Below are 57,671 nucleotides of genomic sequence, written 5' to 3' on the forward strand. Positions count from 1 at the left end.
CCTAACTGGATTCATCTCCAGTTACTCACACCTGAATACATAGGGTGTGCAGAGGCAGACGAGGGGAACTGAAACATCTAAGTACCCTCAGGAATAGAAAACAAGAGTGATTCCGTCAGTAGCGGCGAGCGAACGCGGAACAGCCCAAACCAATGAGCTTGCTTGTTGGGGTTGTGGGACGTCTCTTTGGAGTTACAAAGGAGTATCGTAATTGAAGAGGTCTGGAAAGGCCCGCTAAAAAAGGTGAAAGCCCTGTAGATGAAATGATGCTCTCTCCGAGACGGATCCCGAGTAGTGCGGGGCACGTGAAACCCCGTATGAATCTGCCAGGACCATCTGGTAAGGCTAAATACTCCCTAGCGACCGATAGTGAAGCAGTACCGTGAGGGAAAGGTGAAAAGGACCCCGGAAGGGGAGTGAAATAGAACCTGAAACCGTGTGCTTACAAAAAGTCAGAGCCCTATTACTGGGTGATGGCGTGCCTTTTGTAGAATGAACCGGCGAGTTACGTTCCCGTGCAAGGTTAAGGTGAAAAGCCGGAGCCGCAGCGAAAGCGAGTCTGAATAGGGCGACTAAGTACGTGGACGTAGACCCGAAACCAGGTGATCTACCCCTGTCCAGGGTGAAGGTACGGTAACACGTACTGGAGGCCCGAACCCACGCACGTTGAAAAGTGCGGGGATGAGGTGGGGGTAGCGGAGAAATTCCAATCGAACCTGGAGATAGCTGGTTCTCCCCGAAATAGCTTTAGGGCTAGCCTCGGAAGATGAGTCGTGGAGGTAGAGCACTGATTGGATGCGGGGCCCGCAAGGGTTACCAAGTTCAGTCAAACTCCGAATGCCACAGACTTTATTCCGGGAGTCAGACAGTGAGTGCTAAGATCCATTGTCGAAAGGGAAACAGCCCAGACCATCAGCTAAGGTCCCCAAGTGTGTGTTAAGTGGGAAAGGATGTGAAGTTGCACAGACAACCAGGATGTTGGCTTAGAAGCAGCCACCATTGAAAGAGTGCGTAATAGCTCACTGGTCGAGTGACTTTGCGCCGAAAATGTAACGGGGCTAAACACACCACCGAAGCTATGGCTTGATACGTTGTATCAGGGGTAGGGGAGCGTTGAATGAAGATTGAAGGTGTACCGCAAGGAGCGCTGGACCTCATTCAAGTGAGAATGCCGGTATGAGTAACGAAAAGATCAGTGAGAATCTGATCCGCCGAAAACCCAAGGATTCCTGAGGAAGGCTCGTCCTCTCAGGGTAAGTCGGGACCTAAGGCGAGGCCGAAAGGCGTAGTCGACGGACAACAGGTTGAAATTCCTGTACCACCGAAAGCCGTTATGAGCAATGGGATGACGCAGGAGGATAGTGACGCGGACTGATGGATGTCCGTTCAAGCAGTGAGGCTGGTATGTAGGCAAATCCGCATACCCCAAGGCCAGGCTGTGATGAGGAGCGAAAATTATAGTAGCGAAGGTCATGATTTCACACTGCCAAGAAAAGTCTCTAGCCAGGAAGCAGGTGCCCGTACCGTAAACCGACACAGGTGGGTGAGAAGAGAATTCTAAGGCGCGCGGAAGAACTCTCGTTAAGGAACTCGGCAAAATGACCCCGTAACTTCGGGAGAAGGGGTGCCCCGGTAGTGTGAATAGCACGAGGGGGCCGCAGTGAAAAGGCCCAAGCGACTGTTTAGCAAAAACACAGGTCTGTGCGAAGCCGCAAGGCGAAGTATACGGGCTGACGCCTGCCCGGTGCTGGAAGGTTAAGGGGAGTGGTTAGCGCAAGCGAAGCTATGAACCGAAGCCCCAGTAAACGGCGGCCGTAACTATAACGGTCCTAAGGTAGCGAAATTCCTTGTCAGGTAAATTCTGACCCGCACGAATGGCGTAACGATTTGGGCGCTGTCTCAACGAGAGATCCGGTGAAATTTTAATACCTGTGAAGATGCAGGTTACCCGCGACAAGACGGAAAGACCCCATGGAGCTTTACTGCAACTTGATATTGAACTGGGGTGCGATTTGTACAGGATAGGTGGGAGCCGTAGACATCGGAGCGCAAGCTTCGGTTGAGGCGCCGTTGGGATACCACCCTGATCGCATTTGAGTTCTAACCTCGTACCGTGATCCGGTACAGGGACCGTGTCAGGTGGGCAGTTTGACTGGGGCGGTCGCCTCCTAAAGTGTAACGGAGGCGCCCTAAGGTTCCCTCAGAATGGTTGGAAATCATTCGAAGAGTGTAAAGGCATAAGGGAGCTTGACTGCGAGACAGACACGTCGAGCAGGGACGAAAGTCGGGCTTAGTGATCCGGTGGTACCGCATGGAAGGGCCATCGCTCAACGGATAAAAGCTACCCTGGGGATAACAGGCTTATCTCCCCCAAGAGTCCACATCGACGGGGAGGTTTGGCACCTCGATGTCGGCTCATCGCATCCTGGGGCTGAAGTAGGTCCCAAGGGTTGGGCTGTTCGCCCATTAAAGCGGTACGCGAGCTGGGTTCAGAACGTCGTGAGACAGTTCGGTCCCTATCTGTCGTGGGCGTAGGAAATTTGAGAGGAGCTGTCCTTAGTACGAGAGGACCGGGATGGACGCACCGCTGGTGTACCAGTTGTTCCGCCAGGAGCATCGCTGGGTAGCTACGTGCGGAAGGGATAAGCGCTGAAAGCATCTAAGCGTGAAGCCCCCCTCAAGATGAGATTTCCCAGTATGTAAGACCCCTTGTAGACGACGAGGTCAATAGGTTGGGGGTGGAAGTGCCGCAAGGCATGGAGCTGACCAATACTAATCGGTCGAGGGCTTATCCAATAAAGCTAACACGCGATGTTTTTCGTTTTCGGATTCAGTTTTCAGGGAGCAACACACCTGCCCGTTTGGTAATGATGGCGGAGGGGTTCCACACGTACCCATCCCGAACACGACCGTTAAGCCCTCCAGCGCCGATGGTACTTGGACCGCAGGGTCCTGGGAGAGTAGGACGTTGCCAAGCGAAGCAAGACGATTGACCGTTTCGAGGAGAGATCCGGCGAAGCGGTGACTATTCCCTGATAGCTCAGTTGGTAGAGCACTCGACTGTTAATCGAGTTGTCACAGGTTCGAGTCCTGTTCGGGGAGCCATTTGCTCTCATAGCTCAGTAGGTAGAGTGCATCCATGGTAAGGATGAGGTCACCGGTTCGAATCCGGTTGAGAGCTTCGCAATCGGGCCCGTTGGTCAAGTGGTTAAGACACCTCCCTTTCACGGAGGTAACAGGGGTTCGAGTCCCCTACGGGTCATATTACTTCTTTGGAGATTTAGCTCAGCTGGGAGAGCATCTGCCTTACAAGCAGAGGGTCGGCGGTTCGATCCCGTCAATCTCCACCATTTCTTATTCAATCTTTTCTTTATTGGGGATTAGCCAAGCGGTAAGGCAACGGACTTTGACTCCGTCATGCATAGGTTCAAATCCTATATCCCCAGCCATTTATGAGTCATTAGCTCAGTCGGTAGAGCACCTGACTTTTAATCAGGGTGTCGAAGGTTCGAGCCCTTCATGACTCACCATTTTTCTTACATGCGCGTGTGGCGGAATTGGCAGACGCACTAGACTTAGGATCTAGCGTTTCACGACGTGGGGGTTCAAGTCCCTCCACGCGCATAGGTTTTGCGGACGTGGCTCAGCGGTAGAGCATCGCCTTGCCAAGGCGAGGGTCGTGGGTTCGATTCCCATCGTCCGCTCCAATCTTTTTACAGAATTATATGCGCCCTTAGCTCAGCTGGATAGAGCGTTTGACTACGAATCAAAAGGCCAGGAGTTCGAATCTCTTAGGGCGCGCCATTTTTTAACAAGTGAATAAACGCATAACGGGATGTAGCTCAGCTTGGTAGAGCACCTGGTTTGGGTCCAGGGGGTCGCATGTTCAAATCGTGTCATCCCGATCGTTTTGCGGGTGTAGTTCAATGGTAGAACTTCAGCCTTCCAAGCTGATAGCGTGGGTTCGATTCCCATCACCCGCTCCATTTTTTAATTCAAAGACCGGAAACGGTCTTTTTTTGCTATATACAGATATAAATTGCTTGTGTATAGTCTGATATCAGCTTTGTACTTTTTTACTTTGGGTTTACATTTAAAGTACTATATGGCTTGAAAGATGTGATATTACCTCTAACATTGAAAAAATGCTGTTACTGAGATAAAATTAACGAATTATTACTATGAAAATTTTGTGGGATATGGTTTATTTTCATTGTGATTGATTGGTTAAAAGTTTGCATAATCATTCATAAGTTCAAAATTAATTAAAGTAATCAGTGTAGCTTTGTTGTATGATGTTAAGAAGATGTTAACATATAGAGGAATTAACACCGGTGAAAGATAGGAGGAAGAGCATGTCTGAGTTGACAGTGAATGCTAGTAAAAATCATTCTAACAACTTGCTGCGGCGAGATGTACGTTTTTTGGGGAATATTCTAGGTGAGGTGCTTGTCCATCAAGGCGGACAGGAACTTTTGGATATTGTTGAAAAAATTCGTGAATTAAGTAAATCATTGCGTGCAGTAGCTTTACCTGAGGTTTTTGAGGAATTCAAAACACTTATCAAAAATCTGGATTCTGATAATCGACACCAAGTAGTACGTGCTTTTGCTATTTATTTTCAATTGGTGAATATTGCAGAACAGAATCACCGTATTCGTCGTAAACGCGATTATGAACGCTCTGCTGGAGAAACGATTCAACCGGGTTCTATGGAAAGCGCTGTACAAGAGTTAAAAGAAAAAAACTTTACTGCTGATGAAGTGGAAGCTATTTTAGCTGACCTTTCTTTGGAATTGGTAATGACAGCTCATCCTACAGAAGCTATGCGTCGTGCTATCTTAGATATTCATAAACGCATTTCAGAAGACGTTACTCTTTTAGACAATCCTACACTGACTTTCCGCGAGCGCGAGCAATTACGTGAAAAGTTATTGAACGAAGTAATTACATTATGGCAAACTGATGAATTGCGTGATCGTAAGCCAACTGTACTGGATGAAGTGCGTAATGGGATGTACTATTTCCATGAGACTTTATTTGATGTATTACCAGAATTGTATCAGGAGTTAGAACGCTCGTTGAGCAAGTACTATCCAGAACATGAATGGCATGTACCTAGCTTTTTACGCTTTGGTTCTTGGATTGGTGGAGACCGTGATGGTAATCCTTCTGTTACAGCAGACGTGACTTGGAAAACGTTACAAATGCAGCGCCGCCTTGCAATTCGGGAATATCAACGTATTTTGACAGACTTGATGAAATCATTAAGTTTCAGTACGACTATTATTGATGTCTCTGAAGAATTGTTATCTTCTATTCAAAAAGATCGTCTACATGTAACGATTGATAAGAAGTTCAGTTGGAATAATGAAAATGAACCTTATCGTATTAAAATTGCTTATATGTTGCGTAAATTAAATAATATATTAGATGAGTCTAAAAAAGGAACAGCCGAAAGTTATAGTCATATGGGTGAACTTTTAGAAGACTTGCGAGTGATTGATCAAAGCTTGCGTCATCATTATGCAGATTATGTGGCGAATACATATGTGAAAAAGTTGATTCGTCAGGTAGAACTGTTTGGTTTTCATACAGCAACATTAGATATCCGTCAGCATAGTCAAGAACATGAGAATGCGTTGACTGAAATCTTAGCGAGTATGAAAATTGTAGAGGATTATTCCAAACTTAGCGAAGAAGAAAAGATTGAGCTTCTTGGTAAGTTGTTAACAGATCCTCGTCCTTTGACATCAACATACCTGAATTACAGTGAAAGCACAGAAGAGTGCTTGGCTGTATACCGTACTATTTTCAAAGCACAAAAAGAATTTGGTACAAACTGTATTTCTAGTTACTTGATCAGTATGACTCAAGGGGCTAGTGATATTCTTGAAGTAATGATATTTGCCAAAGAAGTAGGTCTGTTCCGTCAAGATCCTGATGGTACGGTTCATTCTACACTGCAAGCAGTACCGTTATTTGAAACGATTGATGATCTACATGCAGCACCACAGATTATGCGCCAAGTATTGGATCTACCTGCTTACCGTCAATCAGTAGCAGCGATGAATAATTTGCAAGAAATCATGCTGGGTTACTCGGATAGTAACAAAGATGGTGGAGTGGTAACGGCTAACTGGGAATTGCGCCTCGCTTTGAACGAAATCACAGCAATGGGTGCAGAGTATGATATCAAACTTAAATTTTTCCATGGTCGTGGCGGTGCTTTGGGTCGTGGTGGTATGTCACTAAACCGTAGTATTTTGGCTCAACCTCCTCATACAGTAGGGGGCGGTATCAAAATCACTGAACAAGGTGAAGTTATTTCTTCTCGTTATTCTTTACAAGGTATTGCTTATCGTAGTCTTGAGCAAGCCACATCAGCTCTTATTACGTCTGCAATTATTGCAAAAGTAGGCGAACCTGAAGGCGAGCACAATAAGAAATGGGAACAAATCATGGAAGAAATCTCTGAGGTATCACTGAATAAGTATCAAGATCTTATTTTCCGTGATGAATCTTTTATGAGTTTCTTCAAAGGTTCTACACCACTTCCAGAAGTGGGAGAACTTAATATAGGTTCTCGTCCGTCTAAACGTAAAAATAGTGATCGATTTGAAGACTTACGTGCGATTCCATGGGTATTTGCATGGACACAAAGTCGTTATTTGTTACCTGCATGGTATGCAGCAGGAACAGGTATAGAACATTTTTATCAAAACAAAGAAGAAAATATGGCTGTTCTTCAACAAATGTATCAAGAGTTCCCGTTCTTTACTACTCTAGTAGATACGCTACAGATGGCTATTGCAAAAGCAGATTTGATTATAGCTAAAGAGTATGCAGGAATGTATAAAGATGAAGAACAACGTGAACGTATTTTTGGATTGATTCAAGAAGAGTTTAATCGTACTCGCGATCTGGTGCTACAGATTACACGTCAACAAGATATTTTGGATAATGTGCCTGTTATTCAAGAATCTGTTCGTTTGCGTAATCCGTATGTTGATCCACTCAGTTATCTTCAAGTTCAATTGTTGAACGAGCTACGCAATCTGCGTGAACAAGATGAAGATAATCCAGACTTGCTTCGTGAAGTGTTGTTAACGATCAATGGTATTGCAGCAGGGCTTCGTAATACAGGTTGATGCCTAATCAAGATGTAATCAATTTCACGTATCATTAAATGGTGACACATGAAAGAGATAAAGATGGAGAGAACTCAAGCATCATTCCTCCAGTAATGATCAACTCCAGCAATCATGGATTGGAAGTAGCCGAAATATACATTATTGCTACAAATAATGATATATTTCGGCTTTTTTTGTATAAAACGTTAAAATTCGCAGGATTACGATTGCAATTTTGGTCTGATTGAATTACGATTTGTAGTGGATTGTAAAATAAATCTATTAATACACATACATATAGGGTTCGAAGTCTGGGGGAGTGATGGTGGACAATATAGAAACGAGATTGGTGAAGCTAGCACTTAAAGGGGATCAACGTGCTTTTGCCGAAATCGTTGAATTATACAAAGATAAAATTTTTCATTTGGGCTATCGGATGCTAAGTAATCGTCATGAAGCAGAAGATGTAGTACAAGAAACCTTTTTGCGCGTATACAAAAATTTAGATCGATATGATCAAAAGCAAAAGTTTTCAACATGGATTTACCGAATAGGTACGAATCTGTGTATAGATCGGTTACGTAAGCGTAAACCTAGTTATTCATTAGATGCAGAATTGAATGACCAAGATGGTACAGATGGATATGCTCTTTTGCCTGGGGATGAACGAACGCCGGAAAGTGAATATTTGCTTTCAGAAACGCAACAATTGATTCATCAAGCGATTGATTCTTTGCCGGATAAATATAAGACTGTTATGGTATTAAGATACTTGCAAGAGTTGTCTTTACAAGAAATTAGTGAAGTTATGGATATGCCCGTTACGACGATTAAGACCCGTGTGCATCGTGGACGGGAATTTTTACGTAAAAAATTAGAACCTAAACTATAAATTAAATGATAAATTATGAAACCCATTGAAATACGATTCGTATTTAAGAAGGTAGAAGCTGTTTCAACAGCTTCCTTTTGGTTATACGTGTCGAAAAAGTATTTGAACAGAAAGGATTGGCTCATATGGATTGCAAACTGGCCGTCTCACTGATGCACGAATATTTAGACGGCGACTTACTGGATGAAGAAACAGATGAATTGAAGCAGCATCTGGCTGAGTGCGAAGAATGCCGTATAGCATTCAAACAGTTAGAACAAACAGATATGCTTCTTTTCGCCGTAAATCACCGCAAGCCGCCAGTATCTGATGAGCTCACTGCTCGAATTATGCAGTCTTTACCCAAGTCTAAACAGACACATGTTTGGTGGACTTGGCTAAAACGACATCCTGCATTAACAGCAGCGGCAGCTTTCTTTATTATTTTGCTCGGAACACTTCCATTATGGAATGAAGGCCCTGAGATGATTGTCAAAGGCACAGATTTGGATCAAGTGGTTATTGAAGGAAATTCTGTAATAGTACCGGAAGGTCGTACGATCGCTGGTAATTTAACGATAGAAAAAGGACAGGCTAAGATTTATGGAGATGTGGAGGGAAATGTCACTGTAATTGATGGTGGGATATTCCAAGCAAGTACAGCGCATATTTCGGGGCAAGTTCAAAGTATTAATCAATCGGTAGACTGGGTTTGGTACAAAATCGCAAATGTGTTTTCTGAAGTCGCCTCTCCTTGATTTGTTATTATTGCCTGAAAGGCGCCTCTTGTTAAAGAAGGCGTCTTTTTGCGTGTGTGCTTATAAAACGTGTACAATAAGAAAATAGTAGGTTGCAACGATAGAGGTATCGTTATACCCTAGATATAGTAGTATTTTGCACAACAATAGTTAGGATCGGTACAAATAATTCATAAAAATAGATTTATTGCGCATTTGGTGGCAGGTTTGGGTAATCTTTTATACAAAACCTACTTTCTGTGTATACAGTCATGAGGAAAATAATAGATGATAAGTCCACTAGATAGAACATGACGGGGGTTTCAGTATGGATTATTTTACAAGCTTAACTTGGAAAGATTCGATCAAAGATATCATTGATATTTTAATCGTAACCTATATTATTTATCAGTTGATTCTATTGGTTCGTGGTACACGAGCAGTACAATTGCTGAAAGGTATTTTGGTGCTTGTGTTTATCTGGGCAATCAGTAGTTGGTTTGATTTGTATACATTAAAATGGTTAATGAATCAGGCATTTACGTTTGGGGTATTAGCTATATTTATTATTTTCCAACCGGAACTGCGACGTGGATTGGAGCAATTAGGTCGTGGTAAGATCTTCGGTCGAACGTTAGCAGATGATGAAGAAATTACTAAAATGGTCAATGAAGTGATTAAAGCTGTTCATTATCTATCCAGACGCAAAATAGGAGCTTTGATTGTATTTGAACGTACAACAGGTCTGAACGAGTATACCGAATCAGGTATCAAAATGCAGTCGATGGTGAGTTCAGAATTACTTATTAATATTTTTATACCTAATACGCCTCTACATGATGGAGCTGTTATTATTCAAGGTCAGCAAATTTCCGCAGCAGCTTGTTATTTACCGCTGTCTGAGAATCCATTTATCAGCAAAGAACTGGGAACAAGACACCGTGCCGCGATAGGAATTAGTGAAGTGGGCGACGGAGTCTCATTAATCGTATCTGAAGAAACCGGTCAAGTGTCTCTTGCTATGAACGGACAGGTTATTCGTGATATTCATGAAGAGTCTTTGATCTCGAAATTGCATGATGCTTTGAAACCAAAAGTGGCAACAAAAGAGAAAAAAAGCCCGTTCTGGAAACGTAAAGGAGGGGAGCAGTAATGATGGACAAATGGATCAATAACAACACAGTTGCTAAAGTACTGGCTCTGGTTGTAAGTATACTACTGTGGGTTATGGTCCATCTCGATGGAGGAGCAGCTTCTATTCGCACCACCTCCGTTTCTTCAGCGATGGGAACCAATGTAATCGACAATGTGCAGGTTCAAGCGTATGGATTTGATGAAGATAAGTATGTGCTTAAATCATTAGATCCTACACGTGTGAGTATTCAGGTAAGAGGACAACAGTCTGATTTGACTTCATATTTCTCATCAGAGAGCTATAAAGTGAAGGTAGATTTAAGTCAGGTCACTCAGGCAGGAACAATGACGTTACCATTGATTCCGGAATTGCCTGCTAGTGTACAGTATGTATCGATGAGTCCAAGTACTGTTAAAGTAACCATTGAAGAGAAAACGTCTAATGCATTTGTACCGGAAATCGTAACCCAGGGCGAACCTGCAACAGGCAATCAAGCAGGAGATCCTGTTATTACCGATGGAACCGATAAAGTTAGCGTTACATTACCTCAGAGCAGACTTGAAGATGTACAGAAAGTCCAAGGTGTTGTGAATATTGAGGGTGCTACGGACACAGTCTCCAAAACGGTATCTCTGATCGTCTATGCCAAAGATGGATCAGTTATTAAAGATGCTGTTGTCTCGCCCGCTAGCGTCAAAGTAGAAGTGCCTATAGGGACGTCTGTGAAGACTTTGCCACTGAATCTTAGTTATACTGGTGAACTTCCAAATAGTCTGATATTGGCGAATACAGAAGCAAGCGTGAATGAAGTGACTGTCTATGGATCCGAGAAATCGTTAGCCGCATTAGGAGATTCGATTACAGCAACAGTCGATCTAGGATCGATTAAAGAAGCAGGAACTACGAATCTGACGGTTAAATTAGATATTCCTGAAGGTGCAGACCGAATCGCACCATCTACAGTTCAAGTGAAAATCACAGCAGAATCATTCTCACAAAAAGATGTCACTAATATTCCTGTTATTTTTAAAGGGGCAAGTGATAATTATACAAATGTGATTACTGATCCAGCGAATCAACAAGTGACTCTAAATGTAAAAGGAACGCCTGAAGCATTAGAAGCACTCAAACCAGCCGATATTGAAGTATCAGCTAATATCAGCGGTAGAAAGCCAGGCACTTATAAAATTCCTGTACAGGTTATTTTGCCAGATACGATTGCTTTGTCTGATCCAGCAAATACCCCTACAGTCACAGTAACTATCAGTGAAAAAACGGACAATACAACGCCAAAGGATCCGGCGGATACTGATAATTCAGGAACAGGCACTACCGATGGAACAGGTTCAGGTAGTGGCACTGATTCAGGTACGGGTACAGGTACAGGTGGAACAACAACACCAGATACAAGTAACCCGGGAACGACAACTCCTTCAGAAGAAACGCCTACCACTCCAGAAGGGACCACACCTGAACAGAATCCTGAAAGTAACGGGTCTGCCGGAGCAGAGAACGGTGGGACAACAACGATTCCTCCAGATAACAGTAGTAACAATACTAATAGTAATAGTACGACATCAGAAGCGGCTACAAGTACGAAAGCTGTATTTCCCAGTACGTACCGATAAGCAGTTGATAGATGAAGTATAGTATTGACATTATGTGAGGGTCAGCGTATAAAGGATAAGATTGCTGAAATAGATTGTAATTCGTTCTCATAGATGTATTTATCAACGATATAGTAAACCAATTCACTACAATCTTAGAAATGATAATTTGAACAATAATAAGGAGCACAATAAATAATGGGTAAATATTTCGGAACAGACGGTGTACGAGGCGTTGCTAACAAAGAATTAACAGCAGAGATGGCTTACCAGATCGGGCGCTGTGGAGGTTATGTACTTACTCACGGAGCAGAGAAGCCGACAGTGGTCATCGGGATGGATACTCGTATTTCCGGTCTGATGCTGGAATCTGCATTGGTTGCTGGATTGTTATCAATCGGTGCACATATCATCCGTCTAGGTGTAGTCAGTACACCAGCAGTAGCTTATATTACTCGTCTACTCAAAGCAGATGCAGGTGTTATGATTTCAGCTTCGCATAATCCAGTAGAAGACAATGGGATCAAATTTTTCGGTGGAGACGGCTTTAAGTTAACCGATGAAACTGAACTTGAAATTGAAGCATTGATGGATGCAAAAGAAGATACATTGCCACGTCCAGTCGGTGCGGAATTAGGTACGATTGTGAATGACGATACGTCCAAATTCAAATATTTAGAACATTTGAAATCAACTATCACTCATTCTTTTGCAGGAATGAAAATTGTGATGGACTGCGCAAACGGTGCAGCGTATGAATTAGCACCCACCTTTTTCAAAGAATTAGGTGCAGAAGTGATTACGATTGCAGCAGAACCAAACGGTCTGAATATCAATGATCATTGCGGTTCGACTCACCCTGAGAAGTTAAAAGAAGAAGTTCTTCGTCACGGTGCACATATCGGGCTTGCTTTTGACGGTGATGCTGATCGTCTAATTGCGATTGATGACAAAGGTGAAGAAGTTGATGGTGACTATATCCTTTGTATCTGTGGTGATGCTATGAATCGCGCAGGTAAATTGAAAGATAGTATGATTGTATCGACTGTAATGAGTAATATTGGTTTCTTCAAAGCAACTAAATCGCTTGCTCTAGAAACGAAAATTACAGCTGTAGGCGATCGTTATGTGATGGAAGAAATGAAACGTGGAGGATATACGCTAGGTGGCGAACAATCCGGTCATGTGATTTTCCTCGACTATATTACAACAGGTGATGGAATCTTAACTGCGGTGCAGTTGGTTGATACATTGGTGGGTTCTGGTAAATCATTAAGCGAATTAAAATCGATGATGGACAAATATCCGCAAGTATTGGTAAATGTACGTGTAGAAAGCAAAGCACGTTATGAAGGCAATACTGCGATTGCAGCAGCTGTCAAAGCAGTTGAAGATCAATTAGGTGACAACGGTCGTGTATTGGTTCGTCCGTCTGGAACCGAATCTTTAATCCGTGTTATGGCTGAAGGTCCAAACAAAAATGAATTAGAGCAATATGTGGATCAAATTGTAGATGTGGTAAAAAAAGAATTAGTCGTTTAAATCAGTAATATCTAAACATGAGGTTGCCAGACGACGATGTGTATTGGCAGATATACTGTCATTTACATCGAATAAGGCAGCCTCTTTTTATTGAATATCGTGCGTCAGGTCAATAAATAAGGTTAAATAGTAATAGTCTGTTAGTTAGAGAGCATATACGCATTTCGGAAATGAATAAGTGGCTTGTTTATGACAAAATAGCGGGTTAAAAGCATTGAAATTACTTTGTGAGTATTTTGTCAGATTTTTATCATTGTTTTATAAAAGATTAATAGATATAATGTACAAGTTACCAAATGTAATGAAACTGTAATGTAAATGAAATCTAACGTACTCAAATATAGAAAGTGAGGATAGAGGTTGGAATCAAGATTCACTAAGCGCCAGAGCTTGATCGCTACGGAGAAATTAGATCAAGCTGACGAGGTGGAGGTGTTCGAATGTTCGGCGGGGGCCTCCCGGTGACGCATCAAACCGTGAAGCAGAATTTAAAAGGAGAGAGTGATCTCTGCGACAAAGATTCTGTTTGGTGCATAAATTGGTACAAAAAGCTGAATAATCAGCATATTATAGCAGGATTACTTTTATCAAAACTACTAATGTGCATAGAACATGAGCAGGATTGCAGCATCACATAGAATGTACATTGAAAGCTGAATAATCGATAACTATCGATAATAGAACTCCAAACTAAATATAGTGCAGAGATGATCTACAGTGCATATCTATTCTAATGTCATGATCTGTATATCCCTGACTCCTGTTCTTATGTGCAACTAACGTCATGAGACGAACATTCGAACGGAGGAATACAACGATGTGTGGTATTGTTGGATATATTGGGAATAAAGATACGCAAGCTATTTTGGTGGATGGTCTTCGTAAGTTGGAATACCGTGGTTATGATTCAGCGGGGATTTCTGTTTTTACAAGTAAAGGATTGCAAGTGGTTAAAGCTTTGGGTCGTATGAATAACTTGGAAGCTAAGCTAGAAGAGCACCCTTTGGTGGGTAATGCAGGGATTGGACATACTCGCTGGGCAACTCATGGTAAACCATCTGATGTTAACTCTCATCCACATACAGATGCAACAAGCAAATTTTCTGTTGTGCATAATGGTATTATTGAGAACTATTTGGAGCTTAAAGATGAATTGATCGCTTCTGGTGTTGTATTTGTATCGGAAACAGATACAGAAGTTATCGCTCACTTAGTGGCTCGTGAATATAACGGTGATATCGTTAAAGCAGTACAAAAAGCAGTAACCTTTATGCGTGGTGCTTTTGCACTTGGCGTATTAACAGAGTATGAGCCTAATAAATTAGTCGCTGTACGTCAAGCAAGTCCACTTGTTATCGGCGTAGGTAAAGGCGAAAACTTTATTGGTTCTGATATTCCAGCAATCTTGAAATATACTCGTGATGTGTATATTTTGGAAGATGGCGAAATGGCTGTTTTGACTGAAGATGCAGTAGAATTAATGACGATTGAAGGCAACTTTATTTCTCGGGAAATATTCCATGTTGATTGGGATGCAGTTACCGCAGAAAAAGGCGGCTTTGATCACTTTATGTTAAAAGAAATTCATGAACAACCTAAAGCTTACCGTGATACAATGCTTGGTCGTATTAACGAAGACGGTAAAGGTGTTCATTTCACAGACTTGAACTTAACGAAAGAACAAATTAAAAATATTCGTAATATTCAGATCGTAGCATGTGGTACAGCGTATCATGCAGGTCTTGTAGGACGTAATATTATTGAAAGTCTAGCGAAAATTCCGGTAGAAACAGATGTAGCTTCCGAATATCGTTACCGTTCACCAATCATTGCAAAAGATACATTGGTTATTGTAGTGAGTCAATCCGGTGAAACAGCAGATACATTAGCAGCGCTACGTGAAGCACAAGCTAATGGCGCTCATGTTATTGCTGTAACGAATGTAGTAGGTAGCTCAATCGCTCGTGATGCTAATGATGTGATCGCTACATTAGCAGGTCCTGAGATTGCAGTAGCATCGACGAAAGCATATACGTCTCAATTGATTGCTTTCTATCTATTGGGTCTATATATGGCTGAAATTCGTGAAACCAAAACAACCGAAGAAATCGCTCATATTCTTGCAGCAATGGATTCATTGCCTGAGCAAGTAGAGCAAGTATTAACACAAGCACCGATTATCAAAGAATATGCAGAGCATATCGCTCAACATAAACATTTGTTCTTTATCGGACGTGGTGTGGATTATGCAGTTGTACAAGAAGGTTCTCTGAAATTAAAAGAGATTTCTTATATCCACTCTGAAGCTTATGCAGCAGGCGAATTGAAGCATGGGACTCTTGCTTTGATCGAAGAAGGTATTCCTGTGATCGCTCTAGCTACACAAGAAGATGTGCTTGAGAAAACATTAAGCAACATCAAAGAAGTAAAAGCTCGTGGTGCAGAAGTGATGGTTGTGAGCTATGAAGAACGTCGTGAAGAGCTAATGAAATCGGTAGATAAAGTATTATCGATTCCAAGAACATTGCCATTATTAACTCCAGCCTTGTCTGTTGTTGTATTGCAATTGCTTGCTTACTACGCTTCATTAGCACTTGAGCATGATGTAGACAAACCACGTAACCTTGCGAAAAGTGTAACGGTAGAATAGTATTTGCTACTGATCACCACTTTATGTTGTAGAGATGAATCTATAAATTGATAGATATAATCAAAAGCCGAGTCCAGTCAGGGTTATTCCTGATTGTGACTCGGCTTTTTTTACTATTGAATCTAATCATTGTGTTCTATTGAAGTATTACTTCACAGCCCCGGCTGTAATTCCACTGGCAATCTGACGCTGGAAAAAGATATACATAATTAACACCGGTACAATACTGATAAATAATCCTGCGAACAATGGTCCCCATTCGGTACGATATTGCATTTCAGCTTGCATTACGGCTATGCCGATAGGTAAGGTGTAATGATCTGGATCATTAATAAGCACCAGTCCCACAAAGTATTCGTTCCAAATATTGAGGATATTGACGATGGCTACTGTAACAAGTCCCGGTTGAGACAATGGAAGCATAACACGGAAAAACGTTCCAAAGTAAGAAGCACCATCCATCGCAGCGGCTTCTTCTAATTCTTTCGGTAATGTTTTGAAAAAGCCCACCAGTACAAAGACACCAAAAGCAATCAAAGTCGTAGCATAGACTAAGATCAAACCGATAGAAGTGTTAATCAGGTTCAGCTTATTCATTAAAAAGAACAACGGAATCAATGCCAGGCTAAAAGGAACCATCATAGAACTGATATAAAGTAGAAATAACGCATTACTGCCTTTAAACGGATATCGTGCTAGTACATAAGCAGTGGTAGCAGATAACACCAATCCTAACAATGTAGAACCCAATGTGATAATTAATGAGTTGGTAAAATATTTGCCAAAATTATAGGTTTCCCATACATAACTGAAATTGCTCCATAACAACGGAAGATCAGGCAAAGCCCATGGTGGATTAGCATAAAACTGTTTGTTGTCTTTGAGCGCATCCAGCAATGTCCACAGTAACGGATATAATACAGTAATACTCCAAACTGCTAGCACCAGATAGAAAAAGATACGAATAATAGGATTGCGAATACCCATAATATTGCCCATCGAGCTCCTCCTTGATTGACGTTCTGATGCTCCAATATGCGGAATTCAGACCGATAGGTTTATTTAATCTCTGTGTAAATAATCAATATTAATTCATTTCTACAGTTTCTTGACGCATAATACGTTGTAATGCGATCGTTGTGATTAACGACATAATCAAAATAATCACACCAATAGCGGCCCCATATCCAAAATGATATTGTTGGAAAGCCATCTGATACAGATAAGAACCCATAACCTGAGTCGAATTATCCGGCCCACCATTGGTCATAATCATTACGATGACAAATGAGCCGTTCAGTGTAGTCATCATAATATTTAATACCGAAACTTTAATCTGTTCCCAGATCAGCGGTAATGTAATATGCGTAAATTGATGCCATTGCCCTGCACCTTCTAGTGAAGAAGCTTCATAGTAGGATTCAGGAATCCCTTGAATTGCGGCAATTAGCAAAATCATATAAAATCCAATCCCTGCCCAGATTGATGGAGGGAGTAACATCCAGATCGTATGAAATGGGAAGCCTAACCATGCGGTTTTGACTTCAGTACCTGTAATCAGTGAAAGAATCGAGTTCAAAAATCCAATCTGAGGATTGTAGATAAATGCCCATAATACACCGATAACAACGACAGAAATAATATTTGGAATAAAGAAAATAGAGCGGAAAAACAAAGCAAATTTGAGCCGGAAGCGGGTTAACGATACTGCAAAAAAAGTAGCCAAAACCATAATACCAATCATTTTACCTGCTACTAGAAAATAATCATTACCTATTGCTTGCCACATAATCGGATCGTGCATTAGATCGACGAAATTTTTGAGACCGATAAAGTCTTTATTTTCAGAAGAACCTGACCAGTCAAATAAAGAATAATAAAGTGCTTGAATAATGGGATATACCATAAACAATGCGTATAGAATAAGCGTAGGTAAAATAAACGATAAAATAAATATATTCCGTTGCCAGTGCCGCGAAGTCATCAAGCCACCATCCTTTTTCAATCCCATATATTCATAATTCTGAATGTAAAACAGAAGAGAACCGGATGATAAGCATCAGGCTCTCTCCTGTGATCCATCTTTATTAATTTGCTGCTTTTTGAGCGGCAGCGGATACCCGTTCGATCCATCCATTCGGATCAATAGTACCGATAGTTAGAGCGACTGTTGCATCATTCATTGCTTTTTCTACATCTGCATTAAATGTGATTGTAGGTACAACAATAGTATCTTTAGAATTTAGATATTCAGCGGCTTGTTTAACAAAAGCAGGAGCATTGGAAGCACTGATATCTCCTTTGATATTGGAAGGAGCGCCGCTTAATTCAGCCCATTGAGAAGCTTGTTTTTTGGCGAAAATAAATTGAATAAACGCATAAGCAGCTTCTTTATTTTTGGCTTTAGATGCTACACCAACGGTAGCTGTAGAAGTAACAGCGATCGATTTACCACCTGGTTTCTGTGTGATCGATGGCATAAATCCAAAGTCGAAACCTTCAGGTACATCTTTGGACATTTCATTAGGCATCCATAATCCGTTAGCGATAAAAGCATCTTTGTGTTGCAGGAATAACATTTGCGAATCGGTATGATTAAGCTGTACAGCAGCCGGATCGATAATTCCGTCATCACGCATAGTCACAATTTGGTTTAGTGCAGTCATAACAGCCGGGCTTTTGAAAGCTTCTGGATCATTAGCGGCTATTTTCTGCAAAATGGAAAAGTCATCATTGTTAGCAGATACCATAGCTGGATACAAAATAGAGTTGTTGATGTAATACGGATAGATACCGGTATGGATAAAAGGAGTGATTCCTTTTGCTTTGATTTCTTTGCTTACAGATATGAATGAATCGAAATCTGTTGGTGCTTTCCAGTTATTATCAGCAAACAATTTTTGATCCCAGAAAATACCCCATGAACTTAAAGCAAGTGGAATATTGTATGTTTTGCCATCGTAATCTTCCGGTGCTTGAGTAAGAGATTCAGAGATTAGATCACCGTCTACTGTTTTGGCTGTTTTGTACCATTCTGTTAAGTCTTCCAATTGTCCGTCTTCAATCATTTGACGAGCATTCAGACCTGCGCCATCGATATAAACGAAATCGGGTGGATTACCACCAATCCAGCGGGGTTTCATTTGATCATTGATTTTCGGTCCTGCGCTGACTTTAATCTTCAGATCGGGGTTAGCGGTTTGGAATTCTTCTACAACTTTTTTCCACCAGGCATCGCCATAACCGCCTACAAAATATTGAACTTCAAAGTCTCCAGTAAGACCTTTACCGGATGAAGCAGTTGTTCCTGTACTTGCCGTTCCACTTGCTGAATCGTTGCTACTGCCACAACCTGATAATGTAAATACAGTCAGCAATGCCGCTGCACTTAATACAGATAATCTTTTTTTCCATGACATAAAAAATCAAACCCCCTAATTGATAATTTAAATCACGCCTTTGTGTTAGCAATACAACGATTTGGCGTCTGTGTTTATCATAAGGGATTTGATTATGCAAATATATTGAATATATTATTTTAAATCTTGAATATTTTACGAGATTTTATAGAATTTCATGAACTTTAAGTTAAATATAGTTACTTACTATGTTATATAAGTGATATATATTACGGATGAGTAGGGTTTTGATAAAGCGTTTGTTGTCGTTCCGCATATTGTTGTACTTGATCCAAAGCGGCTTGAGGGGTGATTCCATTGTATAAAATAGCATTACCCATTTTACGAGTTAATGCCATAATATCTCCCCATTCTGGTTGTTGCAACGGGTAAAAGTAAGCTGTTTGTAGTCGATTGATATCAGCTTCCATCAATGGATTTTCTAAAGATAATTTATTCGCAACAGTGGTTGTAACAGGGATCATTCCTTCCTGACGGATAATATTTTCGTAATTCTCGTCATTGTACAAATAATCCAAAAAAGTAGATAATGCTTCTTTATTCGTATGATCTGTTTTGAATGATAACATAACATCTTGAACCCCAAAGTTCATTTCAGGTTGTCCATCTTTTACAGGAATCATGCCACTACCCCACGCTGTATTTGGAAATTCACGTTCTGTAACAGCCGCAAAATAATTACCACTAATCATCATGCCTAATTGCCCATCTCCCAAAATACGCTGTTTCTCGTCTCGAATCGTAACTGTAGGTTCAGGATCAGTCAGACCTTTAGTGTATAAATGTTTGAGATACGTCAGACCAGTAACATTTTGAGGAGAATTGATATCCCATTTTCCATTTTTCATCCAACCGCCACCTGCTCCAAAAAAGAAATAAGATAGATAGGCAGGGATCTCATTATCTGTTAAATCAACACCAAAGCCATACGCACCGATTGCTTTCAACTTGGTAGCATCTTTGGTTAATTGAGACCATGTCTGTGGAGGGGATGATATGCCTGCTTGTCGAAACAGATTTTGTTCATAATATAATTTGCGAATAGTCGCTACATAAGGAATCGCATATTGTTGTCCGTCAATACGATCAAGCTTTAACAAATGAGGAGAAAGTTTATTTTTTAGATCTTCTGAAATCAGTTCATCCATATTGTTCAGCAATTGATCATGCCCGAAGCGAGCATACATATTCATATTAAGTAAGTCAGGAGGTTGTCCTTCACTAATCATCGAAGTATACACGCCATCAATAAGATCCCAATTGACCACTTGCAGCTCTACCGTAATTGAAGGATTTTCACGCATAAAATTACGAACTAATCGTTCAAGTACAGGCTTGGTGCTTGAACTGTATTCAGCGGCTACAAATTTGATCACTGCTTGTTGTTCAGTATTTCCTACGGGAACAGGTGTGACAGCAGAAGAACTACAACCACTTAATAGAAGAACCAGTATCAACAAGCTAGTGATTCGAAAATCTATCCAACGATTTGCTCGCATATCTACCTATCCTTCTGTTTTATTTTTCATAAAAGGGAAACAATAACTTTTGATTTTCAGGAGTATACATAGTTGTTGGTGTAATAACGGTAGAAGGAATCATCGTCACCGAGTGTTGACTATCCAGCACACTTGGATCAGTAAGAGCTTTTTGTACAGCCAAATAACCCATATTAAAAGGCTTTTGTACAATCAAAGCATCTAGCGTTTTTTCTTCCAACAATTCGATCTCGTAAAAAGAACTATCAAAAGCGATAAACATTATCGAATCCAAATGCCGTTCTTTGAGCGCTCGTGCTGCACCGACAGCGATAGGTTCGTTCATCACGATTAATGCATTAGGACGTGGGTATTCATCTAATAATTTGTTGGTCAATACATAAGCTAGTTGTTCAGATTCTCCTGAATAATAAGTGACAGTACGATGATGAGGCATATTGCCTAGTACTTGCTTGATTCCTTGCTCACGTGCTTTGAAAATACTGGAGGATTGATAATCGCCGATAATTGCAACATAAGGTGAAGTATTGGTCTGATAAGCTGCCATTCTTCCTGCTTGCATTCCCATCTGTACATGATCGCTGGATACAGAAGAAGGAGCATTATTAACAGGTAAAGGAGTATCCATAACGACTACAGGAATACGAGCATTTTGTAGTCGAGTAATACCAGCCAACACACGCTTATCATTTAACGGTGCGATAACGACAGCGAGTGGCTTGATCACAAGTGCATCTTGAAGAGCATTTAACTGATTATTGATATCTGTATCATCTAAAGGCCCGGATACAAGAAATTGAATTCCTTTTTCTTTGGCAGCTTCTTCTGCACCGCTACGAACTGTCTGCCAGAAATCGGATTGAGGACTATTGGACTTGAGAATAATCATAATTGTTCCTTCTTCTTCAGCAGTAGAAGTAAACCAGACAAAATAACTGATAATATACAGCGCACCGGCTACCAGTAAAATGGCGATCCACCAGCTAATACGTTGATTCCTCATACTCAATCTCACTTTCTGTAGGTCACAAAATAGCAGGTACGCGAATCGTCACAACGGTACCTTCTCCTAATACACTGTGTATACTCATACCGTACGTTGCTCCAAAATAAAGCTGTATCCGTTCATTAACATTACCAATGCCGATCCCATGCTGTATATTAGTAGCTACTGTGCCCTCATTGACTTGAGCAAGACGCTCAGCAGTCATACCAAGTCCGTTATCTCGCACTTCAAACAGCAAGTCATCTTGTTCTTGCCATGCTGAGATATAGATGATACCAGGTGTAGTCTTACTACGTATTCCATGATAAATTGCATTTTCGATAAACGGTTGAAGCAGAATTTTGACTGTTTTGTATTGCAGTATATCTGAAGGGATATCAAATACATAATCCAATTGTTCACGATATCGCATTTTCTGAATAAATAAATAATGACGTATATGTTCAATCTCTACTCGAATTGATATTAATTCTTGATCACGTGTAATACTAGCGCGGAACATTTTGGCAAGAGCAGATGTCATATCGACTACTTCTTCATGCTTTTCTTGTTCTGCCATCCAGATGATAGAATCGAGTGTGTTATAGAGAAAGTGAGGATTAATCTGTGCCTGTAATAACAAAAGTTCAGTTTTACGCTTTTGTTCGCTAGTCTGTACAGTCTCATCCATCAGATGTTTAATTTCATTGACCATCACGTTGAATGACTGCCCTAATTGATTAATTTCATTATCTTCCTCAATAGAGGTCTGAATATGAAAATTACCTAGTTCGACTTGCTTCATATCTTGTTGCAACCGTTTGATAGGCTTAGTCAGATGCAGCGATAATAGCAGAGAGATGATAATAGAGATACCGATCCCAAGCAGAGCATACAGTAAAATCGAATGTTGAATCGAAGATTTGTTAGCTATCAGATCATCACTGTAAGTTACGCCTACGATTTTCCAACCTAATCCGGTATCTTGTACAGAATAGATTCGTTTGCCTTTATTATCATCAGCAGTAAACGATTGACCACTTGCTGTAGTCAATACTTGCGGAATCTCTTCTGTCGCTAGATTGCTATACAACAATTGTTGCTGAGGATGGTAAATAATATTGCCTGTACCATCTACAATAAATACATAGCCTTTTTTGCCTAAATAAATCTGACTACATAATTTATCAATAACACTCAAATTCAGATCGACCAAAAAAATGCCTTCAGGTGTTATACCATCATTACTTTTAAGTTCACGACTTAAAGAAACGACCCAGCGGTATTCGCCACTAATCACATTTTGAATATGAGGGGGAGATACGATCGATTTGCCATTCATTTTTTGCGCATTGATATACCATGATTGTTGCTTGGGATCAATATTCGGATTAAGTGCAGTGATACGCCGATCAGATACAGTACGTCCATTGTAACCAAACACCATAATCGAAGCGATATCATTGCGACTGTAGAGAATATTTTGAAATAAATCGGAAATCCGTTTCTCATAAGGACGAATATCATTTTTGCCGATAAAGCTATTGCTAGAAATATAGTAGGTCACATCTTTATTCGTCAAAGCAAGCAATGAGATATTTTCCATATTATCAATATACGTCTGGATATTCGTATTCACCTGACGCATAATCTCTTGAATATACACCTGAGAATTCTGTTCTGCGGCATCGACAGTCAACCGATAATTGTTAAGACTGATAATTGCGATCACGATCAGAATCAGACCGGAAAAAGCAACCAGTAAGCTGGTCGTCAAGCTTTTCCATTTCCAGGTGGTAAAGATTCTGAATAGATCACGTAACATTTATCTGTACAACTCCTTTACATGACGATGCTGTTCCCGGTATTGCTTGGGCGTTATGCCGGTATGTTTTTTAAAAGAAGAACTGAAATAATTAGGATCGGTATAGCCTACTTTTTCAGCGATTTGATAAAATTTGTATTCCGTCAAACGCAGTAGTTGTTTGGCTTTATCGATTCGAATACGAGTAAGATATTCTACATAAGTCACTTCTGTATATTGCTTAAATGCTTGACTAAAACTGCTTGTACTCATCAACACATGACTACAGATATCTTGTAATGATAAATGAGCTTCTGCATAATGTTGCTCGATATAATAGATCGCTTTTTGAATATGTTGCTGACTATTGATCTGTATTTGTTTGTTCAAATGTGCAGACACATGATCTAACACAGCAAACCATTCTTGCAAGATCTGTTGCAATGTAGGAGCAGTTAACCATTGAGGTTGATTTACAAACGTACTTAATATAGAACCTAATCCTAATTGCTGTAACCAATCTTGGATACGTAAAGCGATCTGACGAAATTGTAAAATACATTCTGTAGGCGATGTTCGCCGAGTAATCATTTGCTGTGCCATCTGAGCAGATAAACGTTGTGCTTCTTCCAGATCATTGTTGCTAAGATGAGTTACAATTTCTTTTTCCCAATCGATATCTGGTATAGGAGAGGAGGATTGTTGTTGTAGATTGGCAAAAGATAACAGAGTCCCTGTACCAAAAAGAAACCGATATTCTAATGCTTGCATCGCTTGTTCATATTGCTGGGGCATGTCTGTGATATCGGTACATCCGGTAGCCAGACCGATTGTAAAAGATGTATCGATCTGCTGACTAGATAATTGATAGAGTTGGTTAATCGTTTGGGTGATCTGTTCAAAGATTGCAGGTGTAGATGAGTGATCTACAGAGGGACAAGAAAATAAATATACATACCGGGATTGATACACTATCGAAGTATATTCCCATTCTGCCGGTAATATAGTTTGAATAATAGAAGAGAGTGAATCTACTAATGCTTGCACAGGTGGAATAGTCTGTGTAGAAGAATCTGTTATCGTATCGTTATCTGGTTCAATAACAACAAGCTGATAAGCAGAGGACAACGAAGGCAAAGCAAATTGAAGTCGGTGTTGCTCCCATTCAGTATGACTGACGCCTGAAGTTAATACCTTTTCCCAGAATCGCTCTTTAAGTAATGGAAGACTTTGTGACCATTGAGTATGCAATTGATCGATATTATGATGCAATTGACGTTGATCATCCATTTCTAGCTTGATCTGTTTGAGTAATTCACGAATCTCTTTGGCTGTAACCGGTTTGAGAATAAAGTCAGACACTTTAAGCCGAATCGCTCTTCTCGCATATTCAAATTCATCAAATCCTGTCAGGATAATCATTTTGATATCTGGATAATGGTGATGAACAAATTCAGCCAATTCCAATCCATCGACAAAAGGCATACATATATCTGAAATAATCAAATCAGGCGGATCAGCAACGATAGCTGTTTGCGCTTCTAACCCATTCGCATAATCTCCTGCCAATTCAAATCCGTACGCTTGCCAATCAATCCGAGTCTTGAGACCTTCACGTATAATCATCTCATCATCAACCAACATCACTTTATACATCGATATCTCTCCTTCCAAGCATTCGGCATTGTAACATGAAGCAACATAAAAAGATGTTTACCGAGCAAACGATCTATAATTTATAGTAAAAAGTTAGCAATATGTTATATAATGTATCGCTTATTTATAAGTTATAATCACGTAGGAATTTGTTCACTTTATCATGTTTTAAAAAGACTGACAACTGCTGTTATGACTATATCAAGGGCAGAAATATCCAGATTAAATCTTGTAGAAAAGTGATATCACGATAAAAATAAACATTGATTACTTAAAACATGAAGCTTTTTCCAAAAATTGATTTGCACATGGTATAATCAGTAAAATTATGTAAAACCATACGAAAGGAGAATTGATTATGAGTGTATTGCAACGACAGCGACTAATATTAATTCCTCTCCAAACCTATTATAAAAAAGCAATAACAATATCCCAAAATATCAGCAATAGACACTGGATCAGGCCATAGCTATGTATATACTAGATTGACCTATCACTAGTTATCCCAAAGTATATAAGTTAGATAAAGAGAATGATATACATAGATTGATTATGACCTGATTCGTGTCTTTGCCTTTAAGGAGACATTATAATGACTTTTAATCCTCATTCTAGCAAGTACTCTAAATGGAAAAACCATATTCACTTTTGGAAATATCCTTCGATTTTATTAACCGGTGTAGCTATTGCTAATATTGGAGATTGGATTTTCTTAATTGCACTCAATCTCACCATGCTCGATATGTCAGGATCTCCGCTTGCAATCGCAGGTCTGTATATCCTCAAACCATTTGCAACCTTATGTACGAATAGTTGGGCAGGAAGTGTAGTGGATCGGCTGAATAAACGTCGATTAATGATTACTTTCGATCTTATTCGAGCCGTGCTTATTTTTACGCTTCCTTTTTTACATCATATTGGCTTGATCTATGCAGTAGTACTGGTAATCTATATGGCAAGTTCTATTTTTAGACCGACTTCTATGGTATATACAACCAAGTTGATTCCAACAGAACATCGTAAACGTTTTAATTCTATTCAAAGTTTAATTCATTCAGGTGCCTTTTTGATTGGGCCAGCGATCGCAGGTTTGTTATTTTTGATCACTAGTCCGCAAATGGCGATTTTTGTTACTGCGGTTGCTTTTGGTATCTCTAGTATGATGACATGGATATTACCTGATCTTGAAAAAGGAACTGTTGCAATAGACCATCCAGTTAACCAAGAGCCGATTACTAAAATGGCAAAATCTAACCGCTCATGGCAAATGATCAAGCATGATTGGCGATTAGTGATAGCATTTAGCCGACAAGCTTGGAATGTGATGCTTATTTATTTTCTATTTCAAATTCTGATGGTATTGGCAGCCGGGCTAGACTCGATGGAAGTTGCTTTTGTCAAAGAAGTGCTTGCAGGTACAGATAGTCAATATAGTTATCTGGTGAGTGTAGCAGGTATAGGACTAGGTGTGGGAGCACTTGTAAATATGGTGATTGTGAAGCGCTTAACTGTCACGATATTGCTAGCAGTCGGGGCGATTGGATTCGGAGCAGGATATGTGATCTATAGCTTATCCGATTCTTTTACAGGTGCAGCGATTGGATTTTTTGTATTAGCTTTTTTTATGGCATTTATGAATACAGGATTTATGACTTTTTATCAAAATCATGTACCTATTGATATGATGGGACGCATTAGTAGTATTTATAGTCTGGTAGCCGCTGTTATGCAAATGTTGTCTGTGTTTATTCTAGGGCTGACCGCTCAATTATGGTCGATCTCCTGGTCGGTAATTATCGGTTCGTGTGTTATGTTAGGTATTACATTGGTGCTTGCTCTGGCGGTTCGTCTATATATGCCGATATCTCCACCAGAAGAAGCACAGTAAAGGATTGTACGTCTAACAGATGAGAATCATTTAATAGAGCCATCCTGCCGAATCGTATGAATAAACTGCTGACTGGCTATCGATAAAGGCTCATGCAGACGGGTACAAATAGCAATACTATTTTGCAAATACACATCGTTAACAAATACACGTGCTAATTGTCCTCGTTCTACATAATCTCGTACAACGAACGAAGATACGAAGTTAGCTCCATAACCAGCAATAACGGCTTGAATTGCTTCTGGCAATCCATTAAATTGTAAAGGAATCTGCGGAGGAGGAGTATTGTGAGTTCGACATAAGGCTAACAAACGCTCTCGTGTCGAGCTTCCTTGCTCACGCATGACAAAAGGTTCTTTCATCATCTCTTGTAGTGAAATATGTTGACCGGCATAACGATGATTGGGTGCTACGACAAACCACAGTTCATCTCGAAATAATTCTTCCGCTTGAATATCTGCTGTCTGTTCTTCAGCGAGTCCCCCATAAATAGCAATATCGACTTCCATTTGTAATAACTGACGTAAAGCATCTGTAGAATTGGTTGTAGTTATCGTCATATCTACATGCTCGTATTGTTGCTTGAACTTGGCGATCCATGCTGGCAATAGAAAATGAGCAGGCAAATAAGTAGCCGCTAAACGAATCTGCCCACGCTGCCCTTGATGATACTCGTTGATCCATTGTTCGACCTGTCCGGTAATCGCAAAAATACGCTGTGTAAATCCCAACAATTCTTTAGCTTCGCTCGTTAAAGCAATTCCTCGTCCTTGTGGAATCAATAAAGTGATCCCTATTTCTTTTTCTAACTTCTTAATCTGTGCTGTAATTGCAGGCTGACTAATATTTAATAGATCAGCGGCTCTAGTCACACTACCTTGCACAGCAATCGTATGAAATAAATAAAGAGCATGCATATTTAACACTCTTCTGATCCCTACTTTCATATGTATTCATATATTTTAGATATAAATAAGTGATAATTATATATTATTAATATGAATACATACAAGCTACAATACTTATAGAAACCACAAGAAGTTTTATAAATAGGAGGATGATAAGTATGAGCGATATTCAAGTATGGAGTCAGATGGATCAGTATATTGAAGAAAATCTTATCCTCAAAGATGCTATTCTAGAACAAGTGTTACGTAACAATCAGCAAGCATCTTTACCCGAGTATGATGTATCACCTGCTCAAGGTAAATTACTTCAATTAATCGTGATGATGAACAAAGCCAAACGCATTTTAGAAATAGGTACATTGGGTGGATACAGTACTATATGGATGGCACGTGCTTTACCTGTAGATGGACGATTAATTACACTGGAATATGATCCTCATCATGCCAAAGTAGCCGGGCAGAATATTACATTCGCTGGGCTAGAGGACAAAGTAGATATTCGTATCGGTGATGCATCAGAACAATTATCCCAGATGGAAACAGAACAAATAGAAGCGTTTGATCTCATTTTTATTGATGCAGACAAAAATAATAATGCTCGTTATTTACAATATGCTTTGCAAATGTCTCATCCAGGCACTGTCATTATTGGAGACAATGTGGTTCGAGAAGGAGCTATATTAGATCAACATAGTAATGATAGCCGTGTACAAGGGATTCGCCAATTTTATGAATTATTAGCTAACGATCCTCGTATCACAGCTACATCGATTCAGACGGTAGGTAGTAAAGGGTATGATGGTTTTGCAATTGGAATTGTTATCTAATACATGAGTTGATTATATCGACCAGTACATTGGAGCTTCTACACCTAATGTCCCTTCAACGGGTCCACCTTCTTTGCGCCAGTATTCGATTCCACCTAGTAGTTCTTTTACTGGAAATCCAAGAGAAGCTAATTTGGCTGCTGCTTTGGTTGCTCCATTACAAGCAGGTCCCCAGCAGTAAGTTACAATAGTTGTGTTTTTATCCAAATGGGCAGTTGTTTTCTCATTGATCTGCCTGCCTGTAATATGGATTGCACCTGGAATATGGCATTGCTCATAAGTTGCTTTATCTCGGACATCTAATATTACAAATGGTGGATTTCCTTTTTGACAATCAATCATGACATCAGCCACATCGGTTTCATATGCGGCTTTAGCTGTAAAATGACGATAAGCATCTGCCGTATTTGCCGCAGGGGTTTCAAGTGTAAGTGAAAAGCGTGGAGCACGATTCATAAGTAGACAACTCCTTCAATAGTGGGTTATGTTGAATAAGACTAAGAGATAGGGTCTGTATTGATTGTACAAAAAGTAAAGGATACAAGTGTTATAGAGTTATAGATACTCACTATCGATCTGATCGATAATACATTTATTTGATAGAAACTATATAAGAGATTCCGTATTTTTGCGTAGAGAAAGAGTGATTAGATGGAACTGTTATATCTCAAAACGTTCTGTGAATTGGTAAAATGGGGCAATTACACACGTACTGCGCAGGCACTCGATTATGCTCAATCCAGTGTAACCAATCATATTCAGCGATTGGAACAATTATATGGTGGAAAACGATTATTTCAGCGCAAAGGCAATACTGTGATATTAACACCAATCGGAGAGAAGTTACTACCCTATGCTCGTCAAATGATTGATTTACAACAACAAGCCAGACAAGCATTATCTATAGAAGATCTTGAACCTTCGGTGCTAACGATAGGAACGATTGAAAGTCTATCCCTTTACTATTTGCCCGGTATTATGGCACAGTTCCGACAACAGTATCCTCATATACAAGTCAAAATTGTATTAGATCAAGAACAACAACTGATACGTCGTCTACGCGAGCAAGAATTAGATATTGCTCTTATTTTGGATACACCGTATCAAGCTCGTGATATCACATCGATTGCCCTTTTTCCTGTAGAAATGAAAGTCGTGATCTATCCAGAGCATACACTGGCTCAACGTTCTTCCATCTCTGCTGGTGATCTGCATCAACAACCGTTAATTTTGACAGAAGAAGGATGTACGTACCGCGCTTACCTGATCCAAAAGATGAAAGAACAAGAACAGATCAGCCAGATTTATCTGGAACTGGGTAATATCGAATCGATTAAGCAAGCTGTTGCCAAGCAATGGGGGATCGCTTTTTTACCTCAATTTGTATTGCATCAAGAAGAAGCATACAGTGGATTGAACATTCTCCCCTGGAAAGAAGAAGATCCGCAGTTATATAGCCAGATTCTGTACCGTGCAGAGCGACCACTGAGTAGTATCGCCGCAGATTGGGTTACTTTATGTAGAGCCAATCCTACCGTAGCCGTACTTTGAAAAAATGTTACACAGTTATTCCTATACAATTAATAGGATTAAACTTCATTTTCATTTGAAATCAAGGTATACTATGGAAGGAAACTTGAAAGGGTTAGCCCTTTTTTGCCAAAACAGATTGCGAAGGAGTGTCATTATGTCAAAAGTATTAGTTTTTGGTCATAAAAATCCGGACACGGATACGATTACAGCTGCGCTTGCTTATGCAGCATTGAAAAAAGAATTGGGTGTAGATGCTGAAGCGATTCGTCTAGGTGAAGTGAACGGCGAAACACAATACGCTTTGGATTATTTTAAAGTAGAAGCTCCACGTCTTGTAGAAAAAGTCGCTGCTGAAGCGAAAGAAGTTATTCTTGTTGACCACAATGAGCGTCAACAAAGTGCTGATGATATCGAAGACGTTACAGTAATCGAAGTTATCGATCATCACCGTATCGCTAATTTTGAGACTAGCGGCCCGTTATACTATCGTGCAGAACCTGTAGGTTGCACAGCAACAATTTTGAATAAATTGTATAAAGAACACGGTGTATCAATCTCCAAGCAAAATGCAGGTTTGATGTTATCTGCAATTATTTCAGATTCGTTGTTGTTCAAATCGCCTACATGCACACCACAAGATGTAGAAGCAGCGAATGAATTGGCTCGTATTGCTGAAGTGGATATTGCTAAATACGGTCTGGATATGCTTAAAGCAGGTGCTGATCTAAGTGACAAAACAGTAGAGCAATTGATCACTTTGGATGCAAAAGAATTCCAAATGGGTGATGCTAAAGTCGAAATCGCGCAAGTCAATGCAGTAGATGTGAATGACGTATTGTCTCAACAAACAGCGATTGAAGCAGCATTAACAGCAGTTATTGAGAAAAAAGGTCTGGATCTATTCTTATTTGTAGTAACAGACATTTTGAACAACGATTCTGTAGGTCTTGCTCTAGGCAAACGTACAGATGTTGTAGAAGCAGCATACAATGTAAAACTTGAAAATAATCAAGCTATGCTTAAAGGTGTTGTTTCTCGTAAATCTCAAATCGTACCTGTATTAACAGATACATTTGCTAAATAATATAATCATATGCTACATAAGCATATTTTTATCCAAAAGGCGGTTGGAGTTTTATTCCAATCGTCTTTTTTTGGTGTATAAATATATTGCCTTCAAGCTAGTGCTAGGCTACACTTTTGTACATCAACATCAACATCAACATCAACATCAACATCAACATCAACATCAAGTGGGAGGACGTTTATGACGACACGAGCTAAATTGATTGGACCCGCACGCTTTAGTGTAGCTGTTCATGCTCTTGCCGGGCTTGCTTCAAATGGTGGAACATTATCCAGCGCGATGCTTGCTGCTCAAGTTCATTCCCATCCAACTTTTTTACGAAGAATACTAGCTACACTAGCCAGTCATAAAATTGTAGATACGCGAGAAGGACGAGACGGTGGTTATACTTTGCGGATGGCAGCCGATCAATTAACGTTGTCTGCTATCTATCTTGCTATTCGTATCGAACAACCGATTCATGAGTTGCCTACTGCTGATGGTATACAAGATAGCCAAAAGGCAAATCAGCGATTAAGTAACATCATGAAAGGCGCAGAACAACAAGTGATAGATTATCTTCAACAATTCACATTAGCTGATATTATAGAAGATTTAGAAGATTAGACAGATGTTGTATAATTTCTTATTCAGCTACAAGCAGAGCGGTTATATCAATACACGAAGCACAGGATAAACGTAAAACTAAAAAGTATATCGAAGGACAGTAAGTACTCAGCATAAAGACTCTATTTCTCAACAACATCGTACAGTTGTTATTGAAATAGAGTCTTTGTATGGACTGAATAGACAGAAGAATTATCCTGTTTGCTGAATATAAGTAGATGTACTTTCAAAAAAATATTAAGTCTCTTTTGTCTGTTGTTCTTCTTTGGCAGCACGACGAGCAAACCATGTTGCTAATAACGAACCTGAAATATTATGCCATACACTAAAAATTGCACTTGGCACAGCGGCTAAAGGATTGAAATGAGCCGCAGCTAGGCTTGCTCCTAGCCCCGAATTTTGCATACCTGTCTCAAAAACAATAGCTTTACGTTGTGCAGGATTCATACGAATCGCTTTGGCAAACAAATATCCGAGCAAATAACCAAGTCCATTATGTAAAATAACGACAAGGAAAATCAATAATCCCGTTTCAACAATTTTGTCGCGATTTAGACCTACAACAATCGAGACGATCAATACAATCGCAAGCGTAGAAACAAAAGGCAACGCCACTGTAGCCGCTTCTGCTTGTTTGCGAAATAGTGATTTTACAATAACGCCTAGTACAATAGGAACGATCACGACTTTGAGGATATCTAGAATAAGACTGCTTGCACTAATATCCATCCATTGTCCGGCAAGTAACGAAATCATCGCCGGTGTAGCTAATGGAGCGATTAGAGTCGATACAGAAGCGATAGATACGCCTAGCGCTACATCTCCTTTAGATAAAAAAGTCATAACATTAGAAGATGTACCACTTGGACAACAACCAACAAGAATCACACCTACAGCAATATCAGGCGGAAGTTGCAACGCAATCGCTAGACCATAAGCAAGTAGCGGCATAATAATATAATGTCCTACTACTCCCAACGCAACATCCAACGGACGACGAAACACTTCGCGAAAATCAGCAGAAGACAACGTCAATCCCATTCCAAACATCACGATTCCAAGCAATAACGAAATCTGTCCTTTCAACCCTGTAAATACACCGGGCATAAAAAATCCAAGTAACGCAAATAATATCACCCAGATCGAAAATGTATCCCCTACAAACTTACTAACTTTGGCTACAGCATTCATGATGTAATCTCCTATTCTAAGTAATATATACATAATTAGTTATTGTTTTGACAAGCAATTATAAAAATATAGCTCATCAACGCTTTAATGCGCAAAAACTAAGGTATGCAAATTTTACTATAAAAGATTTTACATGGCTACTGTTTTGATTATTTTTATTGATAAAATTTTTATTAATTCTATCTATTTTTGATTTAGGAAGGTAACAATTGTAATTCCTTATCAATAATAGATATTAACTTCGTTTTATTCGTTAACTCAAAAATACAACGTGCCTTAAAAATATATATTTTTCCTTCTTCAATACGATTCAATTTAATCAAATTGCTACCTACTTGATAATGTAATTCTCCAAACAAATAGAGATTTTCTTCACGTATACATAATTTAATTCCGATTTCTGAATAAAATATAGATTTTTGATATTCTTCAAGGTTGATTAAAGTTTTAGAAAAATTGTAATAGATGCGGAGTTGGATTTTTTTATCTTGAATGAGTGGGAGTTTTTCTAAACTATCCAAAGCTAGAGAAAAAAGCTCAGCTGCTTTAGAAAAATTTTTTAATTGATCATGAATTATTCCTAAACTATTAAGTATTTCAGTTTGCCGTTCAGAATAGATCAAATTAATCCTTGAGGTTAAATGTAAAGCAGTATAAAGACAATTTGTAGCGTAGTCAACATCCTTATGAATTTGAAAATGGCACATTCCTTCATGCCACAATAAGAATTGTTTTTTTTCTGGAGAATTAAATAAGGGATTATTTTTTTCTTTTTGTACCATCCATAGTGCTTCATCATATTCTTTATCTCTAACGTGTTTTCGTAAAAAGTAGAAAAAATCATTCACATAATCAAACTCAGGACTTTTAACAACTGAAAAAAAATAATCCAGTGTAATACCAAGTCTATTCGTTAATTCGGATAAAGTACTGCTTAAAGGAAGAATATCTCCTTTTTCAATTTTACTAATTTGAGCTTGCGTACAGATATCTTTTGCCAATTGTGTTTGTGACATTCCCATTTCTAATCTGAATTTTTTTAAGGTTGATCCAATAGTTGTGTATTGGTACATAATCTCCTCCTCAAATATAAATGGAATATTCCTACAATTATATTTTATCACGCTAGAGCAAATATATGTTATTTAGTAGCATAAAAACTAAAAAATATAAGACTAGAACCGTTTTTCATGAATTTTAATAATAATGTATGCTGAACTTAGTTAATAAACAGGAGGTGTTGATCGTGAAAAATGTATTCAGGTCATTATGTGTTGGATTAGTATTTCTATCAGCTGTTAACTTCATAATGGGAATAAGCACAGTCACCAAAAACATCTCCATTGAAAAAGATAAAATTCAAGTATCCAAAGAAGTAGAGTTACCTCACGAGAATGGGTTAGAGGTCTAATTAGACTTTTAATAGATATTATTCTAGAAAGGAGGAACCCATTATGAAAAAAAGCATTGTTTTAAAACCTGTTGATATTAAAGATTTAAAAGAAATGGAAGCTAATCGTAGAGCAGCTTCTGGACGTTGTGCAAGCGGTCGTTGTGCTGCAGGTCGTTGCTAATTAAAATACTTAAGAGGTGTAAAGAGCTCCGGCTTTTTACACCTCTATTATTTAATAAGGGTGATGTAGAAAATGATCATTATAGAGGTCATGATTATATACATTTTCTTTACTTTTATAAGCACTTATATTCATGAGTTAGGTCATGCTTTGAGTGCTTATTTTTTGGGAGCAGAACAAGTCGCTATTACTAAGCAAAGAAACTCCTATCAGATAGAATTTAAAACGTACTTTTCATTTTCGTATCCTATTACACTTTCAAAAAATATAGTGATTAGTTTTGCAGGAGTAGTTGTACAATTTTTATTTTCTGTTTTGTGTATTATTCAACCTTTTTCTATAAGTTTGTCGTTAATTTCTTTGGTGTATATGCCCTATATCTTTTTTAATATTTTATATTTTTATGGGCTGGATGGATATTATGTACTGGAAAATTTAAAAACAGAAGCTGCAAAAAAGTGGAGTGTTGTATTAACCATTATTTTTGGATGCAGTTGGATTTTTGCATGGAATGGATTGTTAGAGATTTGGAATCAACCTTTATTGATAGAGAAAGTCACATATCTTGTACTTAGCCTATTTATATGGGGACAAATTGCAGTGAAGTTCATTCGTAATATTTTAAAAGAAAGAAGGTTAGAATATGACAAATATTAAATATATTTTGGAGAAAAATAATCGTGGAGAATCTATTATAAGCGATGAATCATTAGAATTTTTTTGGACATCAGAGGATATTTCAATACGGAGCAAAGAAAACAAATTAATATTCTATAATATTCAGGAAGATGTTCCTGTAAATGCAAACAGTATTCATATTGTCGGAGTTCCATATAGTTCAGGTTCCAATCACAACAATAGTTCGGTAGAACAGTTTCCCCATACATTACGTTATTTGAGTACCAAGACGCCAATTTATCCTTCTCTAAACGATCTATATACTAGCGGAATTTTGGATTTGAATAATGAAAAAATTCTTCATGATTGTGTACTGAATGATTTAGGAGATATCACATTTGTGGAACAATCAAAACAAGAATTAGAATCAAAATTAAACACTTATATAGACCATTTTTGCTCTACAGAATCTCAATTTTCTTTTATTGGCGGTGACCATTCTATTACATACTATATTTTGAAGCAATTAAAAGAGAATGGGAAAAATATTATTTATATTCACTTCGATGCTCATCTGGATTGTGGTTCGGATCCGTTGCGCTTAGATGTAGAAGTAGATCATGGTAATTTTGTACGCCATTTAATACAAGATCAAATTGTAGAGCATGTTGTTCAATTAGGAGTTAGAGGCTTGCGTTCTCTAGGTCAGTATTACGAACACACTAATTTATCTTATATTTCTAGTCAAAAGCTAAATGTTAATTCGGTAAAGAAAGCAATAGAGCCTTTATTAAATAAAAATTCGTATTTCTATATTTCTTTCGATGTAGATGTTTTGGATCCTACTATATTTCCATATGTTGATTTTCCTTCTTCTGGAGGGGCTTCTATAGAACAGATATTTGAAGTGTTGCAAATGTTTCAGAGCGTGCCTAATATTATTGGCTTTGATGTTGTAGAAGGACAGGGGGCAAATACAGATCATATTCCTTATCAATACGATGTAATCATAAATATTTTTTCTCAATTACTCAATGTATTGAATAAATCCAAAAATATAATAAATGGAGGAGAATGATGATGAATATAAAAACTGAAGATTTAAAAAGTCAATTGAATCAGTTACTTCAAACGGAAAAAGAACTAGGAGTTGAGTATGATGATTTTATGGCTTTAATGAATATATGTAAGGAATTTTTGCCTTTAGATTATACATCTTCTACAGATGTCGAAAAAATTTGGATGCAGTATAGACTTAATAATTTAGAACAAAATGAGTATCGATTTCAGCCAGAATTGTTTACAGGATTTGATGAAATTATTGGTCAAGAACATATATTAGAATGTATCCAAAATAAAGGTGTATTTGGTACTTTTCATTATGGAGCTTATCGATATGTAGCTTTAGAGCTAATCAAACTAGTTAAAGAACATTCATCTTCTTTAGATGTGGTTGTAGATACAGATTCTTATGAAAGCGAAAAAGATCTACACAAATGGAATGAAATAAGAAAAAAAGCAGATGTTAACTATATTATTTCAGAAGAACATGGAAGTGGCTTGAAATTAGTACGCATATTAAAGAATAGAGGAAATATTCTTTTATATTTAGATGGTAATACAGGTTCAGGAGAAGATTCTCAACCTATGTTTTGTGATCATATCACTTCTTCTGTAAACATGAGAAGTGGTATTTATCGACTTGTTTCTTTATTAAAAAAAGAGTTGTGTGTTATTTTAGCTGATCAGCCTGAACCTGGTTACAATAGATTAATTGCCTATAAACCATTTGCAGTATCAAAATCAAATATTAAAGAAGGTGTCGATCAAAGTTATGAATTTTTTCGAGAATCTTTATTGCATCGTCCAGATTTATGGCGCTTCTGGTATAGACACCATCACTATGTAGAAAATTGGCAAGAAATAGCGACAAACCAAGACCTAGCTACTCCTAATATCGATTGGGTTGAAGCAGAATATGGCTTAGGAATTGATTTGAGAACAGGTCACATGTACGAAACTAAAACAAGTTGAGGTAAATATTATGGAATTGTGGAGAAATAAACAATTTATTTATTTGTTTTCAGCACGTTTTGTCGCATTGATTGGGGATGGCTTGTTATTTTTAGTATTATTGAAAATGTTGGAACTAAAAAATACTGGTAGCATAGGGTTGTCTTTCTATTATCTTGCTGCGGGTATTCCAGCATTTTTATTCGCTATACCTGCAGGAGCAATTGTAGAAAAATCTAATTTACAAAAAACAATGATAGCTACAGATATTGTACGTGCAATATTAATTTTTGTTTTTATTGTAATGAATTTGTATGTCACCTATTCACCGATACTGATTTATTGTTTATTATTCCTAATTACTATTAATGACATGTTTTTCTTACCTGCAAGTCAATCTTTACTTCGTTGGATTGTACCTGAACATCTCAGACCGCAAGCCAATGGGCAATTACAAATAGCTATGATGACAGGCAAGTTATTATCTTATTCATTAGGTGCATTTCTTATTAAAATAGGATTAGAGTTAAACGCGTTATTAAGTATAGTGATAATTTCTTTTTTAGTCTCTATATGTATAGTTTTTCAAATAAAGCCACAGATTATCAATCGCGCTGATTCCTCAGAAAAAACATTTCAACTTGCTGTAGAAGGATTGAAATTTATTCAAAATACTAAAATTATAAAAAAAATCTTTATTATATTTGGTTGTGCATGGTTAATAGGTTCATCTATTGATATTTTTTTAATTTCATATCTAAACGATGTATTACAATTAGGTACAGAAGATCTTTACCTCATCACAACATTTTCACTATGCGGTATTGTAATTGGTTCTTTTTTAGGACCCAAATGGTATAGTACAATCAATAAAAAGCTGGGATTTTATCTACCCAGTTTAATTTTTGGACTTGTCATTTTGATGTATGCTATGCAGCTTCCCTTTTTTATACTTTTATTTTCGTTGATGATAGGTGGTATAGCTCAAGGAGTATTTTTGACATTTATTAATTCTTATTTGCAGGAAATTACGTCTCAAGATTATTATGCAAGAGTATCAAGTTTTTATACCTTGTTAATGCAAGGAGCAAGTTTGCCAGGTTTCTTTTTAATCGGTTTTTTAATTCAACAAACAAGCGTCGTGTACGTAGGTTATATCATTGGAATTTATATGATAACATTATCTATATTTTCTTTCTTTTTGTTACCTAATATTAGGAATGAAAATGATAAAAATATCATCCTTCCTAGAAAATCGTTAGAAGATGATTATGTATCATAACGTGAAATATCATATGAGTACGATATCCAAGCATGTCTTCATGACATGCTTTTTTGAATGCGATAACTATATAAAGATATTAATTTAATCTAAATTCTATTGTTTTTTATTTCACATATAAGGCATGATAGAGAAATACATCCAATTCGCAAAAAAATGAGTTTAGCATCCCTTACAGTAATAACCATTTCAATACATAAGGAGAATGATCAAATATGCCAATACATAATGATATCCCAGAACGTTATCAGGTCGGTATTTTGTTGTTTGATGAAGTGGAAGTAATGGATTTTGCAGGGCCGTTTGAAGTGTTTTCACTTGCAGAGACGGTAGATAAGCAGAAATTATTTCAAGTACACACGATATCTCCAGATGGTGAACTTATCAGTGCTCGTAACGGACTAAAAGTACAACCAGATTATGCGATTCAAGATATGCCTGCAATGGATATTTTAATTATTCCCGGTGGGTACGGGGCAGAAGAAATCATTATTCATGATCCTGTCATTATCAAATGGATACAAACACAAGCTCAACAGGTGAAATTACTAGCTTCTATTTGTACCGGTGCATTGGTGCTAGCAGAAGCAGGGCTGTTACAAGGTCTAGAAGCAACTACTCATTGGATGGATCTGGATCGATTGCAACAAGATTATCCTGATGTGATCGTCAAATCAGGTGTGAAATTTGTAGATCAAGGATCGATTATGACATCCGCAGGAATCTCGGCAGGTATCCATTTGGCATTACATATTGTAAGTGAATGGGTTAATATAGACTGTGCTCGAACTATCATCAAACGAATGGATATAGATATTGAGATGTAATGAAACAACTTACTTAGGGAGAAAAGAGTGATTAACGATGTTTCACGGTCAGGCGATTTTGCCAGCAGCCAAAAGTATGAAGCAATTTGAACAAATCTTATCCAGTTCGTATGAATATGGAGTATTTTTGGATACCCATATTGCTCAACTCAAAAATATTTATAAAATGGCAAATCATCATCAAAAAAAAATGTTTTTGCATGCCGATCTAGTACATGGTCTCAAAAATGATGAGTATGCAGCTGAATATTTGTGTCAAGAGATTAGGCCTTACGGTATTATTTCGACACGCGGTAATATGATTTTGAAAGCCAAGCAAAAAGGAGTTATCGCTATTCAGCGTGTTTTTATGCTCGATACGATTGCGTTGGAGAAAAGTTATGCTTTATTGCAAAAGACACAGCCTGATTATATCGAAGTCTTACCTGGCGTGGTTCCTCATATGATCAAAGAAGTCATTGAACGCACCAATATTCCTGTATTTGCAGGTGGGTTGATTCGTACAGCTAATGATGTGGAACAAGCACTTGCTGCGGGGGCAACAGCAGTTACGACATCCAATGATCAGTTGTTTGCTCATTACCGTACAGACAAGTAAAAAAACAGTCATAATGAAGATCACATGAATATTGTCATGTTGACACCGCTTACATGTTACGATATGATGAACTTATCAAGTTAATAATGTGACGGAGAACCGGAGAGCCACGCAAAGACCCCTACATCTGAAGGGGTGGTTTGCAGTGGCTTTTTCTGTTGTCTATCGGTTGAAATAACTTGCTACTTCGAATGGAGGGAAATATAATGTCACCATTTATAGCTGAATTGGTAGGAACGATGATTCTGATTGCATTAGGCGCTGGTGTTTCTGCCGGGGTTGCACTTAAAGGATCTTTTGCAGAAAGTTCTGGTTGGATGGTTATCACCGCAGGTTGGGGTCTTGGGGTAGGAATGGCAGTATATGCTGTCGGCGATATTAGTGGGGCTCATTTGAACCCGGCTGTAACATTAGCACTTGCATTTAACGGCGATTTTCCATGGAGTCAGGTTCCATCATATATTCTGGCACAGATGATCGGAGCTATGGCAGGCGCATTACTGGTCTACTTACAATACTTACCGCACTGGAAAGCAACTCCAGATCCTGCGACTAAATTAGGCGTGTTTTCAACTTCACCGGCTATTAAACATCCTGTCGGAAATATGTTAAGTGAAATTATCGGTACATTTATTTTTGTCATGGTATTGTTATCTATGGGTGCCAATCAATTTACAGAAGGTGTTCATCCATTGATTGTCGGTTTATTAGTTGTTAGTATCGGATTGTCGCTTGGAGGTACAACAGGGTATGCTATTAATCCAGCTCGTGATCTAGGTCCTCGTCTGATGCATACATTGTTACCGATTGCTGGTAAAGGATCTTCCAATTGGCGATACGCTTGGGTTCCATTTATCGGCCCATTGTTAGGCGGTTCAATCGGTGGTCTATTTTATAAAAATGTATTTCAGGGTCAAAGTACTCCGATGTTATGGGTACTATTACTGGTTACTGTGGTTTGCTTGTTTTTCGCTCATCGTTCAGGTCGCAAAACACAAGAATCTGTTTCTAGCAAAGTAACCGCTTAAATCTAAAACTACTCACACTATGTATACCACTCAAGGAGGAACTTATTTATGGAAAAATATATTATGGCACTGGATCAAGGAACAACAAGCTCACGCGCAATTTTGTTTAACAAAAAAGGTGAAATTGTATACATGGCACAACGTGAATTTCCACAATATTTCCCTAAGCCAGGTACAGTAGAACAAAATGCGAATGAAATTTGGAGTTCGATTCTAGCGGTTATCGCTTCTTGTCTGTCCGAGTCTGGAATCAAGCCTGTACAAATCGCAGGAATCGGTATTACGAACCAACGTGAAACCACTGTAGTCTGGGATCGCAAAACAGGAGATCCTGTCTATAATGTACTGGTATGGCAATCTCGCCAAAGTGCTGAAATCTGTGAAGATCTTAAAAAGCGTGATCTAGAACAAACTTTCCGTGATAAAACAGGATTGTTGATCGATCCTTACTTCTCCGGTACGAAAGTAAAATGGATTCTCGATCATGTTGAAGGTACACGTGAACGTGCAGAACGTGGAGAATTAATGTTCGGGACTATTGATACATGGTTGATCTGGAAATTATCCGGTGGTAAAGCGCATGTAACGGATTATTCTAATGCTTCTCGTACATTAATGTATAATATCTATGAATTGAAATGGGACGAAGAGTTGTTAGATATTCTAGGTGTTCCAGCTTCAATGTTACCAGAAGTGCGTCCTTCTTCTGAAGTCTATGCACATACCGTTGATTATCATTTCTTCGGTCAAAATATTCCGATTGCTGGCGCAGCAGGAGATCAACAAGCAGCATTATTCGGACAAGCTTGCTATGAAAAAGGATCGATCAAAAACACATACGGTACAGGTTGCTTTATGCTTATGAATACTGGCGAAGAACCGATCCGCTCTGAGCATGGTCTAATCACAACGATCGCTTGTGGTGTAGATGGCAAAATTCATTATGCACTAGAAGGAAGTATCTTTGTAGCTGGTTCTGCTATTCAGTGGTTACGTGATGGTCTACGTATGTTCCGGGATGCGGCAGATAGTGAAGCTTATGCTGCACGTGTAGAATCTACAGATGGCGTATATCTTGTACCTGCTTTTGTAGGATTGGGTAGTCCATATTGGGATAGTGAAGTACGTGGAGCCGCATTCGGTCTTAGCCGCGGAACAACCAAAGAACACTTTATTCGTGCTACATTAGAATCACTAGCTTACCAGACCAAAGATGTATTAACCGCAATGGAAAGCGATACAGGGCTTAAAGTAGAATCATTGAAAGTTGATGGCGGCGCAGTAAAAAATAAATTCTTAATGCAGTTCCAAAGCGATATTCTAGGCGTTCCTGTAGATCGTCCTGTAGTGAATGAGACAACAGCGCTAGGAGCAGCTTATCTGGCAGGACTTGCAACAGGCTATTGGACAAGTCTTGATGAGATTGCCGCAGCACATGAAGAATTAAATGATCAATTTACACCGAATATGGAAGAGTCCCGTCGTGAAAGTCTATATGCTGGCTGGCAAAAAGCTGTTCATGCAACTATGGCTTTTAAATAAATAAAGTAAGCAAATAGAATCGAATAAATATGTAATAGCAAAAACCCCTTTTCTAGATTCAAGAGAAGGGGTTTTTGCTATATGTTATTTTCAAAAAAATGGATGCAATCCTTCTCATTCTATGCTAAGATTTCAATTGATAATGATAATCTTTATCATTTAAAGGCGAATATCATAATAAAAAAGGCGGTTATAGAGCATGTATAGTATCAAAAAAGTAAGTATAATCTTAACGACGATCGTGCTAATTGCTATTCTGGCAGCTTGTGGTCAAAGTACAACATCCACATCTTCTACATCTTCACCAACCTCTACAGATACACCAGCAACAACGAATAAGACGATTACATACAAAGCAGCAAATGGTGAATTCCAAGTACCCGGTCATCCTCAGCGCGTAGTTGTGATAGCAGATAGTTATTACGGATATTTATATGCATTAGGGATCAAGCCGATTGCAACAATTGATTATGTATTTCAAAGTGCGATTTTAAAAGAAACGACAGAAGGTGTAACCAACTTAGGTAATAACCCGGATGTTGAAAAAGTATTAGCTCTAAATCCAGATCTAATTGTAGTCTGGGATAACGATAAAAATATAGAAAATTATGAGCAAATTGCTCCTACTGTGGCGATCAAATACGGACAATATACGTATAAGGAATTATTGCAAGAATTCGGTAAAATGACAGGCACAGAGGACAAAGCTAAAGAAGTAGCCGCTGCCTGGGAAAGCAAAATTAACAAGCTAAAACCACAAGTACAAGCCGCAGTCGGCGACAAAACAGTATCTATTCTGCAACCATATGCTAAAGGGATTTATGCGATGGGTGATACGTATGGTCGCGGAGGAGAGATTATTTATCAAGCATTAGGTCTTAAAGGTACACCGATGTTGCAAAAAGAAGCTATTGATAGTGGTAAAGGTTTTGCAAGTCTTTCCCTTGAAAATCTGCCTGATTTTGCAGGCGATTATATTTTCACTTCACCGTGGGGTGGAGATGGTGATAAAGATGGAAGTAACGTATACAACAGCAGTCTATGGAAAGACTTGCCGGCAGTGAAAAATAATCACGTATTCAAAATTGATCCGGTTGCTTATTATTTCAACGATCCGATTTCGATGAATGGACAGCTTGATTATATTGTAAAATGCCTAACTCAATCGTAACCCATCATTATTAATGTTTAAAAAATTGTCTAAATTCTTTGCTACCCTAAAGCTAATATGGTACAATACAGTTAACAAGTTAATAATAATGTCATGAGACTTTGGAGAGACCACGAGTACACGCGGTATACAACCGTTTTAGTGTAATTATTCGTGGTCTCTTTTTTATGGCTTATGATTGGTAAAAATAAACAGTATAGCGCGTTCAAATAAGGGAGGATATACCGATGAATACAACATTTTCAGCACAAAACAGAGCAAATGCATTAGAGCATATGAGCAGTGACGTATTAGACGTACTGGTAATCGGTGGCGGAATTACAGGATCAGGGATTGCTTTAGATGCTGTTACTCGCGGAATGAAAACAGGGCTGGTAGAAATGCAGGATTATGCCGCAGGAACATCCAGTCGTTCTACGAAACTGGTTCATGGTGGATTGCGTTATTTGAAGCAATTTGAAGTGAAGATGGTTGCAGAAGTAGGGAAAGAACGTGCAGTCGTATATGAAAATGGACCGCATGTCACTACACCAGAATGGATGCTACTTCCTTTTCACAAAGGCGGAACATTCGGTAGCTTCAGTACTTCAATCGGTCTACGTGTATACGATTACTTAGCAGGCGTGAAAAGAAATGAACGTCGTAAAATGTTAAGTGTTAAAGAAACGATGGGCAAAGAACCTTTGATCAAAAAAGATGGTCTACAAGGTGGCGGTTATTATGTAGAATACCGTACCGATGATGCTCGCTTAACGATTGAAGTGATCAAAGAAGCGGTAAAACGTGGTGCTTATGCGTCTAACTATACCAAAGCATCTGAATTTATTTATGAAAATGGCAAGCTAAAAGGTGTGAAAGTCACCGATACGATTAGCGGTCAAGAATATAGTATTTTCGCTCGCAAAGTAATCAATGCAGCCGGTCCATGGGTAGATACACTTCGTCAATTGGATAAATCCAAAAAAGGTAAAGTGCTACAAATGACTAAAGGGATTCATTTGGTTATCGATCATGAGCGTTTCCCGCTAGAACAAGCTGTTTATTTTGATACACCGGATGGTCGGATGGTATTCGCGATTCCGAGAGATGGGAAAACATATGTTGGTACAACCGATACTGTCTACAAAGCAGATCCGATCCACCCACAAATGACACTGGAAGATCGTGATTATGTATTAAAAGCGATCAATTATATGTTCCCGAGTGTGAAAGTTACAGCCGCTGATGTCGAATCAAGCTGGGCAGGTGTACGTCCATTAATCTATGAAGAAGGTAAAGATCCTTCTGAAATTTCGCGTAAAGATGAAGTATGGCAATCAGATAGTGGCTTGATTACGATTGCTGGTGGTAAATTAACAGGTTACCGCAAAATGGCGGAAATGGTTATAGATCTAGCTGCTGAATTGATCGGCAAAGAACAAGGCAAAAAATTCAAACCTTGTCAGACCAAACATATGGCAATCTCTGGTGGGGATGTAGGCGGTTCAGCGAACTTACCTGCTTTTATCTTGCAACAAGGAGACAAAGGTAGACAAGCTGGATTAACAATAGAACAAGCGGAATATCTAGCAGGCTTCTACGGTTCCAATGTAAGCAAATTATTTGATCTGGTACGTCAATCAGACTCTATCGCAGATGAATTGAAATTACCAGCAGATATTCGCGCACGTATTGCGTATGCTATTCAAGAAGAAATGACAGTTAAACCGGTCGATTTCTTTATCCGTCGTACAGGAGCTTTATTCTTCAATATCAATTGGGTACATGAATGGAAACAACCTGTGATCGAATATATGTCCAGACGTTTTAACTGGACAGCCGACCAAAAACGTCGTTACACTGATGAATTAGAAGGACATTTACATGATGCTGTTGTACCTGTCGATGCTCCAACGAAAAGCGAATTTGCAGTCTAATATCAACTTTAATGTAGAATATAATGTATTCAAGACTCTTCCTTTGTGGAAGGGTCTTTTTATATGTAGATTGAAGTCATCTACGACTTTAGTCTAGGTTTATTTTCTTCTATAGGCGGATGAGTTGCAAAGCAAGGTGTGATACAGTGTAATCAAGGATAATCGAATAGAAAAGGGGTGTGTAAGGATCATGATTAAAAAAGCAGTTCTTGCACCGGTATTATTGTTGTTAGGTGTTTATTTATTTTTGAATCCGGGCGGGTCTACAGGGGTAGGAACTATTTTTGCTACATTTTGGCCGACTTTATTTGTTATTCCGCTAGGGCTATTTTTTCACTGGTTACATTTTTCGTTAATGGATTCCAAACACAAAGGGTTATTGATTCCAGGTGGAATTTTGCTAGGAGCAGGTGTAGTGAGTCAAATCGCTACATTGTTTGATCTTTGGGCTGTGATGTGGCCGGGTTACATACTTGCAGTAGCGTTAGGATTGTTTGAGTTTTACTGGTTAGGTTCTCGTAACAAATGGTTGTTGATTCCGATTAATATTTTGACAGTAATCGGATTGTTGTTTTTCGCTGTCTTTTCGTTAGATTCTATACTCCATCACGTGGTATTTGTACAACCTTTGGTTGCACTTGCTGTTTTATTAGGCGGAGCATGGTTATTGGTCGATCGTAAGCCGAAAACAAAATAATATAACATATTGAAGTTATCCATATATGATGAAGTCGTATATGTGATACAACGATTTTTAAGCAAAGCGATTTGAACAGTAATCTCTGTTCTGATCGCTTTTTTTGTTGTGTATCGTTAGGATTTTTTGCATAGAATCAAAGCATAGCAGTCAAAAATGGGTAATGTATTTCATATGTGTACATCTATACATACTTTTAGTGAGCAAATAGATAGATCACGCAAAGGGGAGCAAGGTATGGAATTTTTGAATTTGATATTGGTTATTGTACTGATTTTATTAACAGCCTTTTTTGTAGCATCTGAGTATTCGATTATTCGTGTACGTATTTCCAAGATCAATCAACTGGCTGATGAAGGTAACAAAAATGCAGTTGCTGTTCAGAATATTATTTCCAAATTAGATGAGTTTTTATCAGCTTGTCAGTTAGGAACGACGCTCACATCACTAGCACTGGGTTGGTTAGGAGAATCGACGATAGAAGAATTACTTCATCCGATTTTTGTGTGGGTTCATGTTCCAGCAGGATTAGAATCGGTCATATCGTTTATTATCGCCTTTTTGTTACTGACTTATTTCGAAGTGTTGATCGGAGAACTGGTTCCCAAATCGTTCGCTATTCAACTGGCTGAACCGATGGCATTATTTTTTGCTCGTCCGATGATGATTTTTTACCGGATTACGTATCCATTTAACTGGGTACTGAGCCGTTCAGCACGTCTGATTACCGGATTATTCGGAGTAAAGCCTATCTCTGAACAAGATGCCGCACAGAGTGAAGCAGAATTACGATTTGCTCTATCGGAAGGATTCAAAAGCGGTAATATTACACCGACAGAATATCGTTATTTGAATAATGTATTTGAATTTGATGAATTAGTCGGTAGCGAGATTATGGTTCCACGTACAGAGATGAAGTATATCGGGCATGAAGCACAATTAGCAGACTTCTATGAGCTGGTGAAAGAAGAGCCGTACAGCTTGATTCCTGTCGCTCTGGATGGAGACAAAGACCGGATTATTGGATTGCTCAATGTCAAAGAAGTATTGCGTGATGCTGTGAGTCATCCGCATACACCTACTGATCCGATTGCGCCTTTTATCAAGCCTGTCTTGCAATTGATAGAGACTGTGCCTGCTCGTGAATTATTAGGGCAAATGCAAAAGCAAAATATTCATATGGCGGTTTTGCTAGATGAGTATGGTGGAACAGCAGGTATGGTGACCTTGGAAGATATTTTAGAAGAAATTGTGGGCGATATTCCTTCCAAATCAGATATTGAGCCTGCTGCTACTCCAGCGATTCATAAGCTAGGAGACAAGCATTATCGTCTACAACCACTCGCATTGATTCATGAAGTGAATCGTCGTCTAGGAACGGATATCGAAGCTGGAGAAGCGTATACGATTGGTGGATGGATCTGGGCGCAGAAATTTAATATTCATGAAGGTGAATCTGTACGGGTGGAAGAATATGAATTTACCGTAACCCGTATGGAGAATCGTCATATCAAAGAAATTGAAGTGACTACATTTGAAGAAGATGAAGAAGAGGAGCAAGAGTAATCATTTTCGTCTATTCCGTAACGATGGTATACTATAACAAGTTCGTATAGTAAAAGAGGTGATTAAAGATGGCTAAGAAAAATAAAGCATCTGCAAGACCGACAGCTACACCAGCACAAGATCGACCAGCTACACTCAAAGACATGCTAAGTGCTGATGTATTGGATAAGCTCAAAGCGCAAGCAACCGAGCTCAAAGCAGAAGAGCAACAACGCAAAGAGAAACAACAACAAGAAGCAGACGATGCTCGCAAAGCAGAACAAAAACGTCGTGATAACGATTTTGAATATTTGCTCGAAAACACCAAACAAGACTGGAAAAAATTCAAATAAATCTGTTAGCTACAACGTATATATCAATGATCCAAATGCCGGTATTGTGCTCGTAGGAGTGCCTTATCGGCATTTGTTATACATGTTAAATATAGAAAGTGGGAATTATAAATGAGTGGTCAGACACGCGCGAATATTAAAGCAGGAATCGAAGTCGATATTGTACTCAAACAAGATCAACGCACAGGCAAATTAACAAGAGGAATTGTCAAAGATATCTTAACCAATTCACCCAATCATCCACATGGAATCAAAGTACGCCTTCAATCAGGAGACGTAGGACGGGTAAAACATATTATTAATAGCAACGTGTAATGTTTAATAAGTAGTATTACGGCTATATCAATAAGTGAAAGAAAGATCAGATCGATATCGTGAAAGGATGATCAATCATGAAAAAGAATAGACTGGGTACATCAGATTTAATCGTAGGTGAAATTGGACTGGGTTGTATGTCTCTGGGAACAGACGAGAGCAAAGTGATTCCTTTGCTACATGAAGCACTTGATCTGGGGATTAACTTTTTGGATACAGCAGATATTTATGATAATGGTCACAATGAAGAATTGATTGGGAAAGCGATCAAAGGTCGCCGCAGTGATGTGATTATCGCTAGCAAAGTAGGTAATACTCGTGTAGAAGGTCAAGACGGCTTAGTATGGAATCCATCCAAAGCTCATATTATGGAAGCGATCAAAGAAAGCTTACGACGCTTACAGACCGATTATATTGATCTGTATCAACTGCATGGCGGTACAATGGATGACAATATTGACGAAACGATCGAAGCTTTTGCACAATTAAAAAGAGAAGGGTTGATTCGAGAATACGGTATTTCTTCGATTCGTCCCAATGTGATTCGTGAATATGTAGATCGTTCGCATATTGTCAGTGTAATGAGCCAGTACAGTATTCTGGATCGTCGTCCTGAAGAAGAAGTATTACCGTTATTAACACAAAAAGGGATCAGTTCTATTGTACGTGGTGCTGTAGCAAGTGGAGCTTTAGCAGATGGACGTGAAGACAAAGCACAGAAGGGTTATCTGGATATTAGCGGTGAAGATGTTATTAGTCTGCGCCAGCAATTAGAACCTCTTACACAGGCTAATAGAAGCCTTTCCCAGACCGCTATTCAATATGTACTTGCTCATCCAGCAGTAGCAGTGCTAGCCGCAGGAGCGAGTTCATCACAACAATTACATGAAAATGTAGAAGCCGCTTCATCGCCAGCATTAACAGATGATGAACTGCAAATGATCCGTTCTATTCGTGCTGCTAACCAGTATACACAACACCGTTAATGATATGAAAAAGCGTTCATATTCGCATTAAATTCATTTATTCTATTTTTTTATGCTCACATCGGTCTAAAGTTCTTATTTTGGGTTAATAATAAGACAGTGTAGTGAGAGGAGAATAAATATGTGGAATGCGTTAATGTGGGGTGCGATAGCAGGCTCTGCTGTTTTATTAGGAGCTTTGATTGCCATGTTTTTCAATATGCCTAAGAAGATTATTGGTTGGATTATGGCTTTTGGTACAGGGACGCTTATCGGAGCGGTTGCTTTTGAATTGTTATCAGATGCAGTAGAAGATGGAGGCATCTGGGCAACAGGTATAGGCTTTATGGTAGGTGCGATTGTATACACTGCATTTGATCTATACATATCTCGTAAAGGGGGAGCGAACCGTAAACGTTCCTATATGAGCAAGGAAGACTCGTCTTCTTCTAATTCATCCTCTAAAGAAAAGGATGGCAGCAGTCAAAGTGGACTTGGTATATTTGCAGGTACGGTGATGGATGCTATTCCTGAATCGATTATGATCGGAGCAAGTCTACTTGCAGGTCAGGGTGTAAGTCTGGTATTGGTTATTTCTATTTTTGTCAGCAATATTCCTGAAGGATTGTCCAGTACGGTAGGGTTGAAGCAAAGTCATTATTCACGTGGCAAAATTTTTGGCATGTGGGCTGTTGTTCTGGTGATCTCTGCTCTGGCTTCGATGGCAGGGTATCTATTCTTAGAATTATTGCCAGATGAGATCAAAGCAGGAATCGGTGCTTTTGCCGGTGGTGGTATTATAGCGATGATCTGTTCAACGATGATGCCGGAAGCGTATGAAGATGGTGGCCCGTTAGTAGGGTTGATCGCTTCACTTGGATTACTGACTGCATTGTTGTTAAGTATCGGATCATAAGTCAATATCAATCGATATCTGTGTTTGAAAAGGAGCTTATTCGGTGTACATAACATCGATAAGCTTTTTTTGTCATCTTCTCGATCATTTGGTATACTAATTGATAATGATTATCAGTAGGGGGAGAGAGTCGTATGCGAGGAACACTTTTTACCAAAATGTATGCAGGTCGAGACTTGCTGATTTATTTGCCACCTTCTTATGATAAAGCATCGTATCCGTTACCAGTCGTCTATGTTCATGATGGCGGAGATGTATTTGATCTGGTATTGAACGGAACTTTATATAATTTAGAACAACGCTTTGCCGCAGGCACTTTGCCGGAATTAATTCTAGTCGGGATTGCTGCGTATGATCCTTTAGTTGAATATACACCGTGGTATGCACGTGCTCTTTATCCAGGGCTGGGTCATGGAGATTTTGGCGGACGGGCGACCGAGTATTTGAATCTGATTGCTCATGAGATTAAGCCATGGATCGATCAGAACTTTTATACAGATAGTCGACCTGAAATGACAGGGATTGTAGGCAAGTCTTTGGGTGGTCTGGTGTCTTTATTTGCCGCCTATGTCTATCCACATGTGTTTGGCAGAATTGGAATTATGTCGGCTTCGCTCTGGTATGAAGGATTTATTGAATTTATGAGAGAGCGTCAGCATCTATCTCCTGATCTGCGTATCTATATGGATATCGGTAATCTAGAAGGCTTGGGTAAAGCAAATCGTCAGCGCTTGATACAGACGTGCACAGATGAAGCGGTAAGTATTTTGATGAATAATCTGGCAGAATCTCATTTCTATTTTGAACGAATTGAAGGTGACGATCATGATCCTGAAACGTTTTATCAGCGTTTTCCTGATCTGATGGGCTGGTTATTTGATCAAAAAACAGTCGGTTTATTGAAATAATCATCATTTTTAATACACTTTATACACTACATTGTTGCTAAATTACAATAAAGAGCAGATAATAAAGATAGCAACATCTTCATATTAAGAGATTATATTTTGTATTGTTGCTAATTGAATCATCATTTAAAGGAGGATCACTTCCTAATGGAAAGAATAGAATCGGAAGATCAATACCGCAATTTGATTAATGGTGACGACCTTACTGTGATCAAATTTGATACAAACTGGTGCCCGGATTGCAAAACGCTTGACCGCTTTATGGTTGATATTATCGAAAAGAACAATGATAAACAGTTCTTTGCGATGGATGCAGAAAAGTTTCAAGATTTGGCAGAGCAAAATGAAGTAAGAGGAATTCCAAGCTTGCTTGTATATCGTAATGGTGAAAAAATAGCTCATTTGCACAGTAAATTTGCTAAAACACCTACGCAAGTTGCTGAATATTTAGCAACAGTAGAGTAATATAAATAAAAACGCCCGAATGGAATATATTCCATTCGGACGTTTTTTATATACAACAGGATACTACAACAGCAATGTCTTAACTTTTTACAGATAATTCGTTTACCGTCAAATCTTTACGCTTCATAATTAAATGTTCTACACTTCTGAAATGTCCTAGTAATTCATGTGCCTCATCATCACTAAGCCCACGAATACTTTCAACTAATTTATTAGACATGATTTTGTACATTCCATCTAGTGCTTCTTCCCCTTTACGGGTAATCGAAATACTCACATATCGACGATCTTGATCGGATCGTGTACGTTCAATCAACTCTTCTTGTCCTAACTTATCGCAGATCTGTGTAACGGCACTGGTAGTCAGACCTGTTGCCCGGACAATGTCTGTACCATATTGACTGCCGTTTGCTAACAAAAAGTGCAGGATATACACTTCTGTAGCATTGGACTTGAGTTGTCGCATTAAGGTAGGGAGCTCCATAATACGTGGCATACGATCCACAAGTGTTAAATAGCTTTTGAGAAGTTCATTAGACGTTTCCAAATTGTAAATCCTCCTTCGATATATATAAATAAAACTCTTAGTTAACTATCATTGTATACTGCACTATACAACTACAATTAACAGTAAAAAACGAAAGTAAATGTGAAAAAGATACTAAGATTTCGATCATTCTTAAAACTTCCTTAACATTATAGTAATTTGTTACCATACTATCGTCAATGCAAATTCGACAGATTGAGACAAGTAAACGTTATCATTGACGTAAAATTGAACATTTTTTATAATTAAATCTAAAATAATGTGATTTGACTATCACTTTGTGTGAATTCCAATCTATTACAAATATAAAGGTGGCTCTATACATTGAATAATTCTTCACTTTCTTTTGTGACGATGGACGAGATTGTGCGTGAAGGTGATCCGATTTTGCGAAAAGTAGCGGAACCTGTGAAATTACCGTTATCTGATGAAGATCGTACACGTGCGAATCGAATGATGGATTTTTTGAAAAAATCGCAAGATGAGAAATTAGCTGAGAAATATGGTTTGCGTCCAGGAATAGGATTATCAGCTAATCAGGTTGGTTGGGATGGAAGAGTGTTTGTAGTCTACTTTACTAATGACCAAGATCGGCAACTTGAATATGTGTTTTGCAATCCCAAATTAGTTAGTCATTCCACAGCAATGGTCTATCTGGAGCACGGAGAGGGATGTTTGTCAGTTGACCGTGATGTAGAAGGATTCGTACCACGGTATGAGAAAATAACGATAAAAGCATTTACACCTGACGGGAAGCCTTTTACATTGAAACTAAAAGGGTTTGAAGCTGTCGTCATTCAGCATGAATTAGATCATTTGAACGGTGTAATGTTCTATGATCATATCAATAAAAAAGATCCAAGCCGTTTGCCAGAGGTTGAGTTTATTCGTCCACTGTAACTATTCATTACAGCTATAGCGGACGGTTGAATCATATCAAATGGATATTATGGATGAAAATGGATTGATATTGTTAATATACTAAGCTATTAATGATATCGGCGAAAAGACTGCTGTTGTGAAGGCAGTCTTTTCAAATTGGTTTGTGATATGATAAATAGAATAAACAAAAACTAGATTTTATGTTATATTATTCTGATTTCTGTAAGCGTTTTATCCAAAACGGCAAACAAATGGTGTAGAAAGTAGGGGGAGTCATGTGGAAGCCGTTGATTGAGCGCATGAATAATGTAAAAATTAAAAATAAATTGATTTTTGCGTATATCTTTATTGTCGCGCTTCCTGTACTGGGGATTGGCGGGGTCGTAGTAGATTATTTTAGACAATCGGCTCTGGATAATGCGATTGAGCAGACCACCAATAATGTAGAACGTGTCAAAAATCAAATGGATACTATGTTGCGTGTACCTATTGATATATCTAACAAGCTACTATTTGATTCCAGACTAAGTGATGTGGTCAACACACGCTATACCAAAGTATACGATCTGGTTGTCGCTTATCACAATTATCAGGAATTTCAAGAATATCTGCGTTTGTACTCTGAAATATCAGCAATCCGATTTTACACCACTAATAACACTATTCAGAATAATTTGGAATTTATGAAAGTCAGTAATGAAGTACGTGATAGCAAATGGTATCAGACGGCGATCAATAGTCGCAAGATCAATTGGATTTACCGCAATGATATCGAAATTAGTGAAACTAAAAAACTCAGTCTGGTGCGCAAAATCAACTTTACCGATTATACGACAAATGGCGTACTCGTTATTGAACTCAGCCAGTCCTATCTTAATTCAATTTTGAGTGCAGAACCATTTGAGACAATGATTTTGGATCATAGCGGTTATGTAGTCGCTGCCAAAGATGTCACTTTAATCGGCAAACAGTTGGGTGACCCAGAGCTAGGCATAAGCTCCGATCTACAAGGCAAAGGAATCTATGAACGTGATGTGAAAGGACAGCTTTCGAATATTGTAGTGGATGAAGTGATGCCTGATAGCAGTGATAACGGGTTAAAAATCATCTCTGTATTTGCCAATGAAAGTATAGTTCGGGATTCAAATCGTATTATTCTGATTGGTACTGGATTACTAATATTGATTCTATGTACTGGATTATTATTTTTATACTTGATCTCACACTTGATTACGCGCCGCTTATCCGGTCTAAGTCGTCAGATGAACAAAGTAGGAACGGGCGATCTAAAAGTCGTCTCTCATATTGCAGGAGCTGATGAGATTGGACAGCTTTCACGTAAATTTAACGATATGGTCGTGAGTATACGAACTTTAATGGATCAAGTATATGAATCGAATGAGCGCAATACTCGCCTGGAAGTGAGCCAAAAAGAAATCAGCTTTAAAATGTTAGCCAGTCAAATCAATCCTCACTTTTTATTCAATGCTCTGGAATCGATACGGATGAAAGCTCATATTCGAGGTGAACAAGAGATTGCGTATATTGTGCGTTTGTTGGGCAAATTGATTCGTAATAATTTAGAGATTGGTATGAAAAATACAACTTTACAAGGCGAAATGGAATTAATTAAATCGTATTTGGAAATTCAAAAGTTTCGTTTTGGTGATCGCTTAAATTATGAATTGCTTATCGATCCTCAAACAAAAGAAATATCGATTCCGCCGTTAATTATTCAGCCTTTAGTAGAAAATGCGATTATTCATGGTCTGGAAAGTCGGGAAAATGGCGGATTGATTATTATTCGTACATTACGGATTGAGCAAGATGTGATGATAGATGTTATCGATAATGGAGCAGGGATAGCAGAGGAACGTTTGCAATGGGTGAAAAATTCACTCCAAGTCAATGAAAGTCAGGAAGGAGATCGTATTGGATTACGCAATGTACATCAGCGATTGATTTTGTCGTACGGTGCAGCGTATGGGCTTCATATATCCAGTATGCTTGGGGAAGGAACTCAAATTTCATTTAAAATACCAGCCACAACCGATCAATTAATGTCAGGGGGCAATAAATAATGTTTAAAGTGATGATCGTAGATGATGAACCCGCGATTCGTGAAGGACTAAAAACGATTATTAATTGGAATGAGATTGGATTTGAAGTTGTTGATGCTGCGGTAAATGGAAGAGATGCAATTCAAAAGTTTGAGCGCTGGAAACCGGATCTAACGATTATGGATATTCGTATGCCGGGAATGAGTGGACTGGAAGTGATTGAACACATTCGTGAGCAACACCAGCAAGCGCATTTTTTAATTTTAAGCGGACATGCTGATTTTGAATATGCACGCAAAGCATTAGGATTTGGAGTCGATGGATATTTACTCAAACCTGTAGATGAAGATGAAATGCAAGATGAACTACGTCGTGTACATGGATCTCTTCATCGTGAGCAACAAGATATGATTATCCATATTCCAGAGACTCCATTATCTGAAAAAGTCGAACAATTATTAGTATCTTCATCATCACAACATCAAAGTGCAACTTCGCTTCAGTTACATTGGGAACGTTACCAATTGATTTTGATCGAATGTAGTCATGTGCAAGGCGATGAAAAAGTAAACTTTTTTGCTCAAATGCAAAAGTTGGCTGAATACTCGAATGACACTTATCATCGTATTGTATTTCGTGCAGGTCCATATATCGGTTTGCTAACAGAGCAAGGGTATATGCAACATCATGAATTAATACAATTGAAAGAACACATCTGGTCATGGTTACATGATGAACCTGAAATGTACCTAGCTGCAAGTCATGTAGTAACAGACCTTGAAGATCTTCGCTTGATCTATGAAGAAGCATCCACATTGATTGCACAACGCTTCTGGTGTGATGATCATGGTGTGATGTCGACAGAACTTGCTGTAGATCGAGCTACCACTGAGCCACTTGCTGACGTTCCTTTGGCAGGAGAATGGTCAGACCGTCTGTATTATGCTGTCGATATTCGTAATGTGGCTACCGCTGAGCGAGTGCTGGAAGAATTGTGTGATATTTCATGGAAAGCTGGATTATCTGAACGTGAAGTGAAAAGTCTTTGTTCGCATGTGTTATCACTGGCTCTTAGCCGCTTGCCAGCAAGTGTACCGGGTTCTGGGGCTGCTGTGCAACAATGTCTGTCTCTAATCCCTGAATTATACGCTGTATCGACTACCAGACAGATGATTACATTAGTAGTAAGCCGATTAGAACAATTGTTACAGTCGATCAATCATGGCACACATGAATCAGTAATGAAGCAGATGACCGATTTTATTCAGCGCAATTATAGCGATAACCTCAAGCTTGAATTATTGGCGGAAATATTTAATTACAATAGTGCGTATCTTGGCAAAATGTTCAAAACACACACAGGCGAATCCTTTAACCATTTTCTAGATCAGGTACGGTTAGAGCAAGCCAAATCGTTGTTGGCACAAGGAATGAAAGTACACAAAGTCGCTTCTCAAGTTGGATATGCAAATGTAGATTATTTTCATAGCAAATTCAAAAAATATACAGGGATTTCGCCGTCTGCCTACCGGGATCAACAAAATGATGATGTATAAATCAGTAGGAAAAGTACAATGATTTGCGTGGACTATTACCGCTTATAATCCCACAATCAGGTAAAAATTTGACTTTGAAGAACCAAATGTAAGCGATATCTAATTTTTATATGATTTTATGTATAATTTAGAAGGTATAAATAGAAAGCGCTTTCTTTTATAATCGGTATATACCCCTAAGTCGTATGACAATAGGGATGAAGAAGCGGAACCCGTAAGGGATGAATGATCGATTATAGGAGGGTGGACTGTATTATGGACACAACAACCAAGCGTGCTTCTTCTAATAAAGGAGAGCGAGTATCCAAAACAACGATCAAAAGAGGCGGTGGCTTCTGGAAAGTATTTAAACAGCAGCGCTATCTTTATCTAATGTCACTACCGTTTGTAATCTGGGCTTTCATTTTTAGTTATGTTCCTTTGTGGGGCTGGACAATGGCATTCCAGAATTTTAAACCAGCCAAATCGTTTTTTGATCAGAAGTGGGTTGGATTCGATCAATTTACAGCCTTATTCGCAGATCAACAATTTTACTTAGCTCTGCGTAATACGCTGGCAATGAGTTTTATGGGTCTGATTTTTGGATTTGTTGTTCCTGTTATTTTTGCTATTTTGCTGAATGAAGTCAAAGGCATGTTTTTCAAAAGAACGGTACAGACCGTTTCGTATCTTCCTCACTTTGTATCATGGGTTGTTGTAGCAGGTATTGTAACGAAATCGTTATCGACTGATGGTGGTATAGTCAACGAACTATTAGTATCGATGCATATTATCGATCAGCCGATTCAATTTATGGCTCAAGGGAAATGGTTCTG

46 protein-coding genes, 11 tRNA genes and 2 rRNA genes (2 of these 59 only partly in view) are annotated in these 57,671 nt (G+C 38.7%); 47 read left to right on the top strand and 12 right to left on the bottom strand.

All coding sequences use genetic code 11. The annotated features are described in order from the left end of the window. The 20 genes from PQ460_RS03905 to glmS all read left to right on the top strand — a co-directional run. A 23S ribosomal RNA gene (locus tag PQ460_RS03905) occupies positions 1 to 2,796 on the top strand; it begins 127 nt to the left of the window's first position. 64 nt (positions 2,797 to 2,860) lie between these two features. Beyond that, a 5S ribosomal RNA gene (rrf, locus tag PQ460_RS03910) occupies positions 2,861 to 2,977 on the top strand. Positions 2,978 to 3,029: 52 nt separating this feature from the next. Continuing rightward, positions 3,030 to 3,105 (top strand) — tRNA-Asn (locus PQ460_RS03915). A gap of 3 nt (positions 3,106 to 3,108) precedes the next feature. Further along, positions 3,109 to 3,181: transfer RNA gene (locus tag PQ460_RS03920), tRNA-Thr, on the top strand. A 9-nt stretch (positions 3,182 to 3,190) separates the two neighbouring features. Beyond that, a tRNA-Glu gene (locus PQ460_RS03925) sits at positions 3,191 to 3,262 on the top strand. Between the two features lie 12 nt (positions 3,263 to 3,274). Next, positions 3,275 to 3,350 (top strand) — tRNA-Val (locus PQ460_RS03930). A gap of 24 nt (positions 3,351 to 3,374) precedes the next feature. Continuing rightward, positions 3,375 to 3,449 (top strand) — tRNA-Gln (locus PQ460_RS03935). Positions 3,450 to 3,454: 5 nt separating this feature from the next. Then, a tRNA-Lys gene (locus tag PQ460_RS03940) sits at positions 3,455 to 3,530 on the top strand. A gap of 12 nt (positions 3,531 to 3,542) precedes the next feature. Beyond that, positions 3,543 to 3,624: transfer RNA gene (locus PQ460_RS03945), tRNA-Leu, on the top strand. 8 nt (positions 3,625 to 3,632) lie between these two features. Further along, a tRNA-Gly gene (locus tag PQ460_RS03950) sits at positions 3,633 to 3,707 on the top strand. Positions 3,708 to 3,727: 20 nt separating this feature from the next. Next, positions 3,728 to 3,804: transfer RNA gene (locus PQ460_RS03955), tRNA-Arg, on the top strand. A 27-nt stretch (positions 3,805 to 3,831) separates the two neighbouring features. Beyond that, positions 3,832 to 3,905: transfer RNA gene (locus PQ460_RS03960), tRNA-Pro, on the top strand. Between the two features lie 7 nt (positions 3,906 to 3,912). Further along, positions 3,913 to 3,986: transfer RNA gene (locus PQ460_RS03965), tRNA-Gly, on the top strand. 369 nt (positions 3,987 to 4,355) lie between these two features. Next, positions 4,356 to 7,151 carry a phosphoenolpyruvate carboxylase gene (gene ppc, locus PQ460_RS03970; RefSeq protein ID WP_273613655.1) on the top strand — a complete coding sequence of 932 codons (2,796 nt, stop codon included), beginning with the start codon at positions 4,356 to 4,358 and terminating at the stop codon, positions 7,149 to 7,151. Positions 7,152 to 7,455: 304 nt separating this feature from the next. After that, entirely contained in the window at positions 7,456 to 8,025 is a 570-nt protein-coding gene (gene sigW, locus PQ460_RS03975; RefSeq protein ID WP_069325697.1) for an RNA polymerase sigma factor SigW, read from the top strand. A gap of 125 nt (positions 8,026 to 8,150) precedes the next feature. Next, entirely contained in the window at positions 8,151 to 8,762 is a 612-nt protein-coding gene (locus PQ460_RS03980; RefSeq protein WP_204827021.1) for a zf-HC2 domain-containing protein, read from the top strand. Positions 8,763 to 9,069: 307 nt separating this feature from the next. Continuing rightward, positions 9,070 to 9,894 carry a diadenylate cyclase CdaA gene (gene cdaA, locus PQ460_RS03985; RefSeq protein ID WP_274171834.1) on the top strand — a complete coding sequence of 275 codons (825 nt, stop codon included), beginning with the start codon at positions 9,070 to 9,072 and terminating at the stop codon, positions 9,892 to 9,894. Then, positions 9,894 to 11,504 carry a CdaR family protein gene (locus tag PQ460_RS03990; protein ID WP_274171835.1) on the top strand — a complete coding sequence of 537 codons (1,611 nt, stop codon included), beginning with the start codon at positions 9,894 to 9,896 and terminating at the stop codon, positions 11,502 to 11,504. The genes cdaA and PQ460_RS03990 overlap by 1 nt, the downstream gene beginning before the upstream one ends. A gap of 177 nt (positions 11,505 to 11,681) precedes the next feature. Further along, the gene (gene glmM / locus PQ460_RS03995) at positions 11,682 to 13,025 is read left to right on the top strand and encodes a phosphoglucosamine mutase (RefSeq protein ID WP_273613652.1); all 1,344 of its coding nucleotides are present in this window, start codon (positions 11,682 to 11,684) and stop codon (positions 13,023 to 13,025) included. An 817-nt stretch (positions 13,026 to 13,842) separates the two neighbouring features. Next, a complete protein-coding gene (glmS, locus tag PQ460_RS04000) occupies positions 13,843 to 15,675 on the top strand; it encodes a glutamine--fructose-6-phosphate transaminase (isomerizing) (RefSeq protein ID WP_273613651.1) in 1,833 nt (610 codons plus the stop codon). A 147-nt stretch (positions 15,676 to 15,822) separates the two neighbouring features. Here the strand turns inward: glmS and PQ460_RS04005 are convergent, their stop codons facing one another. The 7 genes from PQ460_RS04005 to PQ460_RS04035 form a co-directional block, all read right to left on the bottom strand. After that, on the bottom strand, positions 15,823 to 16,674 hold the full coding sequence (locus PQ460_RS04005) for a carbohydrate ABC transporter permease (RefSeq protein WP_273613650.1): 852 nt from the start codon (positions 16,672 to 16,674) through the stop codon (positions 15,823 to 15,825). A gap of 88 nt (positions 16,675 to 16,762) precedes the next feature. After that, on the bottom strand, positions 16,763 to 17,686 hold the full coding sequence (locus PQ460_RS04010; protein ID WP_274171836.1) for a carbohydrate ABC transporter permease: 924 nt from the start codon (positions 17,684 to 17,686) through the stop codon (positions 16,763 to 16,765). A 76-nt stretch (positions 17,687 to 17,762) separates the two neighbouring features. Then, on the bottom strand, positions 17,763 to 19,094 hold the full coding sequence (locus PQ460_RS04015; protein ID WP_274171837.1) for an ABC transporter substrate-binding protein: 1,332 nt from the start codon (positions 19,092 to 19,094) through the stop codon (positions 17,763 to 17,765). Between the two features lie 209 nt (positions 19,095 to 19,303). Beyond that, positions 19,304 to 20,593: an extracellular solute-binding protein gene (locus tag PQ460_RS04020; RefSeq protein WP_274171838.1), complete on the bottom strand. Its 1,290-nt coding sequence runs from the start codon at positions 20,591 to 20,593 to the stop codon at positions 19,304 to 19,306. Between the two features lie 19 nt (positions 20,594 to 20,612). Next, complete coding sequence (locus PQ460_RS04025) at positions 20,613 to 21,596, bottom strand: substrate-binding domain-containing protein (RefSeq protein ID WP_274171839.1); 984 nt, start codon at positions 21,594 to 21,596, stop codon at positions 20,613 to 20,615. A 22-nt stretch (positions 21,597 to 21,618) separates the two neighbouring features. Then, entirely contained in the window at positions 21,619 to 23,403 is a 1,785-nt protein-coding gene (locus tag PQ460_RS04030; protein ID WP_274171840.1) for a sensor histidine kinase, read from the bottom strand. After that, the gene (locus tag PQ460_RS04035) at positions 23,404 to 25,038 is read right to left on the bottom strand and encodes a response regulator transcription factor (RefSeq protein WP_274171841.1); all 1,635 of its coding nucleotides are present in this window, start codon (positions 25,036 to 25,038) and stop codon (positions 23,404 to 23,406) included. It abuts the gene before it with no gap. Between the two features lie 592 nt (positions 25,039 to 25,630). On the opposite strand from PQ460_RS04035, the gene PQ460_RS04040 reads away from it, so the two are divergent. Continuing rightward, positions 25,631 to 26,926: an MFS transporter gene (locus PQ460_RS04040; RefSeq protein ID WP_274171842.1), complete on the top strand. Its 1,296-nt coding sequence runs from the start codon at positions 25,631 to 25,633 to the stop codon at positions 26,924 to 26,926. Positions 26,927 to 26,952: 26 nt separating this feature from the next. On the opposite strand, the gene PQ460_RS04045 is transcribed toward PQ460_RS04040, so the two are convergent. Beyond that, positions 26,953 to 27,843, bottom strand: a complete 891-nt coding sequence (locus PQ460_RS04045; protein ID WP_274172867.1) for a LysR family transcriptional regulator — start codon at positions 27,841 to 27,843, stop codon at positions 26,953 to 26,955. 149 nt (positions 27,844 to 27,992) lie between these two features. On the opposite strand from PQ460_RS04045, the gene PQ460_RS04050 reads away from it, so the two are divergent. After that, entirely contained in the window at positions 27,993 to 28,661 is a 669-nt protein-coding gene (locus PQ460_RS04050) for an O-methyltransferase (protein WP_274171843.1), read from the top strand. Between the two features lie 12 nt (positions 28,662 to 28,673). Here the strand turns inward: PQ460_RS04050 and PQ460_RS04055 are convergent, their stop codons facing one another. Continuing rightward, the gene (locus PQ460_RS04055) at positions 28,674 to 29,117 is read right to left on the bottom strand and encodes a rhodanese-like domain-containing protein (RefSeq protein ID WP_274171844.1); all 444 of its coding nucleotides are present in this window, start codon (positions 29,115 to 29,117) and stop codon (positions 28,674 to 28,676) included. Between the two features lie 195 nt (positions 29,118 to 29,312). Here PQ460_RS04055 and PQ460_RS04060 point away from each other — a divergent pair, with 195 nt between their 5' ends. The 3 genes from PQ460_RS04060 to PQ460_RS04070 all read left to right on the top strand — a co-directional run bounded on the left by PQ460_RS04060 (position 29,313) and on the right by PQ460_RS04070 (position 31,887). Next, positions 29,313 to 30,212, top strand: a complete 900-nt coding sequence (locus PQ460_RS04060) for a LysR family transcriptional regulator (protein ID WP_274171845.1) — start codon at positions 29,313 to 29,315, stop codon at positions 30,210 to 30,212. Between the two features lie 136 nt (positions 30,213 to 30,348). Next, complete coding sequence (locus PQ460_RS04065) at positions 30,349 to 31,278, top strand: manganese-dependent inorganic pyrophosphatase (protein ID WP_273613638.1); 930 nt, start codon at positions 30,349 to 30,351, stop codon at positions 31,276 to 31,278. 183 nt (positions 31,279 to 31,461) lie between these two features. After that, positions 31,462 to 31,887 carry an RrF2 family transcriptional regulator gene (locus PQ460_RS04070; protein WP_274171846.1) on the top strand — a complete coding sequence of 142 codons (426 nt, stop codon included), beginning with the start codon at positions 31,462 to 31,464 and terminating at the stop codon, positions 31,885 to 31,887. Positions 31,888 to 32,124: 237 nt separating this feature from the next. On the opposite strand, the gene PQ460_RS04075 is transcribed toward PQ460_RS04070, so the two are convergent. Together PQ460_RS04075 and PQ460_RS04080 are read right to left on the bottom strand one after the other, a co-directional pair. After that, complete coding sequence (locus PQ460_RS04075; protein WP_274171847.1) at positions 32,125 to 33,078, bottom strand: bile acid:sodium symporter family protein; 954 nt, start codon at positions 33,076 to 33,078, stop codon at positions 32,125 to 32,127. A gap of 194 nt (positions 33,079 to 33,272) precedes the next feature. Further along, on the bottom strand, positions 33,273 to 34,151 hold the full coding sequence (locus tag PQ460_RS04080) for a helix-turn-helix domain-containing protein (protein WP_274171848.1): 879 nt from the start codon (positions 34,149 to 34,151) through the stop codon (positions 33,273 to 33,275). A 573-nt stretch (positions 34,152 to 34,724) separates the two neighbouring features. Here PQ460_RS04080 and PQ460_RS04085 point away from each other — a divergent pair. The 18 genes from PQ460_RS04085 (at position 34,725) to PQ460_RS04170 (ending at position 51,811) form a co-directional block, all read left to right on the top strand. Continuing rightward, a complete protein-coding gene (locus PQ460_RS04085) occupies positions 34,725 to 35,309 on the top strand; it encodes a hypothetical protein (RefSeq protein WP_274171849.1) in 585 nt (194 codons plus the stop codon). Then, the gene (locus PQ460_RS04090) at positions 35,296 to 36,348 is read left to right on the top strand and encodes an arginase family protein (RefSeq protein WP_274171850.1); all 1,053 of its coding nucleotides are present in this window, start codon (positions 35,296 to 35,298) and stop codon (positions 36,346 to 36,348) included. Before PQ460_RS04085 ends, PQ460_RS04090 begins: the two co-directional genes overlap by 14 nt. Before the next feature lie 2 nt (positions 36,349 to 36,350). Next, the gene (locus tag PQ460_RS04095) at positions 36,351 to 37,304 is read left to right on the top strand and encodes a hypothetical protein (RefSeq protein WP_274171851.1); all 954 of its coding nucleotides are present in this window, start codon (positions 36,351 to 36,353) and stop codon (positions 37,302 to 37,304) included. A gap of 10 nt (positions 37,305 to 37,314) precedes the next feature. Then, positions 37,315 to 38,565, top strand: coding sequence for an MFS transporter (locus PQ460_RS04100; protein WP_274171852.1), 1,251 nt, complete (start codon positions 37,315 to 37,317; stop codon positions 38,563 to 38,565). Between the two features lie 233 nt (positions 38,566 to 38,798). After that, positions 38,799 to 39,392, top strand: coding sequence for a DJ-1/PfpI family protein (locus PQ460_RS04105; protein WP_420540675.1), 594 nt, complete (start codon positions 38,799 to 38,801; stop codon positions 39,390 to 39,392). 37 nt (positions 39,393 to 39,429) lie between these two features. After that, positions 39,430 to 39,990, top strand: coding sequence for a glycerol-3-phosphate responsive antiterminator (locus PQ460_RS04110; RefSeq protein WP_274171853.1), 561 nt, complete (start codon positions 39,430 to 39,432; stop codon positions 39,988 to 39,990). Positions 39,991 to 40,196: 206 nt separating this feature from the next. Next, positions 40,197 to 41,018 (top strand): MIP/aquaporin family protein, encoded by an 822-nt coding sequence (locus PQ460_RS04115; RefSeq protein WP_274171854.1) that lies wholly within the window; start codon positions 40,197 to 40,199, stop codon positions 41,016 to 41,018. A 48-nt stretch (positions 41,019 to 41,066) separates the two neighbouring features. Continuing rightward, entirely contained in the window at positions 41,067 to 42,560 is a 1,494-nt protein-coding gene (gene glpK / locus PQ460_RS04120; RefSeq protein ID WP_204827051.1) for a glycerol kinase GlpK, read from the top strand. A 199-nt stretch (positions 42,561 to 42,759) separates the two neighbouring features. Further along, positions 42,760 to 43,731: an ABC transporter substrate-binding protein gene (locus PQ460_RS04125; protein WP_274171855.1), complete on the top strand. Its 972-nt coding sequence runs from the start codon at positions 42,760 to 42,762 to the stop codon at positions 43,729 to 43,731. 227 nt (positions 43,732 to 43,958) lie between these two features. Then, complete coding sequence (locus tag PQ460_RS04130; RefSeq protein ID WP_274171856.1) at positions 43,959 to 45,647, top strand: glycerol-3-phosphate dehydrogenase/oxidase; 1,689 nt, start codon at positions 43,959 to 43,961, stop codon at positions 45,645 to 45,647. Between the two features lie 190 nt (positions 45,648 to 45,837). Next, on the top strand, positions 45,838 to 46,344 hold the full coding sequence (locus tag PQ460_RS04135) for a hypothetical protein (RefSeq protein ID WP_274171857.1): 507 nt from the start codon (positions 45,838 to 45,840) through the stop codon (positions 46,342 to 46,344). Between the two features lie 237 nt (positions 46,345 to 46,581). Continuing rightward, complete coding sequence (locus tag PQ460_RS04140; RefSeq protein ID WP_274171858.1) at positions 46,582 to 47,910, top strand: hemolysin family protein; 1,329 nt, start codon at positions 46,582 to 46,584, stop codon at positions 47,908 to 47,910. Between the two features lie 68 nt (positions 47,911 to 47,978). Continuing rightward, positions 47,979 to 48,242, top strand: a complete 264-nt coding sequence (locus PQ460_RS04145) for a YqkE family protein (RefSeq protein ID WP_274171859.1) — start codon at positions 47,979 to 47,981, stop codon at positions 48,240 to 48,242. A 111-nt stretch (positions 48,243 to 48,353) separates the two neighbouring features. Next, positions 48,354 to 48,557, top strand: coding sequence for a YwbE family protein (locus tag PQ460_RS04150; protein ID WP_273613626.1), 204 nt, complete (start codon positions 48,354 to 48,356; stop codon positions 48,555 to 48,557). A gap of 77 nt (positions 48,558 to 48,634) precedes the next feature. Continuing rightward, positions 48,635 to 49,543 (top strand): aldo/keto reductase, encoded by a 909-nt coding sequence (locus PQ460_RS04155; RefSeq protein WP_274171860.1) that lies wholly within the window; start codon positions 48,635 to 48,637, stop codon positions 49,541 to 49,543. 121 nt (positions 49,544 to 49,664) lie between these two features. Then, positions 49,665 to 50,438: a ZIP family metal transporter gene (locus tag PQ460_RS04160; RefSeq protein WP_274171861.1), complete on the top strand. Its 774-nt coding sequence runs from the start codon at positions 49,665 to 49,667 to the stop codon at positions 50,436 to 50,438. A gap of 134 nt (positions 50,439 to 50,572) precedes the next feature. After that, on the top strand, positions 50,573 to 51,346 hold the full coding sequence (locus tag PQ460_RS04165; protein ID WP_274171862.1) for an alpha/beta hydrolase: 774 nt from the start codon (positions 50,573 to 50,575) through the stop codon (positions 51,344 to 51,346). Between the two features lie 147 nt (positions 51,347 to 51,493). Next, on the top strand, positions 51,494 to 51,811 hold the full coding sequence (locus PQ460_RS04170) for a thioredoxin family protein (protein ID WP_069325662.1): 318 nt from the start codon (positions 51,494 to 51,496) through the stop codon (positions 51,809 to 51,811). Between the two features lie 79 nt (positions 51,812 to 51,890). Here PQ460_RS04170 and PQ460_RS04175 read toward each other — a convergent pair whose 3' ends face one another. Beyond that, on the bottom strand, positions 51,891 to 52,358 hold the full coding sequence (locus tag PQ460_RS04175; RefSeq protein WP_273613622.1) for a MarR family winged helix-turn-helix transcriptional regulator: 468 nt from the start codon (positions 52,356 to 52,358) through the stop codon (positions 51,891 to 51,893). Between the two features lie 324 nt (positions 52,359 to 52,682). Between PQ460_RS04175 and def the strand changes: the two genes are divergently transcribed. The 4 genes from def to PQ460_RS04195 all read left to right on the top strand — a co-directional run. Next, positions 52,683 to 53,258, top strand: a complete 576-nt coding sequence (def, locus tag PQ460_RS04180) for a peptide deformylase (RefSeq protein ID WP_273613621.1) — start codon at positions 52,683 to 52,685, stop codon at positions 53,256 to 53,258. 257 nt (positions 53,259 to 53,515) lie between these two features. After that, a complete protein-coding gene (locus tag PQ460_RS04185) occupies positions 53,516 to 55,321 on the top strand; it encodes a sensor histidine kinase (protein ID WP_273613620.1) in 1,806 nt (601 codons plus the stop codon). Further along, on the top strand, positions 55,321 to 56,856 hold the full coding sequence (locus tag PQ460_RS04190; protein ID WP_274171863.1) for a response regulator transcription factor: 1,536 nt from the start codon (positions 55,321 to 55,323) through the stop codon (positions 56,854 to 56,856). Before PQ460_RS04185 ends, PQ460_RS04190 begins: the two co-directional genes overlap by 1 nt. 255 nt (positions 56,857 to 57,111) lie before the next feature. Beyond that, positions 57,112 to 57,671, top strand: the 5' portion of a protein-coding gene (locus PQ460_RS04195; RefSeq protein WP_273613618.1) for an ABC transporter permease. 421 nt of this gene lie beyond the right edge of the window; the window shows 560 of its 981 coding nt (coding positions 1-560); the start codon lies at positions 57,112 to 57,114; its stop codon lies beyond the right edge, outside the window.

The sequence above is a fragment of the Paenibacillus sp. KACC 21273 genome (assembly GCF_028736095.1).
Classification (GTDB): domain Bacteria; phylum Bacillota; class Bacilli; order Paenibacillales; family Paenibacillaceae; genus Saccharibacillus; species Saccharibacillus kyungheensis.

What these genes read in the sequence shown, in the direction of transcription:
- PQ460_RS04150 (WP_273613626.1), top strand. Translation starts at nt 48,354, where the DNA reads ATGAGTGGTCAGACACGCGCGAATATTAAAGCAGGAATCGAAGTCGAT.
- PQ460_RS04065 (WP_273613638.1), top strand. Translation starts at nt 30,349, where the DNA reads ATGTCAAAAGTATTAGTTTTTGGTCATAAAAATCCGGACACGGATACG.
- PQ460_RS04155 (WP_274171860.1), top strand. Translation starts at nt 48,635, where the DNA reads ATGAAAAAGAATAGACTGGGTACATCAGATTTAATCGTAGGTGAAATT.
- PQ460_RS04170 (WP_069325662.1), top strand. Translation starts at nt 51,494, where the DNA reads ATGGAAAGAATAGAATCGGAAGATCAATACCGCAATTTGATTAATGGT.
- PQ460_RS04090 (WP_274171850.1), top strand. Translation starts at nt 35,296, where the DNA reads ATGACAAATATTAAATATATTTTGGAGAAAAATAATCGTGGAGAATCT.
- PQ460_RS04125 (WP_274171855.1), top strand. Translation starts at nt 42,760, where the DNA reads ATGTATAGTATCAAAAAAGTAAGTATAATCTTAACGACGATCGTGCTA.
- PQ460_RS04055 (WP_274171844.1), bottom strand. Translation starts at nt 29,117, where the DNA reads ATGAATCGTGCTCCACGCTTTTCACTTACACTTGAAACCCCTGCGGCA.
- PQ460_RS04005 (WP_273613650.1), bottom strand. Translation starts at nt 16,674, where the DNA reads ATGGGCAATATTATGGGTATTCGCAATCCTATTATTCGTATCTTTTTC.
- PQ460_RS04165 (WP_274171862.1), top strand. Translation starts at nt 50,573, where the DNA reads ATGCGAGGAACACTTTTTACCAAAATGTATGCAGGTCGAGACTTGCTG.
- PQ460_RS04190 (WP_274171863.1), top strand. Translation starts at nt 55,321, where the DNA reads ATGTTTAAAGTGATGATCGTAGATGATGAACCCGCGATTCGTGAAGGA.
- PQ460_RS04115 (WP_274171854.1), top strand. Translation starts at nt 40,197, where the DNA reads ATGTCACCATTTATAGCTGAATTGGTAGGAACGATGATTCTGATTGCA.
- PQ460_RS04015 (WP_274171837.1), bottom strand. Translation starts at nt 19,094, where the DNA reads ATGTCATGGAAAAAAAGATTATCTGTATTAAGTGCAGCGGCATTGCTG.
- cdaA (WP_274171834.1), top strand. Translation starts at nt 9,070, where the DNA reads ATGGATTATTTTACAAGCTTAACTTGGAAAGATTCGATCAAAGATATC.
- PQ460_RS04050 (WP_274171843.1), top strand. Translation starts at nt 27,993, where the DNA reads ATGAGCGATATTCAAGTATGGAGTCAGATGGATCAGTATATTGAAGAA.
- sigW (WP_069325697.1), top strand. Translation starts at nt 7,456, where the DNA reads ATGGTGGACAATATAGAAACGAGATTGGTGAAGCTAGCACTTAAAGGG.
- PQ460_RS04030 (WP_274171840.1), bottom strand. Translation starts at nt 23,403, where the DNA reads ATGTTACGTGATCTATTCAGAATCTTTACCACCTGGAAATGGAAAAGC.
- PQ460_RS04110 (WP_274171853.1), top strand. Translation starts at nt 39,430, where the DNA reads ATGTTTCACGGTCAGGCGATTTTGCCAGCAGCCAAAAGTATGAAGCAA.
- PQ460_RS03980 (WP_204827021.1), top strand. Translation starts at nt 8,151, where the DNA reads ATGGATTGCAAACTGGCCGTCTCACTGATGCACGAATATTTAGACGGC.
- PQ460_RS04020 (WP_274171838.1), bottom strand. Translation starts at nt 20,593, where the DNA reads ATGCGAGCAAATCGTTGGATAGATTTTCGAATCACTAGCTTGTTGATA.
- PQ460_RS04145 (WP_274171859.1), top strand. Translation starts at nt 47,979, where the DNA reads ATGGCTAAGAAAAATAAAGCATCTGCAAGACCGACAGCTACACCAGCA.
- PQ460_RS04160 (WP_274171861.1), top strand. Translation starts at nt 49,665, where the DNA reads ATGTGGAATGCGTTAATGTGGGGTGCGATAGCAGGCTCTGCTGTTTTA.
- PQ460_RS04025 (WP_274171839.1), bottom strand. Translation starts at nt 21,596, where the DNA reads ATGAGGAATCAACGTATTAGCTGGTGGATCGCCATTTTACTGGTAGCC.
- glmS (WP_273613651.1), top strand. Translation starts at nt 13,843, where the DNA reads ATGTGTGGTATTGTTGGATATATTGGGAATAAAGATACGCAAGCTATT.
- PQ460_RS04010 (WP_274171836.1), bottom strand. Translation starts at nt 17,686, where the DNA reads ATGGGATTGAAAAAGGATGGTGGCTTGATGACTTCGCGGCACTGGCAA.
- glpK (WP_204827051.1), top strand. Translation starts at nt 41,067, where the DNA reads ATGGAAAAATATATTATGGCACTGGATCAAGGAACAACAAGCTCACGC.
- PQ460_RS04140 (WP_274171858.1), top strand. Translation starts at nt 46,582, where the DNA reads ATGGAATTTTTGAATTTGATATTGGTTATTGTACTGATTTTATTAACA.
- PQ460_RS04085 (WP_274171849.1), top strand. Translation starts at nt 34,725, where the DNA reads ATGATCATTATAGAGGTCATGATTATATACATTTTCTTTACTTTTATA.
- PQ460_RS04130 (WP_274171856.1), top strand. Translation starts at nt 43,959, where the DNA reads ATGAATACAACATTTTCAGCACAAAACAGAGCAAATGCATTAGAGCAT.
- PQ460_RS04040 (WP_274171842.1), top strand. Translation starts at nt 25,631, where the DNA reads ATGACTTTTAATCCTCATTCTAGCAAGTACTCTAAATGGAAAAACCAT.
- PQ460_RS04100 (WP_274171852.1), top strand. Translation starts at nt 37,315, where the DNA reads ATGGAATTGTGGAGAAATAAACAATTTATTTATTTGTTTTCAGCACGT.
- PQ460_RS04045 (WP_274172867.1), bottom strand. Translation starts at nt 27,843, where the DNA reads ATGCATGCTCTTTATTTATTTCATACGATTGCTGTGCAAGGTAGTGTG.
- PQ460_RS04035 (WP_274171841.1), bottom strand. Translation starts at nt 25,038, where the DNA reads ATGTATAAAGTGATGTTGGTTGATGATGAGATGATTATACGTGAAGGT.
- PQ460_RS04060 (WP_274171845.1), top strand. Translation starts at nt 29,313, where the DNA reads ATGGAACTGTTATATCTCAAAACGTTCTGTGAATTGGTAAAATGGGGC.
- ppc (WP_273613655.1), top strand. Translation starts at nt 4,356, where the DNA reads ATGTCTGAGTTGACAGTGAATGCTAGTAAAAATCATTCTAACAACTTG.
- PQ460_RS04135 (WP_274171857.1), top strand. Translation starts at nt 45,838, where the DNA reads ATGATTAAAAAAGCAGTTCTTGCACCGGTATTATTGTTGTTAGGTGTT.
- PQ460_RS04185 (WP_273613620.1), top strand. Translation starts at nt 53,516, where the DNA reads ATGTGGAAGCCGTTGATTGAGCGCATGAATAATGTAAAAATTAAAAAT.
- PQ460_RS04075 (WP_274171847.1), bottom strand. Translation starts at nt 33,078, where the DNA reads ATGAATGCTGTAGCCAAAGTTAGTAAGTTTGTAGGGGATACATTTTCG.
- glmM (WP_273613652.1), top strand. Translation starts at nt 11,682, where the DNA reads ATGGGTAAATATTTCGGAACAGACGGTGTACGAGGCGTTGCTAACAAA.
- PQ460_RS04070 (WP_274171846.1), top strand. Translation starts at nt 31,462, where the DNA reads ATGACGACACGAGCTAAATTGATTGGACCCGCACGCTTTAGTGTAGCT.
- PQ460_RS04095 (WP_274171851.1), top strand. Translation starts at nt 36,351, where the DNA reads ATGAATATAAAAACTGAAGATTTAAAAAGTCAATTGAATCAGTTACTT.
- PQ460_RS04080 (WP_274171848.1), bottom strand. Translation starts at nt 34,151, where the DNA reads ATGTACCAATACACAACTATTGGATCAACCTTAAAAAAATTCAGATTA.
- PQ460_RS03990 (WP_274171835.1), top strand. Translation starts at nt 9,894, where the DNA reads ATGATGGACAAATGGATCAATAACAACACAGTTGCTAAAGTACTGGCT.